Genomic DNA, 54840 nt, shown 5'->3' on the forward strand with positions numbered 1-54840 from the left:
GCCTCGGGCCGGTCGAACTGGAAGCTCGGCATGTCCTTGTGAATGGTCGACAGGCCGGCCTGCAGCCGCTGGGCGAAATCCTCGTCGTAGAGCTTGCTGTCACCGAAGGTCCTGAACGGGGGCGCGTCGGGGTGCGGGCTGGCGCCCGTGAGACCTACGGCATGGCATCGGCTGCAAAGGCTTTGCAAGAGCGCTTTTCCACGCTTCTGCTCGCTGTCCAGCGCATGGCTTGGGCCTGTGAGCAGGCACGTCAAAGCCAACCCAAGCCCTGCTCGCATGATCATGTCACGTTCACCCGACTTATCCGGCCTACCAGCGGCCGGTGGCCTTTCCATAGGCGTAAAGCCCGATCAGGCCAATGCTCACGATCGTCGAGCCGATCAGGATGATCAGATCCCAACGGGGAGGATCGTCATCATCCCGGTTCAACGTCAGCAGGGTAAACAGAGCCTTCAAGGCAAAACGGCGCATCGCAGATCCGGCCCGGCCGACCAGCGCATGCGGCCAGCGCGTTGCAAGGGAGTTTCGAGGGGAGTTTAGCGCTTCAAGGTGCTGCGCCGCCACTCGCGTGGCGACAGGCCGAACTGCTCGCGGAACACGCGGCCGAAATGCGAGAGGTCATTGAAGCCCCAGGAAAAGGCGATCTCGCTGATCTGACGATGAGCCAGCATCGGCGAGCCGAGATCGCGCCGGCACTGCGTGAGCCGCTCGGCCAGCACGAAGCGCTGGAACGACGTCTCCTCGTCCGAGAACAGATCGTTGACGTAGCGCGCCGAGAGTCCGAGCTCGCGTGCGATCTCCGGCAGTGAGAGGTCGGCGTCGGACAGCCGGGTGCGGACGTGCGCCTTGATCCGATAGAGCAGCGCTGCGCGGTGGCTCGAGGCGGGCAGGGGCTGGGTGCACAGCCGCTCGGCCAGGGTCATGGCGAGCAGGTCGGCGGCCTGGTCCGCCAGCCGTTCGGCATGCTCGGGGCCGATGCGCTCGGCGCGCTCGCAGAGCCTGACGATGAAGTCGTGGGCGAGTGGCTGGAGCGGGCTGTCGGAGCCGAAGCTGATCGCCGTTACGGTCTCGGTCGGACCGATCCGGCGCTGCAGCATCTCGCGCGGGAGCTTGAACACGATCTGCTTGAACGCGGCGTCGAACTGCAGCTCATAGGGACGGGTCGTGTCGTAGATCGCGAACTCCCCGGGCCTGATCACGGTGTCGCGGCCATCCTGGACGACGCCGCCGATCCCCTCGCGCCCGAGCGCGACGAGGATGAAGTCGGCATCCGCCCGGGAGATCCGCTGCGAGGTCCGGTGCACGCGCTGCCGGTCCGAGGCGACCTCGGAGCACACGGCCCGTCCCAACGCGGTGTGGGTCACCGAGCCGCGAAACGCGCTGCCGAGATCGGAGGTGCAATCGAGCCCGACATAGACGTCGCAGACGATGTCCTGCCACAGCGCCAGCCGGCGGTGGCCCGGGCTTCCGTCGGTGGTGAACAGGATCGGCATCGCTCCGTCTCCTCCTGCACCTGTGCCGGTCTGATCTGTGGCAATGCAGCAAATTCCGGGCCGGCGAGATCTTCGTCCCGGCCGCAGTCGAATGCTCGTTCCCTGGGAGACGAGCGCGAAAGCCGGCTGGCGTCAATAGTTGGCCCGGTCGCGGCGCCACCCGCCGCGCACGGGCATCAGGGAGCAGCAGCGATGGGACTGGCACATCCGAAATACAAGGTGGCGGTGGTGCAGGCGGCACCGGCCTGGCTCGACCTGGACGCCTCGATCAAGAAGACCATCGCCCTGATCGAGGAGGCGGCCGACAAGGGCGCCAAGCTGATCGCGTTTCCGGAGGTGTTCATCCCCGGCTACCCCTGGCACATCTGGATGGACTCGCCAGCCTGGTGCATCGGCCGCGGCTTCGTGCAGCGCTATTTCGACAACTCGCTGGCCTATGACAGCCCGCAGGCCGAGGCGCTGCGGGCTGCCGTGCGCAAGGCGAGGCTGACCGCCGTGCTGGGACTCTCCGAGCGCGACGGCGGCAGCCTCTACATCGCGCAATGGCTGATCGGCCCCGAGGGCGAGACCATCGCCCGGCGCCGCAAGCTGCGGCCGACTCATGCCGAGCGCACCGTCTACGGTGAGGGCGACGGCAGTGACCTTGCGGTGCATGATCGTCCCGATATCGGCCGGATCGGTGCGCTGTGCTGCTGGGAGCATCTACAGCCGCTGTCGAAATACGCAATGTACGCGCAGAACGAGCAGGTCCATGTCGCAGCGTGGCCGAGCTTCTCGCTGTACGATCCGTTCGCGCCGGCGCTCGGCGCCGAGGTCAACAACGCCGCCTCGCGCGTCTATGCGGTCGAGGGCTCGTGCTTCGTGCTGGCGCCGTGCGCCACCGTCTCGCAGGCGATGATCGACGAGCTGTGTGACCGGCCCGACAAGCACGCGCTGCTGCATGTCGGCGGCGGCTACGCCGCGATCTTTGGTCCGGATGGCTCTTCGCTCGCCGAGAAGCTGCCGCCGGAGCAGGAAGGCCTGCTGATCGCCGAGATCGATTTGGGCATGATCGGCATCGCCAAGAATGCCGCCGATCCGGCGGGGCACTATTCGCGCCCCGATGTGACCCGGCTGCTGCTCAACAAGAAGCCGCTCAACCGGGTCGAGCAGTTCGCGCTGCCGGTCGATGCTGTCGCGACCAGCGAGGCACAATCGGCGGCTGGCTGACAGGCAACCCTTGGCGGCGCTAGGTCCCGGCCTCCGGTTGTGCCGGCGGCGGAGCCGGCCGCCGCGGCGGCCGCTGCGCACGGCCTGCCGGCGCCGCCATGCGCGGCTGCAAGGTGACGATCACCGGGTTCGGCTTGTGGTCGGTCGCCGCGCCCGTCGCTGCGTCCACTCCCATGCCGATCAGGCCGCCCGCCAGGATGTTGCCGGCGAAGCCGGCCGCGCCGGTCGCCGGGATGTCCTTGGTCAACGGGATGATCTGGGTCTCGTAGCCAGGTTTTTCGATGGTGACGGAGATGTCGGCATTGCGCTTGGCGACGAACGAACAGGGCGTCGTGCAGGTCATCGGCGCTTCGAGACCGGCGACCGTGGCCTCGGCGCCGGACGGCGTCGACGCGACGCTGATCGTCTCGGTTGTACCCCGCGTTACGGACGCGCAACCTCCCAGCGCGGCGCACAGCGCCACCAACGCTACAACTCTCATTTGGTACTGCCCCCTTGAAACCCGGGGGAACTCAAGCGCAACTGGAGCGGGACGGCAAGCGCAATCAGCATTATCCGAAGAAATTCCCGGGCGAGTTTCGCCCGAGTGTGGCTTTCACACCTGCTTTCCACGAACCTGCCGCGCGATCGCCTTCTGCGCATCGAACTCGGCGCGCCGCCGCGCCAGCTCCTGCGGCGCGAGCATGGCGGGATTGCTGTAGTCGCGCTTCCAGCCGTGATCCTCGCTCCACTGCAAAGGCGATTGCACGGTCGTGCGTGCGGCTGGTGAACTCTCGAGGACACGTAAAGCCAAATCGAGCGTGAAGGCCTGCGAGGCCGCGTCGTGCGGCTTGCCGGCGGAATTGCCGAGCGGAAAATCCGAGAACAGGAAGCGCGGCGCGGCGGCGTGCTCGACGATGTCCTTGGCGCAGCCCATGACGACGGTCGCGACGCCGTTCGCTTCGAGATGCCGTGCCACAAGGCTTACGGTCTGGTGGCACACCGGACAGTTCGGCAGCAGCACGACGGCGTCGATCGCGTCGGCGCGGCAGCGCGCGAGAATCTCCGGCGCATCGGTCTCGATCGTCACGCGGTGGCTGCGATTGGTCGGGGCGCCGAAGAAGCGCGGTCCGACCGCGCCGATGCGGCCTTCACCTGCCAGCCTTAGGAGCTGTGGCAGCGGAAACCAGGTGCCGGAGTCCTCGGCCGAGGTGTGCACGCGATCATAGGCGATGTGGGAAATGCGCAGGTCGTGCTGCGCCGACGTGTCGCCGTCATAGACGGAGTAGAACTTGGCGCCGCCATTGTAGGGCGCGCCGGGGCCTTGATCGCCTTTGGCGGGATCGAAAGGCGCGGCCGTGGTGACGATGGTGACGCGCGACTGCGCGAGCGGCTTGCGCAGCGGCTGAAACGGCGCCGACGTGTAGTGGGCCCAGCGATAGGGCGTGTCATAGCCGATCGCCAGATAGTAGTCGCGCGTGCGCGCCATATAGGACAATGGCGCATCGCTGTCGGGCGCGAAGCCGAGTCTGTCGTCGGTCGGTGCGGTCATCCGTCGCGCTCCCTGCAGGACTTGGGGATTGCTAGCCGGCTCGTTCGCCGTGTCAAGGCGCCGCGCGGTGGAACCCCGCATGGTCTTCGGCTTTGTCTGTCGGCAGAATTCCAACCATTGCACCGCGCCCACGATGCTTTCCATGGTTTCCGTTGCTCGCATTGCCTGTCTCGGCCTTGCCTTGATGCTGACCATGCCCTTGTCCGGCGTGGCGGCGGAGCAGGCCTCCGACCGCGACGTTGCCGTGCCGGCTGATCCGAAGGATGGCGCGCGGCAGGATTCGCCGCAGGAGGCTGCGAAGCCGGCAGACGCTGCAGCAGAGGGCCCGGAGAACAAGACCGACGAGTCCAAGGAGAGCGGCACGCGCGAGGCGATCTGCCTGATGATCGAATCCGCAGCCAAGGCGAATGATCTGCCGCTCGAATTCTTCGCCCGCGTGATCTGGCAGGAGAGCCGCTTTCAGAGCGATGCAGTCGGGCCGGTCACGCGCAACGGCCAGCGCGCGCAGGGAATCGCCCAGTTCATGCCGGGCACGGCGAACGAGCGCCAATTGCTTGATCCGTTCGATCCGGTTCAGGCGCTGCCGAAGTCGGCGCAGTTTCTGGCCGAGCTGCGCGATCAGTTCGGCAATCTCGGGCTCGCGGCGGCGGCCTACAATGCGGGGCCGCGCCGGGTGCAGGACTGGCTCGCCGGCAAGGGGCAGATGCCCTGGGAGACCCGCAACTACGTCTCGGCCATCACCGGAGCCACGATCGATGAGTGGGCGGCCGCCGGCAACGGCGGCAAGATGCCGCCGAGCCCGCCGCCGACCTCGTGTCATCAACTGATGGCGATGTTGAAGCGCGCGCCGAATCCGTTCGTCACGGAGCTCGAGCAACATGTGGCGCTGTCGGCCGCGAAACCATGGGGCGTCCAGCTGGCTGCAGGCTTCGACCGCAACAAGGCGCTCGCGATGTATTCGCGGGCGATCAAGGGGCTCGGCCCGGTCATCGGCGACCGCGACCCGAGCCTGCTGTCGTCGGTAATGCGCTCGCGCGGCAACCGCGCCTTCTACCAGGTGCGGATCGGCGCCGAGACACGGGCCGAGGCCGACGCGCTCTGCAGTCGGATCCGCGGAGCCGGTGGTGCCTGCTTCGTGTTGCGCAATCGCTCCGGATAGCGCTGCCGCAGCATGGCGTGCGGGGGAATGGCTGCGCCGGACGCAGACCCGCGCGCGCCTGATGGCGGTTGACGCGCGCGGCTTTCGCCAGCCTTATCGCGGTTCGTTCCGCTGGGCCGCCCGTGACACTTCCTCCGCTCGATTCGCCGCAATGGCATGGTTCACTGCGCGCCTTCGGCTGGGGGCTGCGCGCGACGTCGGCGACCATCCTGTCGCTGGTGCTGTTCGTCACCTTCATCGGCATCGGCGCGCTCGCCCACGACACCCATTTCAGCATGCTCTGGGCGATCCTCTCTACCGCGCTGGTATGGGCCGGTCCGGCGCAGATCATCCTGGTCTCCACGCTCGGCTCCGGCCAGACCATTCTGCAATCGGCGATCGCGGTGACGATGAGCGCGATCCGGCTGTTTCCAATGGTGGTGGCGGTGCTGCCGCTGATCCGCTCGCCCCAGACCAAGCGGCGGCACCTGGTGCTGATCGCGCATTTCACCGCAGTCACCCTGTGGGTCGAATGCTATCGCTTCCTGCCGCATGTGCCGCGCGAGCGCCGCATCGCCTTCGTCCATGGCCTCGGCACCGGCCTGATGGGGATTGCGCTGATCGCGACCATCATCGGGTATCTTCTCGCCGCCAATCTGTCGCAGACCTTCGGCGCCGCGGTGCTCTTGCTGACGCCGCTGGCCTTCCTGTTCTCGACCCTGCGCAACGCCAGGGAGCTTGCCGACGTGCTCGCGCTGGGCCTCGGCCTCGTGCTGTATCCGCTGGCCGCCCAGCTCAACAGCGGCGTCGACATCCTGGTCAGCGGCGTCGTCGCCGGAACGCTCGCGTTCGGCGCGCACAAATGGCGCGAGCGGCGGGGGCTGGCATGAGCGACTTCATCGGCGATTGGCATGCGCTCGTGGTGCTGCTGGTGGCAGGCGTGATCCCCAACCAGATCTGGCGCCTGCTCGGACTTTGGTTCGGCAGCGGGCTCGACGAGGGCTCGGACCTGCTGATGTGGGTCAAGGCGGTCGCGACCGCCATCTTGGCGGGGGTCATCGCCCAGATCCTGGTGCAGCCGCCGGGCGCGCTCGCCAGCGTGCCGTGGGGCCTGCGCTACGGTGCCGTCGTTGCCGGCCTTGCGGCCTTCATGGCGACCCGTCGCTCGATCTTCGCCGGTGTCGTCTGCGGCGAGGCCGCGATGCTGGCCGGCAAATGGTGGCTCGGATGAGTTGCGCGATCTTGCGCGGCCGCAATTGCGGTGAGCCGAGGTTCGGATAGATTGCCGGGAAGACCTGAGGACTCCGCAATGACTGCTGATACCGATCTCCGCCCGGGCGAAGTCGCCATCGACGCGCCACAGCCGCGCGACGCCACGCTGTATTTCATCGGCCGTATCCGCACGCCCTGGACCTCGCGGCTGGAGACGCCGCGGCAGGGCAGCTTCGAGGGGCCGGTGTGCCGGCTCGAGATCTTCGAGCCCTGGGTGCCGGCGCTAGAGGGCATCGACAGTTTCAGCCATCTCCAGGTGCTGTACTGGCTCAACCGGGCGCGCCGTGATCTCGTAAAGCAGAGCCCGCGCCATCATGATGGCGAGACCCGGGGCACCTTCGCGCTGCGCTCGCCGGTGCGTCCCAATCCGATCGGCGTGTCGACAGTCCGCTTCGTCGCGCTGGAGGGCAGCACCGTTCTGGTGCGCGGTCTCGACTGCCTCGACGAGACGCCGCTGATCGATCTGAAACCGGATCACTGCGTGTTCACGCCGGCGGCGGCTGGCAAGGATGACAAATAGGACCGACAGATCCGGATGTCGAAGGTGAACAAGCGGCCGCAGAAGACGGTGACGGCTCTGGATGCGATCACGGCGGACCTCGTCGCCGTGCTGGTGGCGGTGACCGACGGGCAGCCCAGGATCATGACGATCGAGCACGCTGCGGCGCTGCCGAGCGGACCGTTTCAGTTCGGGCACCGCTCGCTGCAGACCGGCCTGCGCGCCTGGGTCGAGGCCCAGACCGGCCATCCCCTGGGCTATGTCGAGCAGCTCTACACCTTCGCCGACCGTGGCCGTACCGGCGATCCCGACGCGCCGCACCGGATCTCCATCAGCTATCTCGGCCTGACCCGTGAGGAGGAGGGGCGCGAGGGCGCGGATGCGCAATGGTCATCCTGGTACGACTACTTCCCGTGGGAGGATCATCGCGACGGGCCGCCGGCGATCCTGGCCAAGATCATCGCGCCGAAGCTGAAAGCCTGGGCCCGATCCGCCGACGAGCCGACGCTGCAGAAGACCAGGTGGCGGCGCGCCGCCATCACCTTCGGCCTCGATGGCCGCGAGTGGAACGAGGAGCTGACGCTGCAGCGCTACGAGCTGCTGTATGAGGCGGGGCTGATCCCCGAGAGCGTGCGCGAAAAGGGAGGCGATCCGATCGTGCCGGGCCGCGCCATGACGGGTGATCACCGCCGCATTCTCGCCACCGGCATCGCGCGGCTGCGCGCCAAGATCAAATACCGGCCGGTCGTGTTCGAGTTGATGCCGGAAGAATTTACACTCCTGCAACTGCAACGCAGCGTCGAGGCCTTGGCAGGCCGGCTCGTCCACAAGCAGAACTTCCGCCGCCTCATCGAGCAGCAGGAACTCGTTGAAGAGACAGGCGCAATCGCTGCCGACACGATCGGTCGGCCGGCCAAGCTTTTTCGCTTCCGGCAGGGCGTTCTGGCCGAGCGGGCGGTGGTAGGAACCAAGCTGCCGCTCTCGCGGTCTTGATCTGCCGCGCTTGACAAGGCTTATGCTCAGGATAAGTATAAGCCGTCTTATGCTCATGGAGAGTATAAATGGCTGATCTTGTCCTGCCCGCCGTTGGGCCGAATGCATCGCTTGCTGAGCGTCTGAGGCGGGTGATCCCGCCGCCGGAATGGGCCGTCTTCGAGGACGATGTCGAAGCCATTCTGGCGCTGAAGCGCCGGCGCAATGCCGTGGTGCTGGCGCACAACTATCAGACGCCCGAAATCTATCACGGCGTCGCCGACATCGTCGGCGACAGCCTGCTGCTGGCGCGCGAAGCGACCAAGGTCGATGCCGAGGTGATCGTGCTCGCCGGCGTCCACTTCATGGCCGAGACCGCCAAGCTGCTCAATCCCGACAAGACGGTGTTGATCCCTGACGTAGAGGCAGGCTGCTCATTGGCGGAGTCGATCACCGCTAACGACGTGCGGCTGATGCGCGCGCGCCACCCGGGCGTGCCCGTGGTTGCCTATGTCAACACGTCGGTGGAGGTGAAGGCCGAGTCCGACGTCTGCTGCACCTCCGGCAACGCGCGCGCCGTCGTCGAGTCCTTCGGTGTCGATCACGTCATCATGCTGCCGGATGAATATCTCGCGCGCAACGTCGCCGCACAGACCAAGGTCAGGATCACGGCCTGGAAAGGGCATTGCGAGGTCCATGAGCGCTTCAGCGCCGATGACGTCCGCACGCTACGCGACAACCATCCCGGGGTCACCGTGCTCGCGCATCCGGAGTGTCCGCCGGAGGTGGTGGCGGAGGCCGACTTCGCCGGCTCCACCGCGGCGATGTCGGACTTCGTCGGAGCAAGACGGCCGGTCCGGGTGGTGCTGCTCACGGAATGCTCGATGAGCGACAATGTCGCCGTGCTCCATCCCGACATCGAGTTCATCCGCCCCTGCAATCTGTGCCCGCACATGAAGCGGATCACGTTGAAGAACATCCGCCATGCGCTCGAGACCAATACGCACGAGGTCACGATCGATCCCGCGATGGCCGAGCGCGCGCGGCGCGCCGTGGAAAGGATGCTGGCATCATGAGCATCGATGTTTCGAAGTTGGCTGGCCGTCCCGTGATCATCGGCGGCGGAGCCGCAGGTCTGATGACGGCGCTTCAGCTCGCGCCCGAGCCCGTCGTGCTGCTGTCGAAGTCGCCGCTCGGCGCGGAGGCATCGAGCATGTGGGCGCAAGGCGGACTGGCCGTGGCGGTTGGCGATGACGATGATCCGTCGCTGCATCTGAAGGACACGCTCGCTGCCGGAGCGGGATTGTGCGACGAGTCCGCCGCGCGCCGTATCATCGATGCTGCGCCGGCCGCGGTCGAGCGCCTCGCCCAGCTCGGCGTCGCGTTCGACCGGCATGCGGACGGACGCTGGCGTCTGGGCCTGGAGGCCGCGCACAGCCGCAAGCGGATCGTGCATGCGACCGGCGACGGCACGGGACGCGAGATCATGCGCGCACTGATCGCGGCTGTGCGGCGTTGTGCTTCGGTGACCTTGCTCGAGGGCGTCGAGGCGCGCCGGCTGATTGTCGACGACAACGCGATCCAGGGCGTGGTTGCGGTGCGCGGCGATGCGGCTCTGATCCTCGCCACGACACGCGTCGTGATCGCAACCGGCGGCATCGGCGGGCTGTTCCTCGACAGTACCAATCCCTCCGGCTGCTTCGGCCAGGGGCTCGCGCTGGCGGCGCGGGCGGGCGCGGTATTGTCCGATCTCGAATTCGTGCAGTTTCACCCCACCGCGTTTGACGGGCCCTCGCGGCCGCTGCCGCTGCTCACCGAGGCGATCCGCGGCGACGGCGCGGTGCTGATCGATGAGACCGGCACGCGCTTCATGGCCGACGAGCCGGGGGCCGAGCTGGCGCCCCGCGACGTGGTGGCGCGCGCGGTATGGCGCCGCCGGGCGCAGGGGCACCGCGTGTTCCTCGATGCGCGCGACAAGCCGGGCAAGGATTTCGCCGCGCGCTATCCCGTGATCAGCGCCTTCTGCCGCATGGCGGGCATCGATCCCGCGCACGATCCGATCCCCGTGCGGCCGGCCGTGCACTATCATATGGGCGGCATCGCCGTTGACGCGATGGGACGCAGCACGGTCGCGGGCTTGTGGGCCTGCGGCGAGGCCAGCAGCACCGGCCTGCACGGTGCCAACCGGCTCGCCAGCAACTCGCTGATGGAAGCGATCGTCTGCGCGCAATGGGTGGCCGAAAGCGTGGCCGGCGCGCCGCAGCGTGCCGGCAAGCCATGCGCGGTGGCGGCTATTCCGCCGGCGTCCGATCCGTCGGCCGTACGGCCATTGCTGTCGCATGCGCTCGGCGTGATGCGCGAGCGCCGCACGATCGCGGCGGCCGTCCGCAGCCTGCTTCCGCTGGCGGAGCAGGCCGGGCCCGCGGCTGATCCTGCGCTGGTCGGCCTGATGCTCGCGGTCGCGGCGCATGCCCGTGAGGAGAGCCGCGGCGCGCATTTCCGCAGCGATCGTCCGGACACGCGGACCGTCGCGCAGCCGTCCAGCTTCACTCTGCCCGAGGCGATTGCGGTTGCGCGCGACATCGGAGAGGCCGAGCAGACGCCGTTGAGGAGTGCAGTGCCATGAGTCTCAATCCTCTCTCGCCCTTGCTCTACGAGCCGCTGGTGCGCATGGCGCTGCTTGAGGATCTCGGCCGGGCCGGCGACATCACCACCGATGCCATCGTGCCGGCCGAGCAGCGCGCATCGCTGAAGCTGCGGGCGCGCCAGCACGGCGTGATCGCGGGCCTCGATGTGGCGCGCTGCGCGTTCCAGACCGTCTCGCCGGACGTGCGCCTGGAGGTCGTGCGGCCTGATGGCAGCGCCGCGGCGCCGGGAGACACGATCGCAACCATCAGCGGCCCGGCGCGGGCGCTGCTGACCGGCGAGCGCGTGGCGCTCAACTTCCTCTGCCGCTTGAGCGGGGTCGCCAGCGCGACGGCGTCGCTGGTCGCGGCGGTGAAAGGGACCAAGGCGCAGATCGTCTGTACCCGGAAGACCACGCCGGGCCTGCGCGCGCTGGAGAAATATGCGGTGCGCGCCGGAGGCGGCGGCAATCATCGGTTCGGGCTCGACGATGCCGTCCTGATCAAGGACAACCACATCGCCATCGCCGGCGGCATCAAGGCTGCCATCACGCGCGCGAAGGCCCATGCCGGCCATCTCGTCAAGATCGAGGTCGAGGTCGACACTTTGGCGCAGCTCGAGCAGGCGCTGGCGCTCGGCGTCGACGCGGTGCTGCTCGACAACATGACGCCGGCGGAGCTCGAAACCGCGGTCGGCATGATCGGCGGCAAGGCCATCGCCGAAGCCTCGGGCCGGATCACCGTGGAGACCGCGCCCGCGATCGCCGCGGCCGGCGTCGACCTGATCTCCGTCGGCTGGATCACGCATTCGTCGGCCGCGCTGGACATCGGGCTCGACGAGGCCTGATCAGCCCTTCAGCGCCGCAATCAGCTTCGCCGCATTCTCCTCCAGCACCTTCGGATCTTCCTTGCGGCTCGCGGGCGGCAGCAGGGAATCGCCATTGTGGCGCGGCATGATGTGGACGTGCAGGTGGAACACCATCTGCCCGCCGGCATGCTCATTGAACTGCTGCACGGTGATGCCGTCGGCGGCGAACGCGGTCTTGGCCGCGCGCGCGATGGTCCGCACGGCACGGCCGACATGGAGGTAGTCCTCCTCGGTGATATCAAGGATGTTGCGGGCCGGCACCTTCGGGATCACCAGCGTATGCCCGGGGACGCGCGGCATGATGTCGAGGAACGCCAGCACGTGGTCGTTCTCGTAGACCTTGGTGCAGGGGAATTCGCCGCGCAGGATCTTTGCGAACGGATTGTTGGGATCGTAGGCGGTCATGGGCAGTCCCTTAAGCGGTTCTTCTTGGTGCGCCTTACTCTCACCGGCAGGTGTCGCCGGTCAAGACGGCTCGTCCATGCCTTTCCGGAACGGTCCGGATTCGGCGAGCTCGCGGCCGGCCTGCTCGACATAGGCGCGCTCGCGCTTGAGATAGTCGTCGATGGCGTGGCGCAGGCCGCGGTCGGCGATGTAGTGGGCGGAGTAGGTAGTCTGCGGCAGGTAGCCGCGCGCGATCTTGTGCTCGCCCTGGGCGCCGGCCTCGACCACGGCAAGCTTGTGCTGGATCGCAAAGTCGATCGCCTGGTAGTAGCAGACCTCGAAATGCAGGAACGGGTGGTGCTCGATGGCGCCCCAGTTGCGCCCGAACAGCGTATCCGAGCCGATGAAGTTGATCGCACCGGCGATCCAGCGGCCGTCGCGCCTGGCCATCACCAGCAGCACGTCCTCAGCCATGGTCTCGCCGATCTGCGCGAAGAACTTGCGGGTCAGATACGGCCGGCCCCACTTCCGCGAGCCGGTCTCCATGTAGAACGCGAAGAACGCGTCCCAGGCGTCCTCGGTGATGTCCTTGCCGGTCAGCCAGTGGATGGTGATGCCGGCGGCCAATGCGTCGCGCCGCTCGCGCTTGATCGCCTTGCGGTGGCGCGAATTCATCGTCGCCAGGAAATCGTCGAAGCTGGAAAAACCCTGATTGTGCCAGTGGAACTGCTGGTCGGTGCGCTGCAGGAAGCCCTGCGCGGCGAGCAGCTGCCACTCCGACTCCCGGGCGAAGGTGACGTGGACCGACGACGCCTCGCTGATCCCGCACAGCGCCTTGAGCCCCTGCGCAAGTGCATTACCGATCAATTCCTGGTCCTGGTCGGCGCGGATCAAGAGCCGCGGCCCGGTCGCCGGCGTGAACGGGACCGACACCTGCAGCTTCGGATAATAGCGGCCGCCGGCGCGCTCATAGGCGTCGGCCCAGCCGCGGTCGAAGACGTATTCGCCCTGCGAATGGGACTTCAGATAGCACGGCACGACGCCGAGGATATCGTCGCCGATCTTCGCCACCAGATGGCGCGGCGCCCATCCGGTGCGCAGGGTGGCCGAGCCAGAGGCTTCGAGTGCTGAGAAAAACGCGTGTGAGATGAACGGATTGTAGCCGCGGCCGCAGGCGGGAGATGAGCCGGGACCAACGCGACCGCCGGGATTGGCGCAGGCATCCCATGCGGCCGCCGGGATCTCGCTGATCCCGGGAACGGCTTCGAGCGTGATCTCAGGCGATGCCATCGAGTCCTTGTCAAACCGGCCGGCACGGGACGCCCCGGCCGGGACGTTCCAGATGCCACGCCCTGAAGATCGTGCATCGCAGCAGCGAGTTCAAGGCCGGCGTCACGTCTCCGGCGTAAACCCTTCGAAGATCATCTGATCCGCGTAGCGGGCCGCAGCGGCGCGCTGCTCGGGGGTGCGGACGGTCCAGGTCAGCAGCGGGCAGCCGAACACATTGCGCGCGATCCAGGGGGCCGGCGCAGGCAGCTGGTCGACCCAATAGGCGACGAAATGCGGCTGGCTGCTGAAGCCGTGCTTCAGATGCAGCATGCTGTCGCGCTGCGCCTGGGTCAGCTTGGCCCAATAGCCGTCCTCGTAGCTGCGCTGCGCGACGATGCCGCGCGTCAGCTTCGGCATGGTCTCGCGCAAGGCACGGACCTGGTCCGGATCGAACGACATCCCGACCACCGGCCCGGAGTAGGACGCCAGCACCTCGGCCATGCGCCGGACCAGACGGCGATCGCCCTGGAACGTGCTCTTGACCTCGACGACCAGCGGCACGCGTCCGGCGATCAGGTTGCAGAGGTCGCCGAGCGTCATCATCTGCTCGTCGGTCTGCTTGAACTTGATCGCTTTCAGCTCTGCCGCGGTCTTCTCAATCAGCGGGCCGGTGCCCTCGGTGAGGCGTCCGAGATCATAGTCGTGATGCACCATGGCCTCGCCATCGGCCGACAGTTGGATGTCGCATTCGATGGCGAAGTTGCCGGCCACGGCGCCGCGTGCGGCGGCCGGCATGTTCTCGATGATGCCGCTGACAGCATCATGAAGGCCGCGATGGGCGACGGGGCGGGCCGTCAGCCAGTCAGGTGCGCGCATTCGCCCCGTCCATTGTCTTCAATTTCGAACTCACTCAACCTCGAACACGCCTTCGACTTCCACCGCCGCATCGGACGGCAAGGCCGAGACGCCGACGGTGGTGCGGGCGTGGCGGCCCTTGTCGCCGAAGGCGGCGACCATCAGGTCGGAGGCGCCGTTGAGAACCTTCGGTCCGTCGAGGAAATCCGGCGCCGAATTGACGAAGCCGCCGAGCCGGACCACGCGCACGACCTTGTCGAGATCGCCGACCGCCGCCTTCACCTGCGCCAGCAGGTTGACGCCGCAGCCCTTCGCGGCCGCATAGCCGTCCTCGATCGACACGCCGCCGCCAAGCTTGCCGGAAGCGATCATCTTGCCGTCGCCGCCGAGGCAGACTTGGCCCGACACGAACAGCAGATTGCCGGTGCGCACGAACGGGACGTAATTGGCCACCGGTGCCTTTGGTGCCGGCAGTGTGATGCCCTGTGCCGCCAGGTTCTGTTCGACCGTACCCGCCATCTCAAATCCCCGTTCTGTCGCCTGAAAGCCGGTCCCGTGCCGGACCGCGGCCCTGTTTGGCGCAGTTGCCAGTGACATGCAAGCTGCCAGCACCGACGCGATTCCGGCGCTTTAAGCGCACGTTTCCGTGAGACAGCCGCAGTTGCGACGCAATGCAGCGGTCTCTAATGTGACGGTTTAGCGATACGTCCTCCGAGGAAAACTCATGGCTCATTCGTTTCGACTGTCGATGGGAGCGCTCGCCGTCGCGGCGATCACGTTCGGTCCGGCGCAGGCCGGGGCGGCGGTGCCGTTCCTGCCGCATCAGGCGCTCTACGACCTGAGCCTGGTCAAGTCGCGCGGTTCGAGCCCGGTCAATAGCGCGCGCGGCCGCATCCTCTACAATTTCTCCGGCAACGCCTGCGACGGCTACACTTCGGAATTCCGCCAGGTCTCGGAGCTCGATCTCGGGGAGGGCAAGGTGACCCTGAGCGACCTGCGGTCCACCGCATGGGAGGACGGCGCCGGGAAGAGCTACCGCTTCAAGATCGACTCGCGCATGAACGAGCAGGCCTCCAGCCCGGTCGACGGTATCGCCGAGCGCACCGGCGATCACATCACCGTCAAGCTCAAGCAGCCCGAGGCGAAGACCTTCACGCTCGACGGCTCGACCGTTTTTCCGACCGAGCAGATTCATCGCATCATCGCCGCCGCGCGCGAGGGCAAGTCGCTGCTCGAGCTGACGGTCTATGACGGCTCGGACAATGGCGAGAAGGTCTACAACACGCTGACCGTGATCGGTGCGCCCGTGCCGGCCGACAAGGCCGCCGCCAAGCCCGACGCCTCGACCGACAATGACGAGATGAAGAAGATGACGCGGTGGCCGGTGACGGTCAGCTATTATGACCGCGACGCCAAGCGGGCCGAGGGCGAGCAGACGCCGGTCTACGCGATGTCGTTCGAGCTCTACGAGAACGGCGTCTCGCGCGCGCTCGTGCTCGACTACAATGATTTCGTCATCGCCGGCGCGCTCGGCAAGTTCGACGTCAAGGACGTGAAGGACGGCAAGCCCTGCAGCAATTGACCGGGGCGTCATTCGGTCTGCTCCGGGCCGTCATAGGCGATGCCGCGGATCACCGCGGCCTGGCCGAACTTCTTGCGTAGCGCATCGATCGCGCGCTCGGCCGAGGCCGAGCGGCGGTCGAGCATGTCGGTGTCGGAGGCCTCCGAGCCCGGGCGCAACGCGCTGACGCCTGTGCCCATCAGCCGGAACGCCGTGCCGTCGGTCTCGCGCGCCAGCATCTCCTTGCAGATTGCGAAGATCTTGCCGGCGAGCTGCGTCGGCGCCGCGATCGATTGCGAGCGCGTTCGTTGACGGAAGTCCGCGGTCTTCAGCTTCAGCGTGATGGTCGACCCGGCGAGCTGGCTCGCCTTCAGCCGTGCCGACACCTTCTCCGACAGCCGCCACAGGGTCTTTTCCAGGGTCACGTAGTCGCGGATGTCGGTGTCGAAGGTGGTTTCGCTCGAGATCGTCTTGGCGCCGCGGTCGGCCACCACCTTGCGGTCGTCGATGCCGCGCGCCAGCCGCCACAGCCTGCGGCCGTCGCCGCCGAACTGCTTCATCAGCTCGATCTCGTCGGCGCGCTGCAGGTCGGCGATGGTGCGGAAGCCCTGGTTCGCCAGCCGTTGCTGGGTCGCCGGACCGACGCCGAAGATGAAGCCGACCGGCTTGTCGGCCAGCATCATCAGTGCTTCCTCCTGGTCGAGCGCGGCAAAGCCGCGCGGCTTGTCGAGATCCGAGGCGATCTTGGCCAGGAACTTGTTGCAGGACAGCCCGACAGACACCGTGATGCCGATGGTCTGCTCGACGTCGCGGGCGAAGCGCGCCAGCACCTTGGCCGGGATCATGCCGTGGACGCGCGCGGTACCGGAGAGGTCGAGGAACGCCTCGTCGATCGACAGCGGCTCGACCAGCGGCGTCAGCGCCTGCATCGCCTGCCGGACCTCACGCCCGACGCGGACATATTTCGCCATGTCCGGGGGAATCACGGCCGCCGAGGGACACAGCTCCAGCGCCTTGAACATCGGCATCGCCGAGCGCACGCCATAGGTGCGGGCGATGTAGCAGGCCGCCGACACCACGCCGCGCTTGCCGCCCCCGATGATGACGGGCCGGTCGGCGACCTCTGGATTGTCGCGCTTCTCGACGGTTGCATAGAACGCGTCACAGTCGATATGGGCCAGGGTCAGCGCGGGCAGGGCGCGATGGCGGACGAGGCGCGGCGAGCCGCAGCCCGAACAGCGGCGCGCGCCATCGTCGAGGTCCGTCAGGCAGTCTCGGCAGAAGCAGGTCGGCCCGCTGACCGCGCGTGACCCGCTCGCTGGCGCCGAGCCGGTCACGGCACGTCGCGCTCCCACTGGCGGTCGCCCAATACCTGCCGTGCTGCCATGATATTGGTGGGATGTAACTTGGAGTGGGCGGCAAAAGCCTTTACCGTCTCGTCATCGCGCAGCACGAAATCGAGCACGCTGACCAGGAAATTGGGGTCGGCGGCCGAGGATCGCAGCGTCTCCGGCCCGATCCCGGTCTCGGCCAGGAAACGGCCCAGCCGCTCCGGTTCGCCGGCCAGGAAGCCGAGGGCCTGAACTGCAACGATTTCAGCGACTTCGCGCGGATTTCGAACGGGCTTTTTCAACGGCGGATTTGCCTTTCCGTTAACTTGTCGGCTCTACTTTGCGCCCATCATGCCCGAGTCTTCGGAATGGGTTCAAGCAAGTGGAAACCATCTCGGGGAAAGATGGAATCCCACCTTAACGGGTTTGAACGAATCTGGGGCTAGTTTGAATTAGATGAGTAGCGGTGGACAGTCGTCCGCCAGAGGACATGCCGGTGTCAGTGATTCGGAGGGGCGGATGGGCAAGACCGTCCTGATCGTGGAAGACAATGAGCTCAACATGAAGCTCTTCCGCGATCTGTTGGAAGCCCACGGGTACCAGACCTCCGGTACGTCCAGCGGCGTGGAGGCGCTCGACATCGTGCGCCGGACCCGCCCCGATCTGATCCTGATGGACATCCAGCTGCCGCAGGTCTCGGGCCTGGAAGTGACGAAATGGATCAAGGACGATCCGGATTTGCGTGCCATCCCGGTGGTGGCAGTGACGGCCTTTGCGATGAAGGGCGACGAGGAGCGCATCCGCGAGGGTGGCTGCGAAGCCTATCTTTCCAAGCCGATCTCGGTCGGAAAATTCATTGAAACGGTACGCCGCTTTATCGGCTAAGGAGTTTCTGCAGTGTCCGCGCGTATCCTCGTCGTCGACGACGTCCCGGCCAACGTCAAGCTGTTGGAGGCGCGGCTGTCGGCCGAATATTTCGACGTGCTGACCGCCGCGAACGGCGCCGAGGCGCTGCAGATCTGCCAGCGCGCCGAATGCGACATCATCCTGCTCGACGTCATGATGCCAGACATGGACGGCTTCGAGGTCTGCCGCCGGCTGAAGTCGAATCCGGCCACGCATTTCATTCCGGTCGTCATGGTGACGGCGCTCGACAGCCCGTCCGACCGCGTGCGCGGCCTGGAGGCCGGTGCCGACGACTTCCTCACCAAGCCCGTCTCCGACGTCGTGCTGATCGCGCGCGTGCGCTCGCTGACGCGGCTGAAGATGATGACCGACGAGCTGCGCATGCGCGCGCTGACCTCGCTCGAGATCGGCGTGCAGGCGCCCGAGCGCAACGCGGTCGCCGACGCCGGCAAGGGCGGGCGGGTGCTGCTGGTCGACGACCGGCCGTCGTCCTACGAGCGGCTCGGGCCGATGCTGGCGACCGAGCATTCCATCGACGTCGAGACCAATCCCGCCGAGGCCGTGTTCAACGCCGCCGAAGGCAATTACGACCTCGTCATCGTCTCGCTCGACCTCAACGATTTCGACGGCCTCAGGCTGTGCAGCCAGTTGCGCTCGCTGGAGCGCACGCGCCACGTGCCGATCCTGGCGATCGCCGATGCGGAAAACAATTCGCGGCTGCTGCGCGGCCTGGAGATCGGCGTCAACGACTATCTGCTGCGCCCCGTCGACAAGAACGAGCTGCTGGCGCGCGCACGCACCCAGATCCGCAAGCGCCGCTACACCGACCATCTGCGCGACAACGTCCAGAACTCGATCGAGATGGCGATCACCGACGCGCTGACGGGCCTGCACAATCGCCGCTACATGGAGACGCATCTGTCGACGCTGGCCGACCAGGCCGCGAGCCGCGGCAAGCCGCTGGCGCTGATGATGCTCGACATCGACTACTTCAAGTCGATCAACGACAATTACGGCCATGACGCCGGCGACGACGTGCTGCGCGAGTTCGCGATGCGCGTACGCAAGTCGATCCGCGGCATCGATCTCGCCTGCCGCTATGGCGGCGAGGAGTTCGTGATCGTGATGCCCGAGACCGACCTGCACGTCGCCGGGATGGTCGCCGAGCGGCTGCGGCGCTCGGTCGCCAACGAGCCGTTCTCGGTGCACAAGGGCGAGAAGCGCATCGAGGTCACGACCTCGATCGGGCTGTCGACCCTGGAGCAGAAGGGCGAGCCGATCGCCGACGTCATGAAGCGCGCCGACAATGCGCTGTATCGGGCCAAGAACGAGGGGCGCAACCGCGCGGTGGCGATCGCGCCGGTGCATCAGCCGCAATTCCTGCCGCAGGCCGCCGGCCGGGGCCGATAGAGGGCAGGGGCGCTGCGCCGCCTTATCACTCCGAATGCGTTGATCGCGAGCGGCCGACCCCTCTCCACACGTGATTCCGGGGCGCGCGTAGCGCGAGCCCGGAATCCATAGCCACGAACGGCTCTGTTTCGCGAGGTGCCAGTGGCGGCTGCCTTCGCCAGACCACGGCTCGGGGTATGGTTTCCGGGCTCGCGACTGCGTCGCGCCCCGGAATGACAGCGAGTGTGCGGCAGCATACTCCAAGACATAAATCATCATCCTCGCCGCGCATTCCGCGCCCGAGCTATGTCCGTCAAGACCCTCTTCGAGAACAGAGGGCGCAGGGAAGGCCGGGTGCTGGTCGCACCCATGGTCCGCGTGCAGAAAGAAAGCACGCGGCAGAACCACAGGTACGGACCGGACATCCGGCCCTCCCTGCGCGATGGCTTTACGGCTTACTCCGCGCTCTCCCCGGGGACCGGCGTTCTTGCCCCCGTCATCAGCGCGCTCGTCGCAAGCGCCGACTTGGCCTCAGCGTCGGGAGGCCAGGACCACACGGCTTCACCGTGCGCACCGGGATGTTCGTCCGCGCGGATCAACCACGCTGCACCCCGACACGCCCACCGCACCCCACCTCACGCTCGTGACGATCGCGATGCGCCCCTCTTGGCGAGGTGGGATGAGCGGTGTGTAGCATGATTTCCGAAAAAAAGAAAGTGGAAATTTGCGATCTGGACGGCCCACGATGGCGATCTCGTTGAGATCGTTTGAGAAGTTCGCTTTCCGGAGCCGTCGGCTCCCCGAATCCACGGACGCCGGACGGAGTTCATTCTTCGCGGATCTCCAGGGCGCGTCCCAGAAGATGTCGCCGGGGTTGATCGTGCTACGCACTTCACTGACCTCGTGCTAGCATGCACTTGCAAGAGGATCTGTGATCTTCAGGGGAAACCAATGAAGCCGCTGCGTATTGGTGCTCTGACGGGCGGACTGATGGTGTGCGGACTCCTGCTTCTCTACGCGTTCGGCGTGGAGGCCAATGCCCCGGTGATGGCAGTCCTGGCAGGTGTTGCCGCATGGTTGGCTGGCTTCATCGAGGATCGTTTCATTGCCACTCGGCCGGTGCCGTAGGGCTGATCGGCGCGGCGTGATCCGCTGGAACGCCTGCGAGGCGATATTCGGGCCAGTAGGAACAGCATTACGATGCTTGACCATATCTCTCAGGCAATCAGCAAAACACATGTCCTCGCAGTTTTGCTCGATGATGAGCAGCGGCGTGCGATGGCTCTGCTGCTACGCGATCGTCTAGGTGTAATTTCTCTCGAGCACGCGCCCTGGGACAATTCCGAGGCGCCCCGGGGCCTGCACAGGACCGACGGATGGCAATTGATCCCGACCTATGTCGGCAGGCGCGAATGCGTGATGATTGTTGCGGGGGCGAGCGCGTGTTGGACATTCCGTAACGGAGCGGATCTGCTCCGTGTCCTTGAGGAGTGCCCGCCAATGGAATTTTACGTCTCCGACAAAGACGCCAGTTACCTCCTCTGCTGTAATCACCACGACTTCGTTATCGGTTGGGGCGATGCCGCAGGATGGGTTGCAAGCGGATGCCCGAACGTCGGCTGGGCTAATAGACTGCATAGGGCGGATTAGCGCAGCGCAATCCGCCGCTTGTCCGCCCAACGACACGCCGTAGACTCATCAGTTCGAAGTACTCGCGTCAGAGATGCGCGATGGTGCGAAACATCTCTTGATTTTGTCAGATATCGGTGGTATCCGGCTCCCATGAGCACATCGATCCGCATCGTCAACTTCAGCCACATGACCCGCTTCGGCCGGGCCGTGGAAGGAGTCGCGCGCTAGGAGTTTGACGACGCGATGTTCTCACCAGGCCCCGCCGGCATCGGACGGGGCCTTTCGTTTGGCCACGCTCCCTGCCGGCACAACAGCAGGAGCGCAGGATGCCACCCCACCAGACCAATTCGACGATGGACGCCGGGCACGTGTCAGGGCGCAACGTCGATCTCTCGATCGCCTCAGTCAAGGACGCGATCAGCAGCGTGCAGCCATCGACGCAGTCCATGACCTCCATCGCAGCCTTGCGAGACGTGTTGTCGGAAAAGGACGCGGCCGGTCCGCCGGTCAGGCCGACCTGGCTGATCATCCGCCTGATCGGCCGATGCTGGCGTGCCATTCAAGCATGGCAATGCCGCGAGCGCGTGCGGGCAATCCTCTACGAGCTGAGCGAACGCGAGCTCACCGATATCGGCATCACGCGCGCCGAGATCGAGCACATCGCCGCGCTGCAGACGCTCGACAGGTTGAGGGATGATCCATATCCGGGCGGCGTCTCGCGTCGGGGAATGTAGTCGATCGCGGGCGTGGCGACCGCGGCGACAGTCGACCAAGAGCACAAGATGATCGCCGCGACGTCATTGCGAGCGTCAGCGAAGCAATCCAGGGTCCCGCACACGACACTGGATTGCTTCGCTGCGCTCGCAATGACGGCGGTGAGATCGCGCTTCTCTCCGGACACCATTCTGCCGGAAACGTCGTGCGCGCGGAGTTTGGCAGAACACAAGCCTCGCATAGGTGCTCATCTGCGAGCGCAGGAACTACATGCCTTGATCCGGCGCAATCTCCATGGTACATGCAGATCATGATCAACGTCGTGCGCAATTCCAACCGTAAACATACGACCCGCCGCAGTCGGGCCGTTGGAGGAGTCGTGCGCTAGGTTTTCGACGACACGATCATTCCACCAGGCCCCGCCGGCATCGGACGGGGCCTTTTGTTTGGCCACGCTCCCTGCCGGCACCACGCAGCAGGAGCACCCGATGCCACCCCAGACTCACCTCACTGCCGAGATCGCGCGCAATGCCGCCACGCGCGATCGTCCTCTCACATTGCTGAAGAACGCGGCGCACCAGGCGCCAGCCGCGCCGCGTCCAGACGCTTCCGTCACGGTGCTGCGCGACGCATTGTCGGAAAAGAATGCGGTGGGGCCGCCGGGCCTCACGGCTCCGGGACTGTTCGGCCTGTTCGCAGGCTATTGGCTGGCGTTCCAGGAGAGCCGCCGGCGCCGGATGATGAGACTGCATCTGCGGGACCTGAGCGAGGCGCAACTGGTGGATATTGGCCTGACGCAAGGCGATCTCGACCATATCGCGGCTCACCGCGCGCTCGATCGCCTCAGGCACGACATGGCAAATGTCATGATGTCCCGCGGCGTGATGTAGCTGCGGCAACCGACGCTAACAGATGGTTCGACAGGGTGGATCGGCGTGATCCGCCCTGGCGATGCCGTGCCCATATGTTTGTCACGGCGTCATTGCGAGCGCAGCGAAGCAATCCAGGGCTCAGCAGGGACTCTGGATTGCTTCGCTGCTGTTCCTGCACTCGCAATGACGGTGGAGAGGTCGTGTTTCTCTCGCTCAGTGTCCAGGCGGAGTCGCGACGGCGGATCGTGCTCACGCCCGTCCGTCTTCCACGCTATCATGACCGGCCGTCATCACAGGGATGAGACCACGAATGACACGACATATCGGCATCGTCGGCTGCTCCGCCGAAGGCGCGGCGCTCTGCTATCGCACGATCTGCAGGGAGGGGGCCGACCTGCTCGGGCCGCATGCCCATCCCGAGGTGTCGATGCACACGCCATCGCTCGCCGACTATGTGACTTGCCTCGATCGCGGCGATCTCGATGGCGTCGCCGAGCTGATGCTGACCTCGGCGCGCAAGCTCGCTGCAGCGGGCGCGGATTTCCTGATCTGCCCCGACAACACCATCCACCAGGCGTTGCCGCTCGTGCTGCCATGCTCACCGCTGCCGTGGCTGCACATCGCCGACGAGGTGGCCAAGGAGGCGGTCAGGAGAGGCTACAGGCGTATCGGCATCACCGGCACGACATGGCTCGTCGACAGCAATGTCTATCCGGACAGCCTGATGGCACACGGATTGGCGTTCGCGCGTCCGAAAGAGGCAGATCGCGTCGAAGCCAACCGCATCATCATGGATGAGCTCGTCTACGGGCGGTTCGAGCCGCCCTCCGTCGCGACCTTTCAGAAGATCATCGCACGGTTGAAAGGTGATGGCTGCGACGCCGTCGCGCTCGGCTGCACCGAGATTCCGCTGATCATCGACGATGCCAACTCGCCTCTGCCGACGTTGGATTCGACGCGTCTGCTCGCGCGTGCTGCGCTGGCGCGGGCGATGTCCGGCGCCGGCTGAGAATTGCGGCAAGGCGCTGATCGTTCACAGCGGGATGTGCAGGCCGCATTGGCTGCGACGCTCGCCATCCGGTCTTCGGACGCACAGTTCCGTCGGAACCCCCTTGGGCGGGAAACGTTTGTTTCAGCCCAAGAAGGAGCGCCCAATGAAGAAGCTGATGTTTGCGGTTGCCGTGTCGCTGTCCGTTCTGCCGTCATTCGCCATGGCCCAGGGCCACATGGGGACGCCGCAGGAGCAGAAGGCGTGCGCGCCGGATGCCAAGCGCTTCTGTCGCAGTCAGCTCGGCGATGACTTCGCAGTCCAGAACTGTCTGACGCAGAACCGGACCAAGCTGAGCAAGCGCTGCTCGGCGGTGTTCCAGAGCCACGGGATGTAGCACGCCCGGTGCGTCGGCCCGGTTCAGTGCAACGTCGTCCGCCGTTCCTGCGACGCGGAGGAATGGCGGGTGATGCTCACGCTGACGCGCCCGGCGCGTCGGCTGAACCGGGCTACGCCGCGCGCACCTTGCGCAGGAATGTCTCCAGCTCGTCCTTGAGGTGATCACTCTCGCGCGACAGCGAATGCGCCGACGCCAGCACCTGGGATGACGCGGTGCCGGTGGCGCTGGCGCCCTTGCTGACGTCGCCGATGTTGCCGACGACGCGCGCAGTGCCGCCGGCGACCTCCTGCACGTTGCGCGAGATCTGCCCTGTGGCGGCGCCCTGCTGCTCGACGGCCGCGGCGATGCCGGCGGCGATCTCCGAGATCTGCTGGATGGTGCCGCCGATCTGCTTGATCGAGGCGACCGAGGACTGCGTCGCGCTCTGGATGCCTTCGATCTGCTGGCCGATCTCCTCGGTGGCTTTCGCGGTCTGCGACGCCAGCGCCTTGACCTCGGAGGCGACCACCGCGAAGCCGCGGCCGGCGTCGCCGGCGCGCGCCGCCTCGATGGTGGCGTTCAGCGCCAGCAGGTTGGTCTGGGCGGCGATCGAGGTGATCAGCTTGAGCACGTCGCCGATGCGCTCGGCGGTGCGCGACAGCTCGCTGATGCCGACATCGGTCTGCTCGATCTGGCGAACGGCCTCCTTGGCGATGGTGGTCGATTCCCTGACCTGCCGCCCGATCTCATGCACCGAGGAGGTCATCTCCTCGGCGGCCGAGGCGACCGACTGCACGTTGGTCGAGACCTGGCCCGAGGCCGAGGCCGCGCTGGCCGACAAATGCTGGGTCTGCTCGGCGGTCTTGGTCAACGTGTTGGCCGAGACCTCGAGCGTGCGCGCGTCGGCATGGACCTTGTTGATGATCTGGCCGACGGTGGATTCGAACTCGTCGGCCATGCGCTGCATGGCGGCGTGCTGCTCGGTCTTGGCCGCATCGAGATAGACCGAGATGGCGAGATCCATGTCGATCATCGCCGCCTTGGTGATCGCAGCCTGCAGCGCGGCCTTCTTCTCGCGCGCCGCCTGGCCGCCGAACCAGCCGTCCGCGATCTCCGTCTCGATCGCCTTCTGCAGCCCGGTCACGATCAGCGAATAGCCGGCGATGTACCAGCGCGGCTCCAGCCCCATCCGGTTGTGGGCCTCGCCGATCCGGGTCACCGATTTCACATAGGCATCGTCGAACTTCGCGGTCGCCAGCGACATCCAGTGATCGTGCTGGGCCTGCTTGGCGTGCCGCATCGTGGCCGGGCTGGAGAACATCTTGGCGAGATGCGGGACCTTGCCGACATGGGCATAGAACTGGTCCAGCAGGCCGGGCAGCACCTTGCCGATCAGCGGCCGCAGCTCCCGCAGCGCCTCCCGGGTCGCATGGTCGATGCCGATGAAATCGAGGCGGGATTGCAGGGTCTGAAGATCGGTCATCGCGGGTCTGCCGGTAAGATAGGGAGGGAGACGCTGGGGAATTCGGTGCGGCGCTACCCGAAAATCGCATGGGTTTGGTTGACGGCTCCTTAAATCGGGAACCCCATTCGACCGCGATGCGGGACGGCACGCCGGCAGCGGCCATCTCGCGCACAATAAAAAACGGGGCCGAAACGGCCCCGTTGAAGTCGAAAGCAGTCCCGCGATCTTACTTGATCTTGGCTTCGCGGAATTCGACGTGCTTGCGCGCGACCGGATCGTACTTCTTCTTGACCATCTTGTCGGTCATGGTGCGCGAGTTCTTCTTGGCGACGTAATAGAAGCCGGTGTCGGCCGACGACACGAGCTTGACCTTGATGGTGACCGCCTTGGCCATGTCTTGAACCTCTGGAATCGGGGATAGGGTGGGCACCGGCCAAAGAGGGGGCGCCGTTGGCCGGCAACCTACCCAGCCAGCCCCCAAAGTCAAGGTTTGAGGGCCAGATTCTGGGGTCCCTAGGCCGCGAAGAAGCGGTTTTTCGGGCGGGGCAGGCCGAGATTGTCCCGCAAGGTCGGCCCCTCATACTCCGTCCGGAAGATCCCGCGGCGCTGCAGCTCGGGAATCACCTTGTCGACGAAATCGTCGAGCCCCGCCGGCAGGAATGGGAACATGATGTTGAAGCCGTCCGACCCACGGCTTTCCAGCCACTCCTGCATCTGGTCGGCGATCGTCGCAGGCGTGCCGACGAAGGACAGCCCGCCGTAGCCGCCGACCCGCTGCGCCAGTTGCCGCACCGTGAGCTTGTCGCGCGCGGCGACATCGACCAGGCGCTGGCGGCCGCTCTTGGAGGCGTTGGTCTCGGGAATCGGCGGCAGCGGGCCATCGGGATCGAAGCCGGAGGCGTCGGTGCCGAGGATGACCGAGAGCGAGGCGATGGCGCTGTCGTCATGCACCTTGCTGTCGAGCAGCGCGCGCTTCTCCTTGGCCTCGTCGACGCTGTCGCCGACCACGACGAAGGCACCGGGCAGGATCTTCAGATGCTCCGGATCGCGGCCGACCTTTTCCATGCGGCCCTTGATGTCGGCATAGAGTGTCTTTCCATCGGCGAGGCTGCCGCCGCCGGTGAACACGGCCTCGGCCGTCTCCGCCGCGAGCTGCTTGCCATCCTCCGAGGCGCCGGCTTGCACGATGACGGGCCAGCCCTGCACGGGACGGGCGATGTTCAGCGGGCCGCGGACTTTGAGATATTTGCCCTTGTGATCGAGCACATGCATCTTGTCGGGATCGAAGAACAGCCCGCTCTCGACGTCGCGCGCGAAGGCATCGTCGGCGAAGGAATCCCACAGGCCGGTGACGACGTCGTAGAACTCGCGGGCGCGCTTGTAGCGCTCGGCGTGCTCCATGTGATCGTCGAGGCCGAAATTCAGCGCGGCATCCGGGTTCGACGTGGTGACGATATTCCAGCCGGCGCGCCCGCCGGAAATGTGGTCGAGCGAGGCGAAGCGGCGGGCGACGTGATAGGGCTCGTCGAAGGTGGTCGATCCCGTCGCGATCAGGCCGATGTTCTCGGTGACCGCCGATAGCGCCGACAACAGGGTGAACGGCTCGAACGACGTCACGGTGTGGCTGCGCTTCAGCGCGTTGATCGGCATGTTCAGCACGGCGAGATGATCGGCCATGAAGAAGGCGTCGAACTTCCCGGCCTCGAGCTTGCGGATCAGCTGCTTCAGATGCGCGAAGTTGAAATTGGCGTCCGGCCAGGCGCCGGGATAACGCCACGCGCCGGTATGGATCGAGACCGGGCGCATGAAGGCGCCGAGCTTGAGTTGACGTGGGGCCATGAGGGGGCGTCCGCGATGATTGCGCTGATTGATTCAGATGGGAACTGCTGGCGACGGCGCTAGTCACGACGTGCGGAAGGATTTGCCGATTTTGGCTGCACTGAGAGAACAAACGCTGTCTTTGCGAGCCAGCGAAGCAATCCAGAGGATTCGAACTAGCGAAGGCGTAATGCCGATCCTACGCAACGCGAGCGGATTGGATCCGCTGCCATCTATCAGTCCTGACGATCATCTTATTCAGAATTAAGGTTGGAGTAGATGCTTTCTTTCAAAGGTGTTAGATCAACGTCCTTTGCACTTTTGATCAGTAGATGAAAATGGTCAGGGCTCCTCTCGAGCACCTCCGCACTTTTCACACCAGGGAATTGTAGGGCCGTCTGGCGAGCTTGTTCAATTTCCTCAACTGATAAATTTCGCATACAAGCGTTGATGGAGCCCGGCCTTAGAATTGGGGGCGCGCGCTTTATCCTCCTGTTGGAAATCGGCGCTCGTCGGGTTGTCTCGATTGCTTGGCGGAGATTTTTCAGCTCCTCAATTATGTATTCTTGTCCCGGTACTTCTTTCTGTTCCAGAACAGCAACCTTAAACTCGCCAAAGTGCTTCAAGAAGGTAGTGTATCCTGGATCTTCAGACGCTTTTAAAGTCGCGCGGACTTTTTCGGCAAGCTTCTCTTTGAACTCAACAATTTGACCGAAGCGAAGATCTCTTGGATATTCTAGATGTTCGATCGATGCCGTGTCGAAGGAGTACTTCGTTTCATTATCCTTCACGATGATAGTCGGCTTGTCGAACGCCAATCGCATCCCAAGTTCAAACATGACATTTGGGTTCTTTCCGCTCACGTCGCATACGACTATTGGATCCTCGTAAAGGTTCTGTACTATTCGTTTATGAATGACCCCGACGTCGCTCCCGTCGCTTACGATGCGAGCCTCAAACCCAGCGTCCTCCAGTGCCTCCGATAATATTTCCAGAACATCGGACCAATGTGACGCGGAGTAGTTGTCCATTGCAGAGATTGGCATGACGATCCCGCAAATTGGCTGTGTCTCATCGCTCATCTTTACCCGCCCCTCAAAAAAGCAATAGTATCAATTGCACACAGTATTGTGCTGTTTCTTTCTATGCAACTTGCGGTGATGCTTTGCCAGCTTAGTCTTGCTTCCGGAGGCTGCTCCCTCTATCCGCGTCGTTCCAGGTCTGCTGCACAACGCAGTTTGCGGGAATGCAAGTGGGATGAGCGGTGGATAGAGCGCTCATACGTAGACATGCTCGCGAATGCATGCTGACCGCTTCGCGCCACCCGCAATGACGACGATAGGCTACCCGCCCAGCACGTCCTTCTGCATCTTGCCGCCGTAGAAATGGAAGAACGGCACGTCGGCGTCGTGGCGCAGCGGCCCGGTGGCGAGGCGGCGGTCGAGCTCGTGGAGCACGTTCTTGGTCATCGGATGCAGATCGGCGAGCGGCCTGGAGCCAAGCTCGACCCAGACCAGCTCGACCAGCTCGGCATCGGCATGGATCACGCCCTCGACACGATGGGTGATGGCGGAGGCATCGGCGGTGAAGAAGCGGGTGTCGAAGCGCTTGATGCGGCCGGGCGGGGTGATGGCGCGGGCGATCAGGAACAGGCCGGACGGATCGGGCAGCAGGCCGGCGTCGGCGAACGGCGCCCATGGCCCGTCCAGTTTCGGCGCGGGGCCGCCGACCTTGCGTCCGAGACAGAGACCGGTTTCCTCACAGGCCTCGCGGATCGCGGCGACGGCGAGCGACTTCGCGCGCGAGGCCGTCGTCTGCGGCTTGCCCTTGAACAGATTGGCTTCGAGCTCCGCCGGCATCGGCGCTGCCACGGGAATGCGATGATCGGTCTTGTCGACGCGGCCGCCGGGGAAGACGAACTTGCCCGGCATGAACACGACCTTGTCGTGGCGCTTGCCGACCAGCACCTTCGGCACCGCGCCGCTGCGGTCGACCAGGATCAAGGTCGCAGCATCGCGTGGCTTGGTGTAGGGATGATGGTCCGCTTCCTTCTCGGCGGGCTTGCCCGCCGGCGCGCTGCTCGCCTGTGCCGTATCGCTCATGTCCTCCCCGCTTTTTCTTCTTTGTTGATCGTTTGGTCGCTCACACCGGTGGAATGCCTTCCACGGGATTGTCGTCGAAGCCGTGCATGCGGAATGCCCATTGCAGCCCGACGACGGCGCCCTTGACCGGCTGAATCAAAGCGAGCGAGGCGACCAAGGTCACCGGCAGATAGATCGCGAGCTGCAGCGCCACCGGCGGCGCGTAGTTGGTCTCGATCGAGAGTACCAGCGGCACGATGATGTGGCCGACGATGACGATCACGAGATAGGCGGGAAGATCGTCGGCGCGATGCCCGGAGAAATCCTGGCCGCAGCGGTCGCAATTGTCCGCGACCTTCAGGAAGGCGCGGAACAGCTTGCCCTCGCCGCAGCGCGGGCAGCGGCCGCGCAGGCCGCGCTTCATCGCGGTCCAGACGTCGCGCTTCTCGACGGCGCCGGCGTCACGCGTCCAGGTCTGCGGGGGCAATGTGCGGGGCGTTGAGGTCATGGCGTCCACGATCTGCCTTTCTTCGATGTGCCGGGCTTGCGTTTTGCCCCTGCCGCTGGGCTTTTCTTGCGGCTTTTTTCTTTGTGCTTCGGCCGAGCCTCGGATTTGGCCCGCTTGGTCGCCTTGGCGTTCTTCCCGACGTTATTCTTTCGCCGGGGTCCTGCGCCGCGCGGATGCCGCGACACCAGCACATCCGCCTGGGTCAGCAGCTCGAAGCGCAGCGCACCGGCCACCGGCTGAGCTTCTACCAGACGGACATCGACGACGTCACCCAGCCGGTGCATGGCACCGCTGCGCTGGCCGATCAGCGCATGACGCGTCTCGTCATAGTCGAAATATTCCGTGCCGAGGGTGCGGATCGGAACCAGGCCGTCGGCGCCGGTATCATCGAGCTTGACGAACAGGCCGGCGCGGGTGACGCCGGAAATGCGGCCCTGGAAGGTGGCGCCGACGCGGTCCGCCAAATGATGCGCGATCAGGCGGTCGGCGGTCTCGCGCTCGGCCTTCATCGCGCGCCGCTCGGTCACCGAGATCTGCGCTGCGACCTCGGCGAGGTGATCCGGCGTCTCGCTGTCGGGCAGGGCGCCGTCGCCGAGGCCCAGCGCGCGCAGCAGGCCGCGGTGCACGACGAGGTCGGCGTAGCGGCGGATCGGCGAGGTGAAATGCGCGTAGCGGCGCAGGTTCAGGCCGAAATGCCCGTAATTGTCGGTCGAATATTCCGCCTGCGCCTGCGAGCGCAGCACGACCTCGTTGACGAGATGCTCGTAGTCCTGGCCGGCGACCAGGGTCAGCACGCGGTTGAACAGCGACGGCCGGAGCGCGCCTGATTTGGCGAAGGGCACGTCGAGCGTCTTCAGGAACTCCTGCAGCGCATGGATCTTCTCGACCGTCGGCTCATCATGCACGCGGTAGATCAAAGGCAGCGCCTTCTTCTCCAAAAGCTCCGCCGCGGCGACGTTGGCCGAGATCATGAACTCCTCGATCAGCTTGTGAGCATCGAGGCGCTCCGGCACGACGACGCGGTCGACGGTGCCGTCGGTCTTCAGCAGGATCTTGCGCTCGGGAATGTAGAGGTCAAGCGGATCGCGCGCGTCGCGGCCGCGCTTGGCGACCTCATAGGCCGCGTAGAGCGGCTTGAGGATCGGCTCGAGCAGGGGGCTGGTGACGTCGTCGGGCTTGCCGTCGATGGCGGCCTGCGCCTGCGCGTAGGACAGTTTGGCGGCCGAGCGCATCAGCACGCGATGAAACGAGTGCGAGCGCTTGCGGCCGTCCGCGCCTAACACCATGCGCACCGCGAGCGCGCCGCGCGCCTCGCCCGGCACCAGCGAGCACAGATTGTTGGAGATGCGCTCGGGCAGCATCGGCACGACGCGGTCGGGGAAATACACCGAGTTGCCGCGGATCAGCGCGTCGCGGTCGAGCGCCGAGCCCGGCCGCACGTAGTAGGCGACGTCGGCAATCGCGACATGGAGAATGAAGCCGCCGGCATTGTTCGGATCGGGATCCGGCTCGGCATGAACGGCGTCGTCGTGATCCTTGGCATCGGGCGGATCGATCGTGACCAGCGGCAGCTCGCGCCAGTCCTCACGCCCCTTCAAGCTCGCGGGCTGCGCGGCTTCGGCCTCTGCCACGGCCGCCGCGGAGAAATCCATCGGGATCTCGTGGGCGTGGATCGCGATCAGGCTGATCGCCTTCTCGGTTGCGACCGAGCCGTAGCGCTCCTTCACCCGGCCCGAGGGCAGGCCGTAGCCGCGGCCGCGCAGCAGGTCGACGCTGATGAGATCGCCGTCCTTGGCGTCCTTGGTGTCGGCAGGGGCGATGGAGAGCTCGCGTCCCGCCTGCTTCTTGTCGACCGGAATCAGGCGGCCGCCGCCGCCGGGATTGCTGCGGAAGATGCCGAGCACGCGCGGCCGCGCCTGATCGAGCACCTTGAGGACGCGGCCGCGATAGGACACGCCCGCCTCATCCTGGATCGGCTCGACGCGGAGCAGCGCGCGGTCACCGACGCCGGCCGCCGAGCCGGGCCCGGCATGGCGCGGGGTGTGGATGCGGATGCGCGGCGGCTCGGATTGCTCGGCCTCGTCCCACTCGGCGGGCTTGGCGATCAGCTCGCCGTCGCTGTCGCGCCCGGTGATGTCGACAACCAGCGTGGCCGGCAAGGTGGCGGTCTCGACGACGGTCTTGCGGCCGCTCTTCTTCACGGTGCCGTCGGCGACGAGCTCGCGTAGCAACTGCTTGAGGGCCGCGCGATCAGCGTTCTTCAGGCCGAACTCGCGGGCGATATCCTTGGTGCCAACCTTGCCCGGATTGGCGCGGATGTAGGCGACGATGGCCTCCCGCGGAGGGAAGCCGATGTCGCGCTTCTTGCTCATTTTCTCATCCGCGGGCCTTGCCAGCGCTCTTCTTGGGCGTCGCCTTGGTCGCGGGCTTCGCCGAGGTCTTGGCGGCCTTGGCGACCGGCGCACGCGCCTTGCTGGTGGAGTCTGATTTCGGTTTGGCGGCCGCCTTCTTCGCCACGGCCTTCTTCGCCGGCTTCGGCGTGTCGTCGTCGCCGCCGGTCTTCGGCTTGGCCTTGCTGGCCGCCGCTTTGCTGGCAGACTTGGCCGGCTTCGCCGCCTTGCCCTTGGCCTTCGCCTTGCCGCCACCCTTGGCGGCGCGCTCGTCGAGCAGCGCGATCGCCTCGGCCAGGGTGATCGTGTCCTTCTCCTTGTCGCCGGGAATGGTGGCGTTGACGCCGCCGGCGGTGACATAGGCGCCGTAGCGGCCGGCCTTGACGGCGACGGCGCCGAGCGAGGGATGCTCGCCGAGCGCCTTGCCGGGATCGGCGCCGAAGCGCTTGCTTGGTCCCTTGGCGATCTTCTCGGCGATCAGGGTGACGGCGCGGTTGAGGCCGATGTCGAACACCTCGTCGCCGGCCTCCAGGCTCGCATAGGTCTTGTCGTGCTTCACGAACGGCCCGAAGCGGCCGAGATTGGCGATGATCGGCAGACCCGTCTCGGGATGGATGCCGACCTCACGCGGCAGCGACAGCAGCCTCAGCGCGTGGTCGAGCTCGAGACTCGCAGGCGAGGTGCCCTTCGGGATGCCGGCGCGCTTCGGCTTCTCGCCCTCGGCGTAATCCTTCTGCTCGCCGAGCTGGATGTAGGGGCCGAAGCGGCCGGCCTTGACGACGACGTCGAGGCCGGTGTCCGGATCCTGGCCGAGCACGCGATCGGCGGTCGCCTCGCTGTCGGCGGCGAGCGGGCGGGTGTAGCGGCATTCCGGATAGTTCGAGCAGCCGACGAAGGCGCCGAACTTGCCGGCCTTGAGGTTGAGTCGTCCGGTGCCGCAGGTCGGGCACTGACGGACATCGCCGCCATCGTCGCGCGGCGGATAGATGTGCGGCCCCAGCATCTCGTCGAGTGCGTCGAGCACCTGCGCGACGCGCAGGTCCTTGATGTCATCGACGGCGCCGATGAAGCCGGTCCAGAAATCCTTCAGCACCTGCTGCCAGGCGATCTCGTTGTTGGAGATGCGGTCGAGCTGCTCCTCGAGATCCGCCGTGAAATCGTACTCGACGTAGCGGCGGAAGAAGTTCTCCAGGAACGCGATCACGACGCGGCCCTTGTCCTCGCCGTGCAGCCGCTTCTTCTCCAGCTTCACGTAGCCGCGGTCCTTCAGCACCTGCAGGATCGAGGCATAGGTCGAGGGACGGCCGATGCCGAGCTCCTCCATGCGCTTGACCAGCGAGGCCTCGGAGAAGCGCGGCGGCGGCTCGGTGAAATGCTGGGTGACCGCGAGATTCTGCCGCTTGAGCTGTTCGTTCGGGCTCATCTGCGGCAGGCGGCGGCTGTCCTCGTCCTCCTCGTCGTCGCGGCCTTCCTGATAGAGCGCGAGGAAGCCGTCGAACTTGATGACCTGGCCGGTGGCGCGCAGCTCCAGGGTGCGCGCGCCCGCCTTGGCGATGATGTCGACGGTGGTGCGCTCAAGCTCGGCCGATTCCATCTGGCTCGCGATGGTGCGGGTCCAGATCAGCTCATAGAGCTTGGCCTGATCGTCATCGAGCCGCTTGCGCAGCTCGGCCGGCTTGCGCGACAGGTCGGTCGGACGGATCGCTTCGTGCGCTTCCTGGGCGTTCTTGGCCTTGGCCTGGTACTGGCGCGGGCTATCCGGGACGTATTTGTTGCCGTAGATCTCGCCGATCACCTTGCGCACCTGGGTGATCGCCTCCGGCGCGATCTGCACGCCGTCGGTTCGCATATAGGTAATGAGACCGGTGGTCTCGCCGCCGATGTCGATGCCTTCGTAGAGCCGCTGCGCGATGCGCATCGTGTGCGCCGGCGCAAAGCCGAGCTTGCGGCTCGCCTCCTGCTGCAGCGTCGAGGTGGTGAAGGGCGCCTGCGGATTGCGCCGTGCCGGCTTGGCATCGACGGTCGCGACCGTGTAGCTCGCCGCGTTGAGCGCGTTCTTGAAATCCTCGGCCTCCGCGCCGGTGCCGATGTCGAGCCGCTGGATCTTCTTGCCGTCGGCGCCGACGAGGCGCGCCTCGAAGATGTCGCCGCGCGGCGTCGCCAAGGTTGCGATCAGCGACCAATATTCACGCGGGACGAACTTCTCGATCTCCAGCTCGCGATCGCAGACGAGACGCAGCGCGACCGACTGCACGCGTCCGGCCGAGCGGGCGCCCGGCAGCTTGCGCCACAGCACGGGAGAGAGAGTGAAGCCCACGAGGTAATCGAGTGCGCGGCGCGCCATGTAGGCGTCGACAAGCGCACCGTCGATCTGGCGCGGATGTTTCATCGCCTCCGAGACGGCCTGCTTGGTGATGGCGTTGAAGACGACGCGCTCGATCTTCTGATCCTTGAGCGCCCGCTTCTCCTTCAACACCTCCAGCACATGCCAGGAAATCGCTTCGCCCTCGCGATCAGGGTCGGTGGCGAGAATCAGTCGGTCGGCACCCTTCAGCGATTTGGCGATGTCGTTGAGTCGGCCGGCCGCCTTGGGGTCGACCTCCCAGATCATGCGGAAATTCTCGTCCGGATCGACGGAGCCGTTCTTGGCCGGAAGGTCGCGGACATGACCGAAAGAGGCCAGAACCTCGTAGGAGGAGCCCAGATACTTATTGATCGTCTTGGCCTTGGCAGGCGACTCCACGATGACGATATTCATGTATTTCCAATGGCTTAGTGGAAGGATTGAAGCTGGCTTCGCGGGATTCGCGCCGGCTGCGTTGACCCGAACATGGGTGGTGAGGGGGTTCCTGTCAAATCGAGGGATGTTGAAAGGCGATTGCGTTGGGTCGGCGAAGTACCTATCAGGTTGTACGGAGCACGATGAGATCCGCGCTCTTTTGAGGTTGTTTTTCGTCAAATTCCTTATGCTGGGTGACAGTTGTTGGCCAAGGCAGCGGACAAAAGCGACCCGGACGTCGAGGCGATGGTGGAGGATCCCGACGCCGCGGCAGCTCTGATCGCCGAGGTGACGGCCAGCCTGTCGCATCTGGCGCAGCGTCATCGCCTCGACATGCTGGACTATCTCCTGCGCATGGCGAACCTCGAGGCCGAGGAGCATCTCAGGCTGCGCAGCCGCCGCAGGCTGTGCTGACGGCCAGTCGTGCTCACCGCGGGGCGAGAGCGGTTTCCTCCGGCGCCAGCGTCCGGCCGTCATCCGCAGTGAGCAGCAGCTTGCGAACCGGCCTGCGGTTCACCCGGTCGACGAGCGCGGTGGCGATCTCGTCGGGGTGCTCGTCGAATTCCTCGCTCCACTGCCGCAGTGCGACCAGGATCGGAAACAGGCCGCGGCCCTTCGGCGTCAGCACGTAGTCGCGATAGGAGCTGCCGTCCGACGCCGGCTCAGTGGTCAGGATGCCACGATCGACGAGCGCCCGCAGCCGCGCTGCAAGGATGTTCTTGGCCATGCCGAGGCTGCGTTGAAACGCGCTGAAGCGGCGCACGCCGAGAAACGCGTCACGAATGATCAGCAGCGACCACCAGTCGCCGATCGCATCCAGCGACCGCGCGATCGGGCAGGCGTCGCCTTCCAGACTGGTGCGCTTGACCATCAGATCATCCTTGTCCTGTCACCCGCGGGCGGCCGATGCCCCCGAGGGCGCTCGCGTCCGCTCACGCACTTGTGTGGTTGCATTATAAAACCAGAGAGCCTATGTCGTCCATCGGTTTAATAATGCAACCATATGGAGACGGACGTGAGGCTTGCGAACAAGACGGCACTGATTACCGGCGGCAGTAGCGGCATCGGGCTTGCGACCGCCCGTCGTTTCGTCGCCGAAGGCGCCAGGATCGCGATCACCGGACGCGACGCCGGGCGGCTGGAGGCTGCGGCGCGCGAGCTCGGGCCGAACGCGCTGGCTGTAGTGGCCGATGCCACCGACATCGCTGCGACCGAGGCCGCGGTTGCTCGCGCCGCGGACCGCTTCGGCAAGCTCGACATCCTCTTTGCCAATGCCGGCATTCCCGGCGCGACGCCAGCCGGAGCAACCAAGCTCGAAGTCTTCGAGCAGGTGATCCGCACCAATCTGACCGGCGTGTTCTTCACCGTGCAGGCGGCGCTGGCTCATCTCAAGGACGGCGCCTCGGTCATCCTCAATGGTTCGGTGATCTCCGTGCTCGGCAATCCCGGCTATTCGGCCTACGCCGCGAGCAAGGCCGGGGTGCGCGCGATGGCGCGGGTGCTGGCGTCGGAGCTGTCGCCGCGCGGCATCCGTGTCAACGTGGTCGCGCCGGGCGCGATCCGGACGCCGATCTGGGGCGCCGCGGTCGCGACGCCGGATGCCGAAAAGATGTTCGAGGCCAGAATCGCGGCGACCACCCCGCTCGGTCATATCGGCGAGCCTGACCATATCGCCGGCACCGTGCTGTTCCTGGCCTCGGACGACGCCGCGCATGTCCAAGGCCAGGAGCTGTTCGTCGATGGCGGCGCCACGAGCTCGCCGGCCGGTGCGCCGATCTATCGGGGTTGACCGGGCCGGGTCGGTGGGCGGTTTGAGACCTGCCCCGGGGTTGAAAGCGGTGGCTGCCGGCGGCAGCCACCGAGGGACTCAAGCGGCGAGACCGCCGGCCGTTTGAATCGCCTTCGCCAGAGCCTGCTCGCGATGCTCCGGGCCGATCTGGACACCGTCGGCCGCAACGAATTCGAGATGCGTGACGCCGATGAAGCTGAAGACACTGCGCAAATAGGTCTCCAGGTGTTCGAATGCCGCCATCGGCGTGTCCGCGCCGTAATGGCCGCCGCGCGAGAGCGCCACGATAATGCGCTTGCCACCGGCCAAACCCTGCGGGCCGTTTGGGCCATAGCTGAAGGTCTTACCCTTGACGGCGATGCGGTCGATCCATGCCTTGAGCTGGCTCGGGATGGAGAAGTTGTACATCGGAGCGCCGATCACGACGATATCGGCAGCCAGGAACTCTTCCAGAACGGCCTGTCCGGCAGCGACATCAGCTTCCACCGCGGGATCCTCGACGGGCGCTCCGTAAGCGACGGCGACATGCGTTCCTGACAGATGCGACAGCGGCTCGGCTGCGACATCTCGGTAAATCACCTCCAGCCCCGGCATGATCTGGCGGAAACGGCCGACGATCGCGGCGGATACCTGACGGCTGACGGAGTTCGGGCCGAGCACGCTGGAGTCGATGTGGAGGAGTTGGGTCATAGGTCAGTCACCTCAGTATTGGTTTGTAACTGGCGCACTATGAGTGACTGTGCTGTAACCTCACAAGAACGCACATTCTTGAAACCCGAGCACAGCCGTGACACTTGCGAACAGCGATGATCCCGATCTCCCGACGCAGCCAAGTCATGATGATTGCCGGGGCGCGGCCTCGATCCTGGCGCGTGTCGGCGACAAATGGAGCGTGTTCGTCATCATGATGCTTCAGGACGGCCCGAAGCGCTTCAACGAGCTGAAGCGGCTCGTTGGCGGGATTTCCCAGCGGATGCTGACCTTGACCCTGCGCGGCCTCGAGCGCGACGGGCTGGTGACGCGGACGGTGTTTCCGACCATCCCGCCGCGGGTCGATTATGAGCTGACCGATCTCGGCCGCGGCCTGTCGCAGCCGGTGCAGGCGCTTGGGCAGTGGGCCATCCAGCACCAGGAGCAGATCGAGCAGGCGCGCACGCGCTTCGACGCGCGCAGGGATGCGGACTGAGAGTCAGATCAGCGACACCATCCCGCCGCCGTGGCGCTCCAGGCGGCCGGCCAGCTCGAGCTCCAGCAGCACCATGCGCAGCACGGCCGGCGACAGGCCGCTGATCCGGATCAGGTCGTCGATCGACACCGGGGTCGGGCCGAGCAGGGCCGTGACCTGCGCGCGGTCGTGGCCCTCGGGATCGGGGGCGAACAACTCCTCGTCCGGCTCGCGCAGCGGCAACGGCAGCGGCCGCTCCATGATCGGGCCGACGGCCTGGATGATGTCGGCGGCTTCGGTGACGAGCGTGGCGCCCTGCTTGATGAGATCGTTGGTGCCTGCGCAGCGCGGATCGAGCGGCGAGCCCGGGACGGCGAAGACCTCGCGACCCTGTTCGCCGGCCATGCGCGCCGTGATCAGCGAGCCCGAGCGATGCGCAGCTTCGACGACGACGACGCCGAGCGAGGCGCCTGAGATCAGCCGGTTGCGGCGGGGAAAGTCGCGGGCGCGCGGCTCGTGTCCGAGCGGCATCTCGGAGATTGCGGCGCCACTGCCACTGATGATGGCGCCGAGCAGATCGACATGCTCCGGCGGATAGATCCGGTCATGGCCGCCGGCGAGGACCGCGACGGTGCCGCTGCCGAGGCTCGCGCGATGGGCGGCCTGATCGATGCCGCGGGCGAGCCCCGAGATGATGATGAAGCCGGCCTGGCCGAGCTCATGGGCGATCTGGCCGGCGAATTTGAGTCCGGCGGCGGAGGCGTTGCGCGAACCGACGATAGCGATCATCGGGCGCATCAGCGTCTCGCGGGCGCCGCGCACCGCCAGCAGCGGAGGTGCATCGTCGCAGGTGGCGAGTCGGGGCGGATAGCCGTCCTCGTCCGGCGCCCGCAGGTCGACGCCCTGCCGCTTGCAGGCGTCGAGTTCGGCCTCGGCTTCGCCGACCGTGCAGATCCGGCCGGCTCCGGCCGCGCCGCCGCGGCGTGCCAGGTCGGGCAGCCGGTCGAGCGCGGCGCGCGCGGTGCCGAAATGGTCGAGCAGTGAGCGGAAGGTGCGCGGGCCGACATTGTCGGAACGGATCAGCCGCAGCCGGTCGCGCCGCTCGGTGTCGCTCAGCTCGATCGTCGTGTTGATGGCGTCCACGCATAGCCCCCCAAACCCGGAGGCTAGAATGGAGCAACCCGAAGACGCAGGGAAGAGGACGCGCTACGCCGGCGCGACGTCGCGCACATCCTCGGACACGGACACCGGCGACGCCAGCGCGGGCTGCTCGTCGGGGATGGCCGGCGTGGTGCCGGCCGGGGCTTCGCGCAGCCAGCGTTCCGCGGCGTCGCGTCCGCGCTGGTAGAGCAGCTCGATGAAGCCGCTGCCGAGGTCGGTCGCATCGCGCTGAGCCAGGGCCTCGATCTCGTCCTCGGCGGCAAGCCGATGAACGCGCGGCGGATGCAGGCCGTCGCTGCGCGCCCATTCGAGTGCCGCGAGCTCGGCGTTCAGGACCGCATTGCCGGCGATCTGGTCGAGGCGGCGATCGATCGCGGCCGAGGTCATCGGCACATAGGCGTCGCGCGCGGGCGTGACCTGAACGACCAGCAGGTCGGCGGCGCTCGACTCATGCGCGATCTGGATCAGCGGCGGATTGGTGACGTAGCCGCCGTCCCAATACGCCTCGCCCTCGATGTCGACCGCGGTGTGCAGTTGCGCGGGACAGGTGGAGGCGAGCAGAGCATCCGGCGTGACGCCGGCATTGCGGAAGATCTGCGGCAGGCCGTCACGGGCCCGGGTCGCCGCAACCAGCAGGCGGGGCGCGGCCGGGCCCTGCACGGCGTCGAAATCGATCGTCTCGCGGAGGAGGTCGCGGAGCGGATCGAGATCGAGCGGGTCGGCGCGTCCGCTCCGCAGCCCCGCACCGAACGACACCGAGCTGCTCGCCGGCGAGTACGCGCCGATCACCAGCAGCGATCGGAACGACGCCTCCTCCATCAGCCGGGTCCAGAACAAAGCGAGCCGGTTGCGCGCTTCGTCACGGCCGCCCTTGGCCAGCCCGCTCGCGAGCAGCGCGGCGTTGACCGCGCCGGCGCTGGCGCCGCTGATGGTGTCGAAATCGCAACCGGGTTCCTCGAGCAGGCGATCCAGCACGCCCCAGGTGAAGGCCGAGAACGTTCCGCCGCCCTGCAGGGCCAGCGACAGCTTGCGCGGCGGCCATGTTCGCGGCGGCGGCGGCAGGGTGGCGCTGGCGATCGTCTCGGCGAGCGATCGCTCCGGCGTTTCCGCAGGCTTGGGCTCGGCGGCAGCCGCCGCCCCGGTCATGGGAAGCTTGACGGCGGCGGTGCTTTCCTGCGGCGTGCTCGCCGAAGGCTCCATCGCGGCGTTTGCGCTCTCAGGAACCAGATCTTCAGCCGCGCCTACGCCGACGCTCGTCGCGGGCTCGACCGCTGTCGCCGGCGAGGGAGCGGCGGGTTCGCTGGTGGAGCCGAACGCATCCGTCAACCAGATCTGAGCGGCGGAGAGGAGGGCGCTGGCGCTGGAACGGACCGGGGTGGACATTTGCTGCGCCGGCTCCTCATCAGTGCGATCATCGCGCGTGGCGACGAACCGCTTGAATGGGTCTTGCGTAATCAGATGCCGGAATCATGACAGGCAATCATGATTCACGCCAGGGTCCGGCGTTGACTTGTTAGCTGATGAAGCACAGGTGTTGCTGCGTTGCCGCTGCGATTTCAGCACGAACCACACATTACCCGTATTTGCCCGGAGTAGTTACTTCTTCGCGCCGATCTTGCTCTCGGTGCCGGCCTGCAATCGCTTGATGTTTTCGCGATGCATGTAAATGAGCAACAATGTGAGCAGGGCAAATAAGGCAGCGAGCGCGGTGTGGCCGAAAGCCCACAGCACGATTGGTGTCAACACGCTTGCGACGAGTGCCGCGAGCGACGAGTAGCGGAGCGCGAACGCGGTCGCGAGCCACACGAGGCAGAAGAAGATCGCGCCCGGCCAGAACAGACCGATCAAAATACCGATGTAGACCGCCACGCCCTTGCCGCCGCGGAACTTGAGCCACACCGGGAACAAGTGCCCGAGAAAGGCGCCGAGGCCGGCGACCATCGCGGCGTTCGGGCCGCCGAGATAGCCCGCAATGATCACGGCCGCCGTGCCCTTGAGAGCGTCGCCGAGCAGGGTCGCCGCCGCCAGCCCCTTGCGGCCGGTGCGCAGCACATTGGTGGCGCCGATGTTGCCGGAGCCGATGCTGCGCAGATCCTGCGTGCCGGCGAGCTTGGTAAGGATCAGGCCGAACGGGATGGAGCCGAGGAGATAGCCGATGATGAGAGCGACCGGCAGGAAGGCTTCGGAACCCATCACGCGACTCCTTCGACGCTTCGCCTGGCGTCAGACATGTTCGAACACGGTGCGGCCGCCGACGATGGTGCGGACCACGCGGCCGGTGAAGCGGGCTTCGTCGAACGGCGTGTTCTTGCACAGCGATTTGAGGTCTGCCGGATCGAGGATCCAGGGCACGTCCGGATCGATCACGATGATGTCTGCCGGCGCGCCCGCCCGCAAGGTGCCACCGGGCAGGCCGAGCAGCTCGGCGGGCCGGGTCGACATCGCGCGGATCAGGGCGGTCCAGCTGAGCTCGCCATTGTGCACCAGCCGCAGCGCCGCCGGCAGCATCGTCTCGAGTCCGACCGCGCCGCTGGCGGCTTCCGCGAACGGCAGCCGCTTGACCTCGACGTCCTGTGGCGTGTGGTCCGACATGATGACGTCGATCAGGCCGGAGGCGAGCGCCTCGACCAGCGCGCGGCGGTCGACCTCGGTGCGCAGCGGCGGCGTCAGCTTGAGGAAGGTGCGGTAGGGGCCGATGTCGTTCTCGTTCAGGGTGACATGATTGATCGAGACCGACGCGCTCACCGTGAGCCCTGCCTCGCGGGCGCGCCTGAGGATGTCGAGCGAGTCGATCGAGCTCAGCGCGGCCGCGTGATAGCGGCCCTTGCTGAGTGCGACGAGGCGCATGTCGCGCTCGAGCACGACGGCTTCGGCTGCGGGCGGAATGCCGGAGAGGCCGAGCCGCGAGGCGAACTCGCCTTCGTTCATGACGCCTTCGCCGACGAGGTTCGGATCCTCGGTGTGATGCACGATCAGCGCGTCGAAATCGCGCGCATAGGTCAGCGCGCGGCGCATCACCTGCGCGTTCATCACGCTGCTGTGGCCGTTGGAGAAGGCGACCGCGCCGGCCGCGCGCAACAGCCCGATCTCGGTCATCTCCTCGCCGCGCAGGCCCTTGGTCAGGGCCGCCATCGGCTGGATGTTGACGATCGCGGTGTCGCGGGCGCGGCGCAGCACGAAGTCGACGGTCGCGGAATTGTCGATCACCGGTTCGGTGCCGGGCTGGCAGATGATGGTGGTGATGCCGCCGGTCGCGGCGGCCTGGCTGGCGCTGGCGAAGGTCTCGCGATGGCCCAGACCCGGCTCGCCGACGAAGGCGCACATATCGATCAGGCCCGGCGCGACGATCTTGCCGGCGCAGTTGACGACATCGGTGCCCTCGGGCACGCCCGCGGCGCCGATGCCGCGCTTGAGGTCGCGGATGACGCCGTCGGCGATCAGCACGTCGCCGGGGCCGTCGAAGTCGCGGGAGGGATCGATGACGCGCGCATTGGCGAGCAGGATCGGGCGGCGGTCGGTCAGCATGGCGTTCGGTCCCGACTTCTGTATCACGCGTTGGGCAGGTTGCGGGCCAGTGCCTCGAGCACGGCCATGCGCACGGCGACGCCCATTTCGACCTGCTCCCGGATCAGCGACTGCGCGCCATCGGCCACGATGGACTCGATCTCGACGCCGCGGTTCATCGGTCCCGGATGCATCACCAGCGCGTCGGGCTTGGCATAAGCCAGCTTCTTCTGGTCGAGCCCGAAATACTGGAAATATTCCGACGAGGACGGCACGAACGAGCCGTTCATGCGCTCGCGCTGCAGCCGCAGCATCATGACGATGTCGGCGCCGTTGAGCCCCTCGCGCATGTCGCGCGCGACCTCAACGCCCATGCGCTCGATGCCCGGCGGCAGCAAGGTGGAGGGCGCGACGACGCGGACGCGGGCGCCCATCGTGTTGAGCAGCAGGATGTTGGAGCGCGCGACGCGCGAATGCAGCACGTCGCCGCAGATCGCGATCACCAGCCCCTCGATGCGGCCCTTGTTGCGGCGGATGGTCAGCGCATCGAGCAGCGCCTGCGTCGGATGCTCATGCGCGCCGTCGCCCGCATTGATCACGGAGCCGTCGACCTTGCGCGCGAGCAGCTCCACCGCGCCGGAGGCGTGGTGGCGGACCACCAGAATGTCCGGATGCATCGCGTTGAGCGTGACCGCGGTGTCGATCAGGGTCTCGCCCTTCTTGATGGACGAGGACGACACCGACATGTTCATGACGTCTGCGCCGAGCCGCTTGCCGGCCAGCTCGAACGAGGATTGGGTCCGGGTCGAGGCCTCGAAGAACAGGTTGACCTGGGTACGGCCGCGCAGCACGGTGCGCTTCTTGTCGACCTGACGATTCAGTTCGACATACTCCTCGGACAGGTCAAGGAGGCCGGTGATGTCGTGGGCGGAAAGGCCCTCGATTCCCAGCAAATGCCGGTGCCCGAGGACGAAAGTCGATTTCGGAGAGGTTGCCATTAAAGCCAGAGCTATAGGCGCGGTTTCCATGGGGGGCAAGGCCGAAAGCCGGGGTTCCGAGTTATCCCCCGTTCCGTCTTCCGAGCCTCTCAGGGGGCTCCAAACCGGGGGCTGGCGGGCCGTCGTCGGAGGAGGCCCGCTCCGATATGCGCTGATCCTGCTGGCGGCGATCGTGCCGGCCTGCGCGGCCGCGTTGCCGTTCGATTTCGTCTATCTCCGCGACATCGACCCGACGATCCTCCAGGACATCCGTTATGCCGGCAGCAACAATTTCGTCGGCCGACCCTTGCCGGGCTACGAGGCGGCCGAATGCGTCGTGACGCGTGACGTGGCGCGGCGGCTGCAGGCGGCTCAGGCCGAGCTGCGGCAGCGCGGCCTGTCGCTGAAGATGCTCGACTGCTACCGGCCGGTGCGTGCGGTCGCAGAGATGCTGGCCTGGTCCCAGGACGGCGTCGAGACCACGGCCGGCCGCCGCTACACTCCGCGCGTTGCCAAGCAGGACCTGTTCCGTCTCGGCTATATCGCCCTGCGTTCGAGCCATTCGACGGGTGCGGCGCTCGATCTCACGCTGGTCGAGCTCGCGGCCGACAATTCCGCGGCGTTCGACCCGGCCAAGGACTACGCGGACTGCACCGCGCCCGCAGCGCTACGCGCGCCCGAGGGCAGCGTCGACATGGGAACCGGCTACGATTGTTCCGACGTGAAGGCCCATACCGCTGCGCAGAACCTGACACCGGAGCAGCGCCGCTGGCGCAACGAACTGGTTGCGGTGATGGCGCGGCAAGGTTTTGTGAACTATGCCAAGGAGTGGTGGCACTTTTCGCTGCCGGGCGCTGGCGCGACCACTTATGTTTTTCCCATTCGGCCGCGCCGATGATCGATCTCTGCAGGGCACGGCCATGACGCAATCTTCCTTCGCGACCCATGAGGTCTTCAACCAGTCGCCGCCGTTCGAGGACGTCGACCTGTTCACGGCCGACCGGCCGTTGGCCGACGCCGTCAAGGCCAATGGTGGTGCCGGGGCTGAGCAGGAGCTGACAGCTTTCGGCAAGCGATGGGGCTCGGCTGCGATGGCCGAGCAGGGCCGGCTCGCCAATGAGAACACGCCGAAGCTGCGCAGCTTCGACGCCAAGGGCTTTCGGCGGGACGTCGTCGAGTTTCATCCGGCCTATCATCAGATGATGACGCGCTCGGTCGAGGCCGGCCTGCACAATTCGACATGGACCGCCGGGGGCCATCCTGTTGGCGGCGCGTCGGAGGTGGTACGCGCGGCGAAGTTCTACATCGCCTCGCAGGTCGAGAGCGGACACCTCTGTCCGATCACGATGACGCGGGCCTCGGTGGCGGCGCTGGCCGCGCAACCTGACCTGCTGGCGCGGACGATGCCCCTCATCGGCACGCGCGACTACGATCCGGCGTTTGCGCCGTGGTGGCAAAAGCGCGGCATGACGCTCGGCATGGGCATGACCGAGAAGCAGGGCGGGACCGACGTGCGCGCCAACATGACGCGCGCTGAGCGTGCGACCGATGGCTATCGCATCACCGGGCACAAATGGTTCATGTCGGCGCCGATGTGCGACGCGTTCCTGGTGCTGGCGCAGGCCGATGCCGGCCTGACCTGCTTCTTCATGCCGCGCTTCACGCCGGATGGCGCGGTGAACGCGATCCAGTTTCAACGCTTGAAGGACAAGCTCGGCAATCGCTCCAATGCCTCGTCGGAGGTGGAGTTCGCAGGCAGCTATGCCGAGCGGGTCGGCGACGAGGGCAGGGGCATCAGCACCATCATCCAGATGGTGCAACTGACGCGGCAGGATTGCGCGATCTCGTCTGCCGGCCTGATGCGCTCGGGGCTCGCGCATGCGCTGCATCATGCGCGCCATCGCAGCGTGTTCCAGAAGCATCTCGCCGACCAGCCCTTGATGCAGGCGGTGCTCGCCGACATGGCTCTCCATGTCGAGGCGACGGTGGCGCTGGTGATGCGGCTGTGCCGCGCGTTCGACCGCACGCCGGCTGACGCGAGCGAAGCCGCCTACATGCGGCTGTTGACGCCCGCGATCAAATACTGGGTCTGCAAGAGCGCGCCGCCGTTCCTGTATGAGGCGATGGAGTGCCTGGGCGGCAATGGCTATGTCGAGGACGGCATTCTCGCGCGCCACTTCCGGGAGTCGCCGGTCAATGCGATCTGGGAAGGCTCGGGCAACGTGATGTGCCTCGACGTGCTGCGCGCGCTGTCGCGCGAGACGGAGGCTGCCGCGCATGTCCTGATGCATCTGAAAGCCGAGACCGGCGGACTCCCTGGCGCCGCGGAGGCGCTTGCCTTCATCGAGACCAGCTTCCGTCGATCGGATTCCGAGCGCGTCGCGCGCCTCGCGGTCGAGAGGCTGGCGCTGCTCGCAGCCGCCGCCGCGCTCAACCTCGTGATGCCCGGCCATGCCGAACTGTTCGCCGCGACGCGTCTTTCCGCTGTTCATCCGAGCATGTACGGCGCCATCGATCTCGATCCCTCGGACATCCGTACCTTGCTGGAGCGCGCGCTGCCTTGACCGACACTCCCGAAGCCGCCGTGATGGATTCCCTCGATCCGGGCAACCCGCCGCAGCAGGTCGCTCCGGCGCAGCATCAGCCGCGCACGCTCGGCTTCTGGCGCACCTTGCTGTGGGGCCTCCTGATCATCGTCGTGTTCTTCATCGGCCAGCTGACTCCGATCGTCTATTTCCTGCTGCGCCATGAGGGACCGATCGACAGCATGGCCGCGTTCCAGTTGGCGATGATCCAGATCGCGAGCCGGTCGCTCACGGTCTCGCTGTCGGCGATCATGGGTGTTCCGGCCATTTTGATCCCGATCTATTTTGCCGTCCGCCACACCCGCATGTCGTTCGCCGACTATCTGGGCCTGCGCTGGACCGGCTGGAAGAATTTCGTCCTTGGCTTCGTTGGAATGGTCGTGATCCTGGGATGCTGGGAGCTGGCGGCGCAGCTGACGGGACGCGAAGAGAAGTCGGCGAGCTTCATGGTGGACATCATGAAGACCGCCAGAGGCGACGGCGTGGTCTGGCTGATGGTCATCGCCTTCTGCGTCGCCGCACCGGTGTCGGAAGAGCTGATGGCGCGTGGCTTTCTCTACCGCGGCTGGTCGGACTCCTTCCTGCGCGTGCCCGGCGCCATCGTGCTGTCGTCCTTGCTCTGGACCGTGCTGCACCTCCAGTACGACTGGTTCGCCCTGCTCAACGTGTTTTCCCTCGGCGCGTGGTTCGGCTATCTGCGCTCCCGAACCCACTCCACCTATCTGACCATGGTGCTTCACGGGCTCAACAACCTCGCGGCCACCGTGCAGACGATGTGGCTCGCCAGCGGCCAGTCCTGAGCGCGGCGTTCAGCTCGCCCAGGCGATCGCGAGCGGCATGGTCAGTGCGGCCAGCACGGTCTGCAGCGAGATGATCTGCGCCAGCAGCGGCGCGTCGCCGCCCATCTGCTTGGCCAGCACATAGGCGCTGGGCGAGGTCGGCACCGCCGCGCAGATCGCGACCACGACGAGGCTCGGGCCGGTGACGCCGAACCATCCGGCAAGCCCGATCGCGAGGAGGGGCATCAAGACCAGCTTGAGCACGACGCCGAGCGCGGCCGCCGTGCCGGCGCGGCGCAGGCCTTCGAAATGCAGGCCGGCGCCGGTCACCAAGAGGCCGATCGGCAGGGAGGCCTGTCCGAGCGCATCGGCGGCATCGTGCCAGAGCTTTGGCAGCGGCACATGCGCCACGTTGAGCGCGAGCCCGGCGATGCAGGCCCAGATCAGCGGATTGCGGACGATGGTAGCGAGGATCTCGCGCATCGAGCGGCGGGTCGGCGAGGCGTAGTGGGCGAGCACGGCGACGCTGAAGACGTTGACCATCGGGATGATCGCGATCATGCCGACCGAGGCCACCGCGAGCCCGGTCGGGCCGAACAGGCTGCCCGCCACGCTGAGCGCGACGTAGGTCTGCCAGCGGGTTGCCCCTTGGAAGATGGACGTGAAGGCCGGACCATCGATGCCGGAGCGGGTGAGCAGCGGCCGCAGCGCGAGGCACAGCGCCGACATCGCGAGCATCGCCAGGAACAGGGCGCCGCCGATGCCTGCGACCGGCACCTTGCCGAGATCGGCCTTCACCAGGCTCTGCAGCAGCAGCGCCGGAAACAGCACATAATAAGTCAGCCGCTCGAGCCCGTGCCATTGCGTATCCAGCCGGATCAGGCTGCGCCGCAGGCCGAAGCCGACGACGATCAGCAGGAACACCGGCGCGAGCGCCGCGGCGACGGGGCTCATGAGCTAGCGACCGGACTGGCGCAAGGTCGCAAGCCGATCGAGCGCGCCCTGCAGGATGAAGATCGCTGCATGCGTATCGATCACCTCGGCGCGTTTGGCGCGGCTGACATCCATGCCGATCAGCTCGCGCTCGACGGCGGCCGTCGACAGCCGCTCGTCCCAGAGGCCGATCGGCAGGTCGGTGATGCCCGCGAGGTTGCGCGCGAACGCCCGCGTCGATTGCGCCCGCGGCCCTTCGCTGCCGTCCATGTTGATCGGCAGGCCCAGCACCAAGCCGACCACCTTGCGCTCGGCGCAAATCGCCTGCAGTCGCGCCGCGTCGGCCTTGAAGGCCTTGCGCTGGATGGTCTCGACGCCGGTGGCGAGCCGCCGGTCGGGATCCGACACGGCGACGCCGATGGTCTTGGTGCCGAGATCGAGGCCGACGAGCGCCCCGCGCTCGGGCCAGCGGCCGGCGGCTTCGATGAGGGGAAGGATGGGAGCGGGCATGGCGCGCCGCTTAGCACGGGTGCATCCCCCGAGCCAGCACGGCAGGCGCATGGCTTGTCGCTCCGCTGCCATCGTTCTATATGGAGCATCGTACCGTGAACAGGAGTGGTGCCGTGGATCGCAGGACCAACATTGCCCGCCGCTTTGTGTCCTCTGCCATCACGGTCGCTAATGTCCTTCTGTCTCACGCTCGACGCGGTCGCCGCCGCGACACCTGACGGTCATCCTCTCTTCGACAATCTCACGCTCTCGATCGGCGCCGAGCGCGTCGGTCTGGTCGGCCGCAACGGCTCCGGCAAGTCGACCTTGCTCCGCATCGTCGCTGGCGTCTCGGAGCCGGCGGCCGGAGCGGTGACGCGCAGCGGGGCGCTCGGCCTTCTGGCGCAGCACTGGGATCCCAGTCTGCGTGTCGACGAGGCGCTCGGCGTCGCCGGTGATCTTGCGGTCATCGGCCGTATCGTCGCGGGAAAGAGCCAGGACGCCGATCTTGCCGATGATCTCGCGCGCGCGGATTGGAGCCTGCCGAGTCGTGTCGATGACGCGCTGACCGAGGCGGGCCTCGCCGGAATTGCGCTCGATCGCTCGATGGACTCGCTCAGCGGCGGCGAGCGGACGCGCATCGGCATCGCGCGGCTGCTGATCGAGGCGCCGGATCTGCTGCTGCTCGACGAGCCCACCAACAATCTCGATGCCGAGGGCCGCGACGCCGTCGGCCGGCTGATGCGGCGCTGGCGCGGCGGCGTGCTGGTCGCCAGTCATGACCGCGCGCTGCTGGAGATGATGGACCGGATCGTGGAGCTCACCCCGGTCGGGGTCCACATCGTCGGTGGCGGCTGGACGATGTTTACGCAGGCGCGGGAGGATGCGCGGGCGCGTGCAGCGATCGCGCTGGACCGCGCCGATGCGCATGTGCGGGATGTCAGCCGCGCCGTGCAGCGCCAGCGCGAAGCCAAGGCGCGCAAGGACAAGGCCGGCCGTGCTTTCGCCACCGCCGGCTCGGCCCCGAGGATCATGCTGGGCGCCCGAGCCGAGCGGGCCGAGACGACCGGCGGGCGATCGCAGCGGCTCGCCGAGCGCATGATCACCGAAGCGGCCGAGCGAGCAGAACAGGCGCGACAACATGTGGAGGTGCTGACGCCGCTCTCGATGGTCCTGCCGCCGACCGGGCTCGGCGCCGGCACCGAGCTGCTTGCGATGGAGGACGCGGTCGTGAGCGCCGGCGACAGGAGGTTCGGTCCCTGGACGCTCGGTGTCAGGGGCCGGCAGCGGATCGCGATCACCGGACGCAATGGCGCAGGCAAGACCACGCTGCTCAGGGCCGCGATCGGCGCGATTCCGCTGACCGATGGAACGGTCCGGCGCGCCGACGGGCGTATCGCGATGCTGGATCAACACGTCGCGTTGCTGGATCGCAGCGACAGCATCATCGGCAATTTCCGCCGCCTCCATCCGGCGCTCGGCGCCGAAGCGGCGCATGCAGCCTGCGCGCGCTTCGCATTCCGCAACCGCGACGCCGAGCAGACGGTGGAGACGCTGTCCGGCGGCGAGCGCCTGCGTGCGGGCCTTGCCTGCACGTTCGGCGGCGAGCATCCGCCATGGCTGTTGCTGCTCGACGAGCCGACCAATCATCTCGACATTTTCTCGATCGAGATCCTGGAGCGGGCGCTGCGCGACTTCGACGGCGCGCTGCTGGTCGTCAGCCACGACCCGTCATTTCTTGCGGCGATCGGCATTGCCGGGGAGTTCGTCGTGAATGGCTGAGCGGGCACGGCAGACCGTGCCCGCAAAGCAGATGCGATTCAATGAGCTACCGGATCGCGATCGGGTTGATCATGCCCTGGACGCCGCCGCGCCAGCGCGGCTGGCCCAGCACGAACAGGAACTCGTAGCCCTTGTCCTTGGCGAGCTCAGCGGTGTCCATGTTCTCCAGGATGTAGGTTCCGTTCATCGCGAGCAGGATCTGGTGCACCTCGAACAGGTTGTTGGACTCGAACGGGATCGCCTCCACCGCCCAATTGTCGGCGCCGACGGCGACCACGCCCTTCGAGGTCAGGTATTTCGCGCCTTCGACGCCGAGACCCGGCTCACCGGCGCCGTAGCGCTTGTCGTCCTTGCCGATCAGACCGAGCCAGCCGGTGTGGAAGATCACGATGTCGCCCTGGCGGATTTCGACACCCTGTTTCTTGGCGGCCTCCTCGATCTCCTTGACGTTGAACGCCGTGCCTTCCTTGACCACGTCGGTGTTATAATAGGCGGCCATGTCGAGCAGCACGCCGCGTGCGACCAGCGGCGGCACCTTCTCGATGCCGAGCTTCTTCAGGCCGGTCGGATCGGCGAAGTCGAGCAGCTTGTTGCCGTTGTAATAGACGTGCTCGACGCCGAGATGGCCGAGACCGTCAATCTGGCTGCCGACACCGACCCAGCCTTCGACGATGTCGTCATTGTAGGTCGCCTTGTTGGGCCCGAGTCCGGGAATGCCCGCCTGTCCCGGCTGCACCACCGTGATTTTGAACGAGCGCGGCGGGTAGGCGGGGGTCTTGGAGTCGATGATCATGCCGAGCGGATAGGTCTTGCCGGTCTTCACCAGCGAGGCGGCTTTGACCACGAGCTCCGGCGTGATGTAGTTGGCGGCGCCGATCTCGTCGTTCGGCCCCCATTTCGATTTCGTCCAGTCCTGGGCTTGGGCCGTCCCGATCGCACCCATCATGGCAATCGAGCAGCCCAACACGAACGCGTTGCGCATCGCATTTCCTCCGACATGTTGATGTTTGTTGTTTTCGCGCTGGCCAGCGCTGCATCCTAACGTAGTGCAGGGCTGCCGGACAAAATGTTTTCGGATGCGTGCGCTGCACAGCGCCCGAACGTCGCATCGGTCGAAATGGCAGTGTTTTGCGGAGGTGGCGTTGATTCCGTGCTGTGGAATGTGTCTTGTGGCTGGGACGCCTTTGCACAATCTCTGGGCGAACGTCTTACGCCGCGATGTCGTGATCCCGGCAGCCGAGGCCTTCCATGAAGGCCGACAGCGCACTGCTGCGATGCGCCGCGCGGCGGTGGATGAAGAGCGTCTCGACCTGCGCATGGGACGGATCGAGTGTGTGCAGCCCGACGCTGCCGCTCATCGCGTGCCGCGTCACCACCGCGCGCGGCAGCAGCGCGACGCCCATGCCGGCGGCGACGCAGCCGATCATGCCGTCGAGGGTGCCGAGCTCGATCCGGGACGCGGCGGGCCAGCCGAAATCGTTGAACACCTGCTCCAGCCGCTGCCGGTAGGTGCAGCCGGTCCTGAACACCAGCGCGGTCGGTCCCGACGCCGCGGTCGCCGCGCGTAAGGCGGACAGGCTTTCGAAGCGCCGGGCCGTCACCAGCACCAGCTCTTCCTCGAACGCGACGACGCCGGCGAGATCGGGATGGTCGATCGGACCGGCGACGAAGGCACCATCGAGAGTGCCGTCGAGCACGCTCGCGACGAGATCGGCGGTCGGCGCCGTGCGCAGGCTGAGGGCGACGGCGGGAAAGCGGCGATGGAAGTCGGCGAGCCGCGTCGGCAGGCGCACCGCGGCGGTCGTCTCCATCGAGCCGATCATCAGCGGCCCCTGCGGCTCGCCGTCGTCACGCGCGGCGAGAACCGCTTCGCGCGACAGCGCCGCGATGCGATCGGCGTAGGGCAGCAGGCGCTGTCCGGCGCCGGTCAGGGTCATGCCGCGGCTGTGGCGTTCGAACAACGCGGTGCCGATCTCGGCTTCCAGCGCCTTGATCCGCTGCGTGACGTTGGACTGGACCGTGTTGAGCACCTCCGCGGCGCGCGTGATGCCGCCGGCGCGCGCCACCGCGGCAAAGGTCTGCAGGTCGCTCAGTTCCACGGCCGCTCTCCGTTTTGAATCTGCGATGGCAGAGTTCTCAACTATTCATTTTCAGAGAATGCTACCCGCGCCTAATGTCCGCGTCCAGAGCGCAGGAGAGTCTTCATGCCGCTGAGAACCGCGCTGACGGAGAGGCTCGGCATCGATCATCCGATCCTGCTGGCGCCGATGGATGTGATTGCCGATGCGCGGCTGGTGCGCGCCGTCAGCGGTGCCGGCGGTTTCGGCATTCTCGGCGGCGGCTATGGCAACCGCGCTTGGCTCATGCAGGAGACAGCGAAGCTCGATGGCCTGCGTGCGCCGTTCGGCATCGGCTTCATCACCTGGTCGCTGGCGAAGCAGCCGGAGTTGCTCGAGATCGCGCTTGCGGCCAAGCCCACCGCCGTGATGCTGTCGTTCGGTGATCCCCGGCGCTTTGCACCGGCGATCAAGCAGGCGGGCGCGCGCTTGATCTGCCAGGTGCAGGACGAGGCCATGGCCGAGCAGGCGCTCGCGGCCGGGGCCGATGTCCTGATCGCGCAAGGAACCGAAGCAGGCGGCCATGGCGCCTCGCGGACCACGCTCGACATCGTGCCGGCCATCATCGATCTCGCAGCCGGTCGCGTGCCAGTGGCCGCCGCCGGTGGTCTCGCCGATGGCCGCGGTCTTGCCGCGATGCTCACGCTCGGCGCCGATGGCGTGCTGCTCGGCACGCGCTTCTATGCCAGCCAGGAAGCTGCCGGTGCAGACGAAGCCAAGCGCCGCATATGCGCGGCAAAATCAGGCGAGACCGTGCGCGGCATCGTCTTCGACCTGTCGCGCAACAATGTCTGGCCGGCGCCGTTTACCGGACGCTGCCTGGTCAACGACCATGCGCGGCGCTGGATAGCGCGCGAGGTCGAGCTGCTGCAGCAGGTCGAGCGCGTGTCGGCCGACTATGTGAAGGCGAGGGCGGAAGGCAATTTCGACATCGCCGCGGTCATTGCCGGCGAGGCGGTCGGCCTGATCCATGATATCCCGCCGGCCGCCGAGATCGTCGCGCGCATCGTCGATGAGGCCGAGCAGATCCTGCAAGGGCGGCGCAACTCGTCCGCCGTCTTCGCCAAGCAATAGGAGCAAATCATGTGGCCCGACCGCCGCTTCCTGGATCTCGTCAAGACCGAGCACCCGATCGTGCTCGCGCCGATGGCCGGCGTGATGGACGCCGATCTCGTCATCGCGGTGGCGCAAGGTGGCGGGCTCGGCTCGCTGCCCTGCGCGATGCTCTCGGCGGACAAGGCCCGCGAGCAGGTCAACATCATCCGCCAGCGCGTCTCGGCGCCGATCAACGTGAACTTCTTTTGCCACACGCTGGTCGAGGCCGACGCGGCACGTGAGGCCGGGTGGAAGAAGCGGCTCGGGGCCTATTACAAGGAATATGGCGTCGATCCGGCGGCTCCGGTGACGGCCGCGAACCGCGCACCGTTCGACGCCGCGATGTGCGCCGTCGTCGAGGAGCTCAAGCCGGAGATCATCAGCTTCCATTTCGGCCTGCCTGAGCCGTCGCTGCTGGCGCGCGTGAAGGCGACAGGCGCGGTCGTGATGGCGTCCGCGACCGTGGTGCGCGAGGCGGTGTGGCTGGAGCGGAACGGCGCCGACGTCATCATCGCGCAAGGTGCGGAAGCGGGCGGCCATCGCGGCATGTTCCTGACCGACAAGCTCGCCGAGCAGGTCGGGACGTTTGCGCTGGTGCCGCAGATCGTCGATGCGGTTGATGTCCCGGTGATCGCGGCGGGCGGCATCGCCGATGCGCGCGGCATCGCCGCGGCGTTCGCGCTCGGCGCCTCCGGCGTGCAGATCGGCAGCGCCTATCTGCGCTGCCCCGAATCCAAGGTCAGCGTGCTGGCGCGTGCCGCGCTTGCCGCCGCCGATGACGAATCCACCGTTATTACCAACGTGATGACCGGCCGGCTCGCGCGCGGCGTCGCCAACCGGGTGATGCGCGAGGTCGGGCCGATCTCGCCGGACGCGCCGGCGTTTCCTCATGCCGCGACCGCGCTCGGCCCGCTCAAGGCGGCCGCGGAGAAGCAGGGCAAGGTCGATTTCACCAATCTCTGGGCCGGGCAGGCGCTGCCGCTCGGCCGCGAGCTGCCGGGGGCCGAGCTGACGCGGACGCTGGCCGAACAGGCGCTGGCGCGGCTTGCGAAGCTGGCGGGCTGACGCCAAAGGCGGCGTCACGGGCGGGGCGGTGCCCTGGGAAAGTCCGGAGGCTGCCGGTTGCGGCGCGAAAGCCGGCTCTGCTATAGGGCGGGTTCACTGTTTCCCGTGAGGCCCTATATAATGTCGGTCGATGCCGCCACCGTCCGCAAGATCGCGCAATTGGCGCGGATCGCTGTCACTGACGCCGAGGTCCCGCATCTGCAGGGCGAGCTCAATGCGATGCTGGCCTTCGTCGAGCAGCTCTCGGAGGTCAATGTCGAGGGCGTCGAGCCGATGACCTCGGTGACCCCGATGGCGATGAAGAAGCGCCAGGACGTCGTCACCGACGGCGACATCGCCGACGACATCGTCAAGAACGCGCCCATGACCGAGAACAACTTCTTTCTCGTGCCGAAGGTCGTGGAATAGCCAGGTGGAATAGCCGAGGCAGGTCCGCGCGCCCGTCGCGCGTGATCCGCTCCTTCAAACCGAC

Annotated in this window: 57 protein-coding genes (1 of these 57 cut by a window edge); 27 read left to right on the top strand and 30 right to left on the bottom strand. The window is 66.4% G+C overall.

The features are described from left to right. From ACQR1H_RS29895 to ACQR1H_RS29905, 3 genes are all read right to left on the bottom strand, one after another. Window positions 1–284, bottom strand: partial view of a c-type cytochrome gene (locus tag ACQR1H_RS29895; protein ID WP_315804133.1) — the 5' portion only. It extends 55 nt beyond the left edge of the window; the window shows 284 of its 339 coding nt (coding positions 1–284); its start codon is at window positions 282–284; the stop codon falls past the left edge of the window. 25 nt (window positions 285–309) lie between these two features. Then, the gene (locus ACQR1H_RS29900; RefSeq protein WP_315804132.1) at window positions 310–471 is read right to left on the bottom strand and encodes a hypothetical protein; all 162 of its coding nucleotides are present in this window, start codon (window positions 469–471) and stop codon (window positions 310–312) included. Window positions 472–536: 65 nt separating this feature from the next. Further along, the gene (locus tag ACQR1H_RS29905) at window positions 537–1493 is read right to left on the bottom strand and encodes a helix-turn-helix domain-containing protein (protein WP_315804131.1); all 957 of its coding nucleotides are present in this window, start codon (window positions 1491–1493) and stop codon (window positions 537–539) included. A gap of 192 nt (window positions 1494–1685) precedes the next feature. Here ACQR1H_RS29905 and ACQR1H_RS29910 point away from each other — a divergent pair, with 192 nt between their 5' ends. Then, the gene (locus tag ACQR1H_RS29910; RefSeq protein ID WP_315804130.1) at window positions 1686–2702 is read left to right on the top strand and encodes a carbon-nitrogen hydrolase family protein; all 1017 of its coding nucleotides are present in this window, start codon (window positions 1686–1688) and stop codon (window positions 2700–2702) included. A 19-nt stretch (window positions 2703–2721) separates the two neighbouring features. Here ACQR1H_RS29910 and ACQR1H_RS29915 read toward each other — a convergent pair whose 3' ends face one another. Continuing rightward, on the bottom strand, window positions 2722–3183 hold the full coding sequence (locus ACQR1H_RS29915; RefSeq protein WP_315804129.1) for a PEGA domain-containing protein: 462 nt from the start codon (window positions 3181–3183) through the stop codon (window positions 2722–2724). Between the two features lie 114 nt (window positions 3184–3297). Next, entirely contained in the window at window positions 3298–4233 is a 936-nt protein-coding gene (locus ACQR1H_RS29920; RefSeq protein ID WP_315804128.1) for a glycine reductase, read from the bottom strand. A 142-nt stretch (window positions 4234–4375) separates the two neighbouring features. Between ACQR1H_RS29920 and ACQR1H_RS29925 the strand changes: the two genes are divergently transcribed. From ACQR1H_RS29925 to nadC, 8 genes are all read left to right on the top strand, one after another. Continuing rightward, entirely contained in the window at window positions 4376–5392 is a 1017-nt protein-coding gene (locus tag ACQR1H_RS29925; protein ID WP_434908608.1) for a transglycosylase SLT domain-containing protein, read from the top strand. Between the two features lie 122 nt (window positions 5393–5514). Then, entirely contained in the window at window positions 5515–6261 is a 747-nt protein-coding gene (locus ACQR1H_RS29930; protein ID WP_316181833.1) for an AzlC family ABC transporter permease, read from the top strand. Beyond that, on the top strand, window positions 6258–6602 hold the full coding sequence (locus ACQR1H_RS29935; protein WP_315804125.1) for an AzlD domain-containing protein: 345 nt from the start codon (window positions 6258–6260) through the stop codon (window positions 6600–6602). Before ACQR1H_RS29930 ends, ACQR1H_RS29935 begins: the two co-directional genes overlap by 4 nt. A gap of 78 nt (window positions 6603–6680) precedes the next feature. After that, window positions 6681–7163, top strand: coding sequence for a tRNA (N6-threonylcarbamoyladenosine(37)-N6)-methyltransferase TrmO (tsaA, locus tag ACQR1H_RS29940; protein WP_315804124.1), 483 nt, complete (start codon window positions 6681–6683; stop codon window positions 7161–7163). Between the two features lie 15 nt (window positions 7164–7178). Further along, window positions 7179–8135 (top strand): NUDIX hydrolase, encoded by a 957-nt coding sequence (locus ACQR1H_RS29945; protein WP_315804123.1) that lies wholly within the window; start codon window positions 7179–7181, stop codon window positions 8133–8135. Window positions 8136–8203: 68 nt separating this feature from the next. Continuing rightward, the gene (nadA, locus tag ACQR1H_RS29950; RefSeq protein ID WP_434908609.1) at window positions 8204–9190 is read left to right on the top strand and encodes a quinolinate synthase NadA; all 987 of its coding nucleotides are present in this window, start codon (window positions 8204–8206) and stop codon (window positions 9188–9190) included. Continuing rightward, the gene (locus ACQR1H_RS29955; RefSeq protein ID WP_434908610.1) at window positions 9187–10740 is read left to right on the top strand and encodes an L-aspartate oxidase; all 1554 of its coding nucleotides are present in this window, start codon (window positions 9187–9189) and stop codon (window positions 10738–10740) included. The genes nadA and ACQR1H_RS29955 overlap by 4 nt, the downstream gene beginning before the upstream one ends. Beyond that, the gene (nadC, locus tag ACQR1H_RS29960) at window positions 10737–11585 is read left to right on the top strand and encodes a carboxylating nicotinate-nucleotide diphosphorylase (protein ID WP_434908611.1); all 849 of its coding nucleotides are present in this window, start codon (window positions 10737–10739) and stop codon (window positions 11583–11585) included. The genes ACQR1H_RS29955 and nadC overlap by 4 nt, the downstream gene beginning before the upstream one ends. Here the strand turns inward: nadC and ACQR1H_RS29965 are convergent, their stop codons facing one another. The 4 genes from ACQR1H_RS29965 to ACQR1H_RS29980 all read right to left on the bottom strand — a co-directional run bounded on the left by ACQR1H_RS29965 (window position 11586) and on the right by ACQR1H_RS29980 (window position 14633). Next, window positions 11586–12011 (bottom strand): HIT family protein, encoded by a 426-nt coding sequence (locus ACQR1H_RS29965; RefSeq protein WP_315804119.1) that lies wholly within the window; start codon window positions 12009–12011, stop codon window positions 11586–11588. A gap of 60 nt (window positions 12012–12071) precedes the next feature. Beyond that, entirely contained in the window at window positions 12072–13280 is a 1209-nt protein-coding gene (locus ACQR1H_RS29970) for a GNAT family N-acetyltransferase (RefSeq protein WP_434908612.1), read from the bottom strand. Between the two features lie 102 nt (window positions 13281–13382). Further along, window positions 13383–14135, bottom strand: coding sequence for a glycerophosphodiester phosphodiesterase (locus ACQR1H_RS29975; protein WP_316237479.1), 753 nt, complete (start codon window positions 14133–14135; stop codon window positions 13383–13385). Window positions 14136–14165: 30 nt separating this feature from the next. Then, window positions 14166–14633, bottom strand: a complete 468-nt coding sequence (locus tag ACQR1H_RS29980) for a RidA family protein (protein WP_315804116.1) — start codon at window positions 14631–14633, stop codon at window positions 14166–14168. 205 nt (window positions 14634–14838) lie between these two features. Here ACQR1H_RS29980 and ACQR1H_RS29985 point away from each other — a divergent pair, with 205 nt between their 5' ends. Beyond that, on the top strand, window positions 14839–15696 hold the full coding sequence (locus ACQR1H_RS29985) for a cell envelope integrity EipB family protein (RefSeq protein ID WP_315804115.1): 858 nt from the start codon (window positions 14839–14841) through the stop codon (window positions 15694–15696). An 8-nt stretch (window positions 15697–15704) separates the two neighbouring features. On the opposite strand, the gene ACQR1H_RS29990 is transcribed toward ACQR1H_RS29985, so the two are convergent. Then, window positions 15705–17012 carry a DNA polymerase IV gene (locus tag ACQR1H_RS29990; protein WP_316181847.1) on the bottom strand — a complete coding sequence of 436 codons (1308 nt, stop codon included), beginning with the start codon at window positions 17010–17012 and terminating at the stop codon, window positions 15705–15707. Continuing rightward, complete coding sequence (locus tag ACQR1H_RS29995) at window positions 17009–17308, bottom strand: DUF3572 domain-containing protein (RefSeq protein WP_315718395.1); 300 nt, start codon at window positions 17306–17308, stop codon at window positions 17009–17011. The genes ACQR1H_RS29990 and ACQR1H_RS29995 overlap by 4 nt, the downstream gene beginning before the upstream one ends. Before the next feature lie 217 nt (window positions 17309–17525). Here ACQR1H_RS29995 and ACQR1H_RS30000 point away from each other — a divergent pair, with 217 nt between their 5' ends. The 7 genes from ACQR1H_RS30000 (at window position 17526) to ACQR1H_RS30030 (ending at window position 23904) form a co-directional block, all read left to right on the top strand. Continuing rightward, window positions 17526–17891 (top strand): response regulator, encoded by a 366-nt coding sequence (locus ACQR1H_RS30000; protein ID WP_008964019.1) that lies wholly within the window; start codon window positions 17526–17528, stop codon window positions 17889–17891. Between the two features lie 12 nt (window positions 17892–17903). Continuing rightward, the gene (locus tag ACQR1H_RS30005) at window positions 17904–19322 is read left to right on the top strand and encodes a PleD family two-component system response regulator (RefSeq protein ID WP_434887031.1); all 1419 of its coding nucleotides are present in this window, start codon (window positions 17904–17906) and stop codon (window positions 19320–19322) included. 930 nt (window positions 19323–20252) lie between these two features. Next, on the top strand, window positions 20253–20429 hold the full coding sequence (locus ACQR1H_RS30010) for a hypothetical protein (protein WP_434887032.1): 177 nt from the start codon (window positions 20253–20255) through the stop codon (window positions 20427–20429). Window positions 20430–21259: 830 nt separating this feature from the next. Further along, entirely contained in the window at window positions 21260–21667 is a 408-nt protein-coding gene (locus ACQR1H_RS30015) for a DUF1127 domain-containing protein (RefSeq protein WP_434887033.1), read from the top strand. A 468-nt stretch (window positions 21668–22135) separates the two neighbouring features. After that, on the top strand, window positions 22136–22537 hold the full coding sequence (locus ACQR1H_RS30020) for a DUF1127 domain-containing protein (RefSeq protein ID WP_434887034.1): 402 nt from the start codon (window positions 22136–22138) through the stop codon (window positions 22535–22537). 292 nt (window positions 22538–22829) lie between these two features. Further along, window positions 22830–23528, top strand: a complete 699-nt coding sequence (locus ACQR1H_RS30025; protein WP_434887035.1) for an aspartate/glutamate racemase family protein — start codon at window positions 22830–22832, stop codon at window positions 23526–23528. Window positions 23529–23673: 145 nt separating this feature from the next. Next, window positions 23674–23904: a hypothetical protein gene (locus ACQR1H_RS30030; protein ID WP_315804107.1), complete on the top strand. Its 231-nt coding sequence runs from the start codon at window positions 23674–23676 to the stop codon at window positions 23902–23904. 112 nt (window positions 23905–24016) lie between these two features. On the opposite strand, the gene ACQR1H_RS30035 is transcribed toward ACQR1H_RS30030, so the two are convergent. The 8 genes from ACQR1H_RS30035 to topA all read right to left on the bottom strand — a co-directional run bounded on the left by ACQR1H_RS30035 (window position 24017) and on the right by topA (window position 34906). Beyond that, window positions 24017–25369, bottom strand: coding sequence for a globin-coupled sensor protein (locus ACQR1H_RS30035; protein ID WP_315804106.1), 1353 nt, complete (start codon window positions 25367–25369; stop codon window positions 24017–24019). Window positions 25370–25577: 208 nt separating this feature from the next. Beyond that, a complete protein-coding gene (rpmG, locus tag ACQR1H_RS30040) occupies window positions 25578–25745 on the bottom strand; it encodes a 50S ribosomal protein L33 (RefSeq protein WP_006611239.1) in 168 nt (55 codons plus the stop codon). 119 nt (window positions 25746–25864) lie between these two features. Continuing rightward, window positions 25865–27190, bottom strand: a complete 1326-nt coding sequence (locus ACQR1H_RS30045) for an LLM class flavin-dependent oxidoreductase (RefSeq protein WP_434908613.1) — start codon at window positions 27188–27190, stop codon at window positions 25865–25867. A 233-nt stretch (window positions 27191–27423) separates the two neighbouring features. Next, window positions 27424–28251 (bottom strand): hypothetical protein, encoded by an 828-nt coding sequence (locus ACQR1H_RS30050; protein ID WP_434908614.1) that lies wholly within the window; start codon window positions 28249–28251, stop codon window positions 27424–27426. Window positions 28252–28512: 261 nt separating this feature from the next. Continuing rightward, a complete protein-coding gene (locus ACQR1H_RS30055) occupies window positions 28513–29271 on the bottom strand; it encodes an NUDIX hydrolase (RefSeq protein WP_434882456.1) in 759 nt (252 codons plus the stop codon). A gap of 40 nt (window positions 29272–29311) precedes the next feature. Then, entirely contained in the window at window positions 29312–29758 is a 447-nt protein-coding gene (locus tag ACQR1H_RS30060; protein ID WP_316181857.1) for a DUF983 domain-containing protein, read from the bottom strand. After that, the gene (gene rnr / locus ACQR1H_RS30065) at window positions 29755–32130 is read right to left on the bottom strand and encodes a ribonuclease R (RefSeq protein WP_434908615.1); all 2376 of its coding nucleotides are present in this window, start codon (window positions 32128–32130) and stop codon (window positions 29755–29757) included. Before rnr ends, ACQR1H_RS30060 begins: the two co-directional genes overlap by 4 nt. 4 nt (window positions 32131–32134) lie before the next feature. Then, a complete protein-coding gene (topA, locus tag ACQR1H_RS30070) occupies window positions 32135–34906 on the bottom strand; it encodes a type I DNA topoisomerase (RefSeq protein ID WP_315804100.1) in 2772 nt (923 codons plus the stop codon). 225 nt (window positions 34907–35131) lie between these two features. Here topA and ACQR1H_RS30075 point away from each other — a divergent pair, with 225 nt between their 5' ends. Then, window positions 35132–35341, top strand: coding sequence for a hypothetical protein (locus ACQR1H_RS30075; protein WP_315712655.1), 210 nt, complete (start codon window positions 35132–35134; stop codon window positions 35339–35341). A 13-nt stretch (window positions 35342–35354) separates the two neighbouring features. Here ACQR1H_RS30075 and ACQR1H_RS30080 read toward each other — a convergent pair whose 3' ends face one another. Then, complete coding sequence (locus ACQR1H_RS30080) at window positions 35355–35798, bottom strand: winged helix-turn-helix transcriptional regulator (protein WP_434908616.1); 444 nt, start codon at window positions 35796–35798, stop codon at window positions 35355–35357. 144 nt (window positions 35799–35942) lie between these two features. Here ACQR1H_RS30080 and ACQR1H_RS30085 point away from each other — a divergent pair, with 144 nt between their 5' ends. Next, complete coding sequence (locus ACQR1H_RS30085) at window positions 35943–36716, top strand: SDR family NAD(P)-dependent oxidoreductase (RefSeq protein ID WP_434908617.1); 774 nt, start codon at window positions 35943–35945, stop codon at window positions 36714–36716. A 78-nt stretch (window positions 36717–36794) separates the two neighbouring features. Here ACQR1H_RS30085 and ACQR1H_RS30090 read toward each other — a convergent pair whose 3' ends face one another. Further along, window positions 36795–37406 carry an FMN-dependent NADH-azoreductase gene (locus ACQR1H_RS30090; protein WP_434896425.1) on the bottom strand — a complete coding sequence of 204 codons (612 nt, stop codon included), beginning with the start codon at window positions 37404–37406 and terminating at the stop codon, window positions 36795–36797. 97 nt (window positions 37407–37503) lie between these two features. On the opposite strand from ACQR1H_RS30090, the gene ACQR1H_RS30095 reads away from it, so the two are divergent. Further along, window positions 37504–37902: a winged helix-turn-helix transcriptional regulator gene (locus tag ACQR1H_RS30095; RefSeq protein WP_316218294.1), complete on the top strand. Its 399-nt coding sequence runs from the start codon at window positions 37504–37506 to the stop codon at window positions 37900–37902. 3 nt (window positions 37903–37905) lie between these two features. On the opposite strand, the gene dprA is transcribed toward ACQR1H_RS30095, so the two are convergent. From dprA to ACQR1H_RS30120, 5 genes are all read right to left on the bottom strand, one after another. Then, on the bottom strand, window positions 37906–39024 hold the full coding sequence (dprA, locus tag ACQR1H_RS30100; protein ID WP_434908618.1) for a DNA-processing protein DprA: 1119 nt from the start codon (window positions 39022–39024) through the stop codon (window positions 37906–37908). A gap of 63 nt (window positions 39025–39087) precedes the next feature. After that, window positions 39088–40425 (bottom strand): patatin-like phospholipase family protein, encoded by a 1338-nt coding sequence (locus ACQR1H_RS30105; RefSeq protein WP_434908619.1) that lies wholly within the window; start codon window positions 40423–40425, stop codon window positions 39088–39090. Between the two features lie 213 nt (window positions 40426–40638). Next, window positions 40639–41235, bottom strand: coding sequence for a glycerol-3-phosphate 1-O-acyltransferase PlsY (plsY, locus tag ACQR1H_RS30110; RefSeq protein ID WP_434838254.1), 597 nt, complete (start codon window positions 41233–41235; stop codon window positions 40639–40641). Window positions 41236–41265: 30 nt separating this feature from the next. Beyond that, window positions 41266–42567: a dihydroorotase gene (locus ACQR1H_RS30115; protein WP_315804092.1), complete on the bottom strand. Its 1302-nt coding sequence runs from the start codon at window positions 42565–42567 to the stop codon at window positions 41266–41268. A 23-nt stretch (window positions 42568–42590) separates the two neighbouring features. After that, entirely contained in the window at window positions 42591–43544 is a 954-nt protein-coding gene (locus tag ACQR1H_RS30120) for an aspartate carbamoyltransferase catalytic subunit (protein WP_042339600.1), read from the bottom strand. 151 nt (window positions 43545–43695) lie between these two features. Here ACQR1H_RS30120 and ACQR1H_RS30125 point away from each other — a divergent pair, with 151 nt between their 5' ends. From ACQR1H_RS30125 to ACQR1H_RS30135, 3 genes are read left to right on the top strand one after another with little or no spacing between them, the layout of a single operon-like run. Further along, the gene (locus tag ACQR1H_RS30125; protein ID WP_316218297.1) at window positions 43696–44421 is read left to right on the top strand and encodes a M15 family metallopeptidase; all 726 of its coding nucleotides are present in this window, start codon (window positions 43696–43698) and stop codon (window positions 44419–44421) included. Between the two features lie 22 nt (window positions 44422–44443). Beyond that, window positions 44444–46087 carry an acyl-CoA dehydrogenase family protein gene (locus tag ACQR1H_RS30130; RefSeq protein WP_434908620.1) on the top strand — a complete coding sequence of 548 codons (1644 nt, stop codon included), beginning with the start codon at window positions 44444–44446 and terminating at the stop codon, window positions 46085–46087. Beyond that, window positions 46084–46908 (top strand): CPBP family intramembrane glutamic endopeptidase, encoded by an 825-nt coding sequence (locus ACQR1H_RS30135; RefSeq protein ID WP_434890181.1) that lies wholly within the window; start codon window positions 46084–46086, stop codon window positions 46906–46908. The genes ACQR1H_RS30130 and ACQR1H_RS30135 overlap by 4 nt, the downstream gene beginning before the upstream one ends. 9 nt (window positions 46909–46917) lie before the next feature. Here the strand turns inward: ACQR1H_RS30135 and ACQR1H_RS30140 are convergent, their stop codons facing one another. Together ACQR1H_RS30140 and ruvX are read right to left on the bottom strand one after the other, a co-directional pair. Continuing rightward, the gene (locus tag ACQR1H_RS30140; protein ID WP_434908621.1) at window positions 46918–47841 is read right to left on the bottom strand and encodes an AEC family transporter; all 924 of its coding nucleotides are present in this window, start codon (window positions 47839–47841) and stop codon (window positions 46918–46920) included. Between the two features lie 3 nt (window positions 47842–47844). Continuing rightward, complete coding sequence (gene ruvX / locus ACQR1H_RS30145) at window positions 47845–48330, bottom strand: Holliday junction resolvase RuvX (RefSeq protein ID WP_315804087.1); 486 nt, start codon at window positions 48328–48330, stop codon at window positions 47845–47847. 171 nt (window positions 48331–48501) lie between these two features. Between ruvX and ACQR1H_RS30150 the strand changes: the two genes are divergently transcribed. Then, window positions 48502–50091: an ABC-F family ATP-binding cassette domain-containing protein gene (locus ACQR1H_RS30150; protein WP_434908622.1), complete on the top strand. Its 1590-nt coding sequence runs from the start codon at window positions 48502–48504 to the stop codon at window positions 50089–50091. Window positions 50092–50137: 46 nt separating this feature from the next. Here ACQR1H_RS30150 and ACQR1H_RS30155 read toward each other — a convergent pair whose 3' ends face one another. Together ACQR1H_RS30155 and ACQR1H_RS30160 are read right to left on the bottom strand one after the other, a co-directional pair. Next, complete coding sequence (locus ACQR1H_RS30155; protein ID WP_316237460.1) at window positions 50138–51073, bottom strand: cyclase family protein; 936 nt, start codon at window positions 51071–51073, stop codon at window positions 50138–50140. Window positions 51074–51299: 226 nt separating this feature from the next. Continuing rightward, entirely contained in the window at window positions 51300–52190 is an 891-nt protein-coding gene (locus ACQR1H_RS30160; protein WP_315804084.1) for a LysR family transcriptional regulator, read from the bottom strand. A 105-nt stretch (window positions 52191–52295) separates the two neighbouring features. Here ACQR1H_RS30160 and ACQR1H_RS30165 point away from each other — a divergent pair, with 105 nt between their 5' ends. From ACQR1H_RS30165 to gatC, 3 genes are all read left to right on the top strand, one after another. After that, complete coding sequence (locus ACQR1H_RS30165) at window positions 52296–53282, top strand: NAD(P)H-dependent flavin oxidoreductase (RefSeq protein WP_434896419.1); 987 nt, start codon at window positions 52296–52298, stop codon at window positions 53280–53282. Between the two features lie 9 nt (window positions 53283–53291). Then, window positions 53292–54368, top strand: coding sequence for an NAD(P)H-dependent flavin oxidoreductase (locus ACQR1H_RS30170; protein ID WP_434908623.1), 1077 nt, complete (start codon window positions 53292–53294; stop codon window positions 54366–54368). A gap of 120 nt (window positions 54369–54488) precedes the next feature. Beyond that, window positions 54489–54776 carry an Asp-tRNA(Asn)/Glu-tRNA(Gln) amidotransferase subunit GatC gene (gene gatC, locus ACQR1H_RS30175; RefSeq protein ID WP_315804081.1) on the top strand — a complete coding sequence of 96 codons (288 nt, stop codon included), beginning with the start codon at window positions 54489–54491 and terminating at the stop codon, window positions 54774–54776. The last annotated feature ends 64 nt before the right edge of the window (window positions 54777–54840 follow it).

Source organism: Bradyrhizobium sp. HKCCYLRH2015, from assembly GCF_051168215.1.
Taxonomy (GTDB): Bacteria; Pseudomonadota; Alphaproteobacteria; order Rhizobiales; family Xanthobacteraceae; genus Bradyrhizobium.

Bases quoted from the DNA above. Each gene is read 5' to 3' on its own strand.
- rnr (WP_434908615.1), bottom strand. From the start codon at position 32,130: ATGAGCAAGAAGCGCGACATCGGCTTCCCTCCGCGGGAGGCCATCGTC.
- ACQR1H_RS30030 (WP_315804107.1), top strand. From the start codon at position 23,674: ATGAAGAAGCTGATGTTTGCGGTTGCCGTGTCGCTGTCCGTTCTGCCG.
- ACQR1H_RS30045 (WP_434908613.1), bottom strand. From the start codon at position 27,190: ATGGCCCCACGTCAACTCAAGCTCGGCGCCTTCATGCGCCCGGTCTCG.
- gatC (WP_315804081.1), top strand. From the start codon at position 54,489: ATGTCGGTCGATGCCGCCACCGTCCGCAAGATCGCGCAATTGGCGCGG.
- ACQR1H_RS29985 (WP_315804115.1), top strand. From the start codon at position 14,839: ATGGCTCATTCGTTTCGACTGTCGATGGGAGCGCTCGCCGTCGCGGCG.
- ruvX (WP_315804087.1), bottom strand. From the start codon at position 48,330: ATGCCCGCTCCCATCCTTCCCCTCATCGAAGCCGCCGGCCGCTGGCCC.
- ACQR1H_RS30080 (WP_434908616.1), bottom strand. From the start codon at position 35,798: ATGGTCAAGCGCACCAGTCTGGAAGGCGACGCCTGCCCGATCGCGCGG.
- ACQR1H_RS29945 (WP_315804123.1), top strand. From the start codon at position 7,179: ATGTCGAAGGTGAACAAGCGGCCGCAGAAGACGGTGACGGCTCTGGAT.
- ACQR1H_RS30015 (WP_434887033.1), top strand. From the start codon at position 21,260: ATGCCACCCCACCAGACCAATTCGACGATGGACGCCGGGCACGTGTCA.
- rpmG (WP_006611239.1), bottom strand. From the start codon at position 25,745: ATGGCCAAGGCGGTCACCATCAAGGTCAAGCTCGTGTCGTCGGCCGAC.
- nadA (WP_434908609.1), top strand. From the start codon at position 8,204: ATGGCTGATCTTGTCCTGCCCGCCGTTGGGCCGAATGCATCGCTTGCT.
- ACQR1H_RS29910 (WP_315804130.1), top strand. From the start codon at position 1,686: ATGGGACTGGCACATCCGAAATACAAGGTGGCGGTGGTGCAGGCGGCA.
- ACQR1H_RS30035 (WP_315804106.1), bottom strand. From the start codon at position 25,369: ATGACCGATCTTCAGACCCTGCAATCCCGCCTCGATTTCATCGGCATC.
- ACQR1H_RS29905 (WP_315804131.1), bottom strand. From the start codon at position 1,493: ATGCCGATCCTGTTCACCACCGACGGAAGCCCGGGCCACCGCCGGCTG.
- ACQR1H_RS29955 (WP_434908610.1), top strand. From the start codon at position 9,187: ATGAGCATCGATGTTTCGAAGTTGGCTGGCCGTCCCGTGATCATCGGC.
- ACQR1H_RS30155 (WP_316237460.1), bottom strand. From the start codon at position 51,073: ATGCGCAACGCGTTCGTGTTGGGCTGCTCGATTGCCATGATGGGTGCG.
- ACQR1H_RS30105 (WP_434908619.1), bottom strand. From the start codon at position 40,425: ATGTCCACCCCGGTCCGTTCCAGCGCCAGCGCCCTCCTCTCCGCCGCT.
- ACQR1H_RS29915 (WP_315804129.1), bottom strand. From the start codon at position 3,183: ATGAGAGTTGTAGCGTTGGTGGCGCTGTGCGCCGCGCTGGGAGGTTGC.
- ACQR1H_RS30025 (WP_434887035.1), top strand. From the start codon at position 22,830: ATGACACGACATATCGGCATCGTCGGCTGCTCCGCCGAAGGCGCGGCG.
- ACQR1H_RS29920 (WP_315804128.1), bottom strand. From the start codon at position 4,233: ATGACCGCACCGACCGACGACAGACTCGGCTTCGCGCCCGACAGCGAT.
- plsY (WP_434838254.1), bottom strand. From the start codon at position 41,235: ATGGGTTCCGAAGCCTTCCTGCCGGTCGCTCTCATCATCGGCTATCTC.
- ACQR1H_RS30010 (WP_434887032.1), top strand. From the start codon at position 20,253: ATGAAGCCGCTGCGTATTGGTGCTCTGACGGGCGGACTGATGGTGTGC.
- ACQR1H_RS30130 (WP_434908620.1), top strand. From the start codon at position 44,444: ATGACGCAATCTTCCTTCGCGACCCATGAGGTCTTCAACCAGTCGCCG.
- topA (WP_315804100.1), bottom strand. From the start codon at position 34,906: ATGAATATCGTCATCGTGGAGTCGCCTGCCAAGGCCAAGACGATCAAT.
- ACQR1H_RS29925 (WP_434908608.1), top strand. From the start codon at position 4,376: ATGGTTTCCGTTGCTCGCATTGCCTGTCTCGGCCTTGCCTTGATGCTG.
- tsaA (WP_315804124.1), top strand. From the start codon at position 6,681: ATGACTGCTGATACCGATCTCCGCCCGGGCGAAGTCGCCATCGACGCG.
- ACQR1H_RS30115 (WP_315804092.1), bottom strand. From the start codon at position 42,567: ATGCTGACCGACCGCCGCCCGATCCTGCTCGCCAATGCGCGCGTCATC.
- ACQR1H_RS30140 (WP_434908621.1), bottom strand. From the start codon at position 47,841: ATGAGCCCCGTCGCCGCGGCGCTCGCGCCGGTGTTCCTGCTGATCGTC.
- nadC (WP_434908611.1), top strand. From the start codon at position 10,737: ATGAGTCTCAATCCTCTCTCGCCCTTGCTCTACGAGCCGCTGGTGCGC.
- ACQR1H_RS30000 (WP_008964019.1), top strand. From the start codon at position 17,526: ATGGGCAAGACCGTCCTGATCGTGGAAGACAATGAGCTCAACATGAAG.
- ACQR1H_RS29900 (WP_315804132.1), bottom strand. From the start codon at position 471: ATGCGCCGTTTTGCCTTGAAGGCTCTGTTTACCCTGCTGACGTTGAAC.
- ACQR1H_RS29970 (WP_434908612.1), bottom strand. From the start codon at position 13,280: ATGGCATCGCCTGAGATCACGCTCGAAGCCGTTCCCGGGATCAGCGAG.
- ACQR1H_RS29965 (WP_315804119.1), bottom strand. From the start codon at position 12,011: ATGACCGCCTACGATCCCAACAATCCGTTCGCAAAGATCCTGCGCGGC.
- ACQR1H_RS30050 (WP_434908614.1), bottom strand. From the start codon at position 28,251: ATGAGCGATGAGACACAGCCAATTTGCGGGATCGTCATGCCAATCTCT.
- ACQR1H_RS29975 (WP_316237479.1), bottom strand. From the start codon at position 14,135: ATGCGCGCACCTGACTGGCTGACGGCCCGCCCCGTCGCCCATCGCGGC.
- ACQR1H_RS30170 (WP_434908623.1), top strand. From the start codon at position 53,292: ATGTGGCCCGACCGCCGCTTCCTGGATCTCGTCAAGACCGAGCACCCG.
- ACQR1H_RS30090 (WP_434896425.1), bottom strand. From the start codon at position 37,406: ATGACCCAACTCCTCCACATCGACTCCAGCGTGCTCGGCCCGAACTCC.
- ACQR1H_RS30165 (WP_434896419.1), top strand. From the start codon at position 52,296: ATGCCGCTGAGAACCGCGCTGACGGAGAGGCTCGGCATCGATCATCCG.
- ACQR1H_RS30150 (WP_434908622.1), top strand. From the start codon at position 48,502: ATGTCCTTCTGTCTCACGCTCGACGCGGTCGCCGCCGCGACACCTGAC.
- ACQR1H_RS30120 (WP_042339600.1), bottom strand. From the start codon at position 43,544: ATGGCAACCTCTCCGAAATCGACTTTCGTCCTCGGGCACCGGCATTTG.
- ACQR1H_RS30060 (WP_316181857.1), bottom strand. From the start codon at position 29,758: ATGACCTCAACGCCCCGCACATTGCCCCCGCAGACCTGGACGCGTGAC.
- ACQR1H_RS29980 (WP_315804116.1), bottom strand. From the start codon at position 14,633: ATGGCGGGTACGGTCGAACAGAACCTGGCGGCACAGGGCATCACACTG.
- ACQR1H_RS30020 (WP_434887034.1), top strand. From the start codon at position 22,136: ATGCCACCCCAGACTCACCTCACTGCCGAGATCGCGCGCAATGCCGCC.
- ACQR1H_RS30055 (WP_434882456.1), bottom strand. From the start codon at position 29,271: ATGAGCGATACGGCACAGGCGAGCAGCGCGCCGGCGGGCAAGCCCGCC.
- ACQR1H_RS29935 (WP_315804125.1), top strand. From the start codon at position 6,258: ATGAGCGACTTCATCGGCGATTGGCATGCGCTCGTGGTGCTGCTGGTG.